Origin of the sequence: Streptomyces pyxinae (assembly GCF_024756275.1) — a bacterium.
Classification (GTDB): domain Bacteria; phylum Actinomycetota; class Actinomycetes; order Streptomycetales; family Streptomycetaceae; genus Streptomyces; species Streptomyces pyxinae.
The window spans coordinates 1-57,671 of sequence record NZ_JANUGQ010000031.1; the positions used below are offsets into that span (position 1 = coordinate 1).

General features: G+C 74.1%; 44 protein-coding genes, 1 tRNA gene, 1 other RNA gene and 1 pseudogene (1 of these 47 running past the window's edge). 12 read left to right on the forward strand and 35 right to left on the reverse strand.

Annotation, left to right across the window (positions count from 1 at the left end; all coding sequences use genetic code 11):
* Nucleotides 1–54: 54 nt before the first annotated feature.
* A complete protein-coding gene (locus tag NX801_RS26470; protein ID WP_258790449.1) occupies nucleotides 55–642 on the forward strand; it encodes an isochorismatase family protein in 588 nt (195 codons plus the stop codon).
* A gap of 109 nt (nucleotides 643–751) precedes the next feature.
* Here the strand turns inward: NX801_RS26470 and NX801_RS26475 are convergent, their stop codons facing one another.
* The 3 genes from NX801_RS26475 to NX801_RS26485 all read right to left on the reverse strand — a co-directional run bounded on the left by NX801_RS26475 (nucleotide 752) and on the right by NX801_RS26485 (nucleotide 6,233).
* A complete protein-coding gene (locus NX801_RS26475) occupies nucleotides 752–1,066 on the reverse strand; it encodes a hypothetical protein (RefSeq protein WP_258790450.1) in 315 nt (104 codons plus the stop codon).
* A 184-nt stretch (nucleotides 1,067–1,250) separates the two neighbouring features.
* Nucleotides 1,251–3,698, reverse strand: a complete 2,448-nt coding sequence (locus NX801_RS26480; RefSeq protein ID WP_258790451.1) for an immune inhibitor A — start codon at nucleotides 3,696–3,698, stop codon at nucleotides 1,251–1,253.
* 237 nt (nucleotides 3,699–3,935) lie between these two features.
* Entirely contained in the window at nucleotides 3,936–6,233 is a 2,298-nt protein-coding gene (locus tag NX801_RS26485; RefSeq protein ID WP_258790511.1) for an immune inhibitor A, read from the reverse strand.
* A gap of 711 nt (nucleotides 6,234–6,944) precedes the next feature.
* Between NX801_RS26485 and NX801_RS26490 the strand changes: the two genes are divergently transcribed.
* On the forward strand, nucleotides 6,945–7,223 hold the full coding sequence (locus NX801_RS26490; protein WP_258790452.1) for a hypothetical protein: 279 nt from the start codon (nucleotides 6,945–6,947) through the stop codon (nucleotides 7,221–7,223).
* Nucleotides 7,224–7,248: 25 nt separating this feature from the next.
* Here the strand turns inward: NX801_RS26490 and NX801_RS26495 are convergent, their stop codons facing one another.
* Entirely contained in the window at nucleotides 7,249–8,016 is a 768-nt protein-coding gene (locus NX801_RS26495; RefSeq protein ID WP_258790453.1) for an RDD family protein, read from the reverse strand.
* A gap of 96 nt (nucleotides 8,017–8,112) precedes the next feature.
* On the reverse strand, nucleotides 8,113–9,894 hold the full coding sequence (locus tag NX801_RS26500; protein WP_258790454.1) for an RDD family protein: 1,782 nt from the start codon (nucleotides 9,892–9,894) through the stop codon (nucleotides 8,113–8,115).
* Nucleotides 9,895–10,122: 228 nt separating this feature from the next.
* Between NX801_RS26500 and NX801_RS26505 the strand changes: the two genes are divergently transcribed.
* The gene (locus NX801_RS26505) at nucleotides 10,123–10,602 is read left to right on the forward strand and encodes an SsgA family sporulation/cell division regulator (protein ID WP_258790455.1); all 480 of its coding nucleotides are present in this window, start codon (nucleotides 10,123–10,125) and stop codon (nucleotides 10,600–10,602) included.
* Between the two features lie 94 nt (nucleotides 10,603–10,696).
* On the opposite strand, the gene NX801_RS26510 is transcribed toward NX801_RS26505, so the two are convergent.
* Nucleotides 10,697–12,073 carry an FAD-binding oxidoreductase gene (locus NX801_RS26510; protein ID WP_258790456.1) on the reverse strand — a complete coding sequence of 459 codons (1,377 nt, stop codon included), beginning with the start codon at nucleotides 12,071–12,073 and terminating at the stop codon, nucleotides 10,697–10,699.
* A gap of 718 nt (nucleotides 12,074–12,791) precedes the next feature.
* Here NX801_RS26510 and NX801_RS26515 point away from each other — a divergent pair.
* The gene (locus NX801_RS26515) at nucleotides 12,792–14,255 is read left to right on the forward strand and encodes a tetratricopeptide repeat protein (protein ID WP_258790515.1); all 1,464 of its coding nucleotides are present in this window, start codon (nucleotides 12,792–12,794) and stop codon (nucleotides 14,253–14,255) included.
* Between the two features lie 558 nt (nucleotides 14,256–14,813).
* Here the strand turns inward: NX801_RS26515 and hppD are convergent.
* On the reverse strand, nucleotides 14,814–15,959 hold the full coding sequence (hppD, locus tag NX801_RS26520; RefSeq protein WP_258790457.1) for a 4-hydroxyphenylpyruvate dioxygenase: 1,146 nt from the start codon (nucleotides 15,957–15,959) through the stop codon (nucleotides 14,814–14,816).
* 121 nt (nucleotides 15,960–16,080) lie between these two features.
* Between hppD and NX801_RS26525 the strand changes: the two genes are divergently transcribed.
* A complete protein-coding gene (locus tag NX801_RS26525; protein WP_258790458.1) occupies nucleotides 16,081–16,551 on the forward strand; it encodes an Lrp/AsnC family transcriptional regulator in 471 nt (156 codons plus the stop codon).
* A gap of 36 nt (nucleotides 16,552–16,587) precedes the next feature.
* Here NX801_RS26525 and NX801_RS26530 read toward each other — a convergent pair whose 3' ends face one another.
* From NX801_RS26530 to NX801_RS26545, 4 genes are all read right to left on the reverse strand, one after another.
* Entirely contained in the window at nucleotides 16,588–17,385 is a 798-nt protein-coding gene (locus tag NX801_RS26530) for a S16 family serine protease (RefSeq protein WP_258790460.1), read from the reverse strand.
* Nucleotides 17,386–17,574: 189 nt separating this feature from the next.
* The gene (locus tag NX801_RS26535; RefSeq protein WP_258790462.1) at nucleotides 17,575–18,216 is read right to left on the reverse strand and encodes an IclR family transcriptional regulator; all 642 of its coding nucleotides are present in this window, start codon (nucleotides 18,214–18,216) and stop codon (nucleotides 17,575–17,577) included.
* Nucleotides 18,217–18,731: 515 nt separating this feature from the next.
* Nucleotides 18,732–20,519, reverse strand: a complete 1,788-nt coding sequence (locus tag NX801_RS26540; RefSeq protein WP_258790463.1) for a DEAD/DEAH box helicase — start codon at nucleotides 20,517–20,519, stop codon at nucleotides 18,732–18,734.
* A gap of 301 nt (nucleotides 20,520–20,820) precedes the next feature.
* Nucleotides 20,821–22,299 (reverse strand): MFS transporter, encoded by a 1,479-nt coding sequence (locus tag NX801_RS26545; protein ID WP_258790464.1) that lies wholly within the window; start codon nucleotides 22,297–22,299, stop codon nucleotides 20,821–20,823.
* Between the two features lie 343 nt (nucleotides 22,300–22,642).
* Between NX801_RS26545 and NX801_RS26550 the strand changes: the two genes are divergently transcribed.
* Nucleotides 22,643–22,717, forward strand: a tRNA-Cys gene (locus tag NX801_RS26550).
* Between the two features lie 152 nt (nucleotides 22,718–22,869).
* Here the strand turns inward: NX801_RS26550 and NX801_RS26555 are convergent.
* From NX801_RS26555 to NX801_RS26600, 9 genes are all read right to left on the reverse strand, one after another.
* On the reverse strand, nucleotides 22,870–25,188 hold the full coding sequence (locus NX801_RS26555; protein ID WP_258790466.1) for a xanthine dehydrogenase family protein molybdopterin-binding subunit: 2,319 nt from the start codon (nucleotides 25,186–25,188) through the stop codon (nucleotides 22,870–22,872).
* Nucleotides 25,185–27,194, reverse strand: coding sequence for a 2Fe-2S iron-sulfur cluster-binding protein (locus NX801_RS30855; protein WP_309505906.1), 2,010 nt, complete (start codon nucleotides 27,192–27,194; stop codon nucleotides 25,185–25,187). The genes NX801_RS26555 and NX801_RS30855 overlap by 4 nt, the downstream gene beginning before the upstream one ends.
* The gene (locus tag NX801_RS26570) at nucleotides 27,191–28,066 is read right to left on the reverse strand and encodes an FAD binding domain-containing protein (RefSeq protein ID WP_258790468.1); all 876 of its coding nucleotides are present in this window, start codon (nucleotides 28,064–28,066) and stop codon (nucleotides 27,191–27,193) included. Before NX801_RS26570 ends, NX801_RS30855 begins: the two co-directional genes overlap by 4 nt.
* A gap of 457 nt (nucleotides 28,067–28,523) precedes the next feature.
* Nucleotides 28,524–30,275: a beta-N-acetylhexosaminidase gene (locus tag NX801_RS26575; protein WP_258790513.1), complete on the reverse strand. Its 1,752-nt coding sequence runs from the start codon at nucleotides 30,273–30,275 to the stop codon at nucleotides 28,524–28,526.
* Nucleotides 30,276–30,382: 107 nt separating this feature from the next.
* Nucleotides 30,383–31,249 (reverse strand): carbohydrate ABC transporter permease, encoded by an 867-nt coding sequence (locus NX801_RS26580; RefSeq protein WP_258790514.1) that lies wholly within the window; start codon nucleotides 31,247–31,249, stop codon nucleotides 30,383–30,385.
* 53 nt (nucleotides 31,250–31,302) lie between these two features.
* Complete coding sequence (locus NX801_RS26585; protein ID WP_258790469.1) at nucleotides 31,303–32,343, reverse strand: carbohydrate ABC transporter permease; 1,041 nt, start codon at nucleotides 32,341–32,343, stop codon at nucleotides 31,303–31,305.
* A gap of 5 nt (nucleotides 32,344–32,348) precedes the next feature.
* Nucleotides 32,349–33,623 (reverse strand): extracellular solute-binding protein, encoded by a 1,275-nt coding sequence (locus NX801_RS26590; RefSeq protein ID WP_258790470.1) that lies wholly within the window; start codon nucleotides 33,621–33,623, stop codon nucleotides 32,349–32,351.
* A 625-nt stretch (nucleotides 33,624–34,248) separates the two neighbouring features.
* Nucleotides 34,249–34,536 (reverse strand): DUF3039 domain-containing protein, encoded by a 288-nt coding sequence (locus NX801_RS26595; RefSeq protein ID WP_023588437.1) that lies wholly within the window; start codon nucleotides 34,534–34,536, stop codon nucleotides 34,249–34,251.
* Between the two features lie 76 nt (nucleotides 34,537–34,612).
* Nucleotides 34,613–35,323, reverse strand: a complete 711-nt coding sequence (locus tag NX801_RS26600; RefSeq protein WP_258790471.1) for a YqgE/AlgH family protein — start codon at nucleotides 35,321–35,323, stop codon at nucleotides 34,613–34,615.
* A gap of 253 nt (nucleotides 35,324–35,576) precedes the next feature.
* Between NX801_RS26600 and murA the strand changes: the two genes are divergently transcribed.
* Nucleotides 35,577–36,917 (forward strand): UDP-N-acetylglucosamine 1-carboxyvinyltransferase, encoded by a 1,341-nt coding sequence (gene murA / locus NX801_RS26605; protein WP_258790472.1) that lies wholly within the window; start codon nucleotides 35,577–35,579, stop codon nucleotides 36,915–36,917.
* 862 nt (nucleotides 36,918–37,779) lie between these two features.
* On the opposite strand, the gene NX801_RS26610 is transcribed toward murA, so the two are convergent.
* From NX801_RS26610 to NX801_RS26635, 6 genes are all read right to left on the reverse strand, one after another.
* Nucleotides 37,780–38,061: an HU family DNA-binding protein gene (locus tag NX801_RS26610; RefSeq protein WP_017237029.1), complete on the reverse strand. Its 282-nt coding sequence runs from the start codon at nucleotides 38,059–38,061 to the stop codon at nucleotides 37,780–37,782.
* A 401-nt stretch (nucleotides 38,062–38,462) separates the two neighbouring features.
* Nucleotides 38,463–39,890 (reverse strand): NAD-dependent malic enzyme, encoded by a 1,428-nt coding sequence (locus NX801_RS26615; RefSeq protein ID WP_258790477.1) that lies wholly within the window; start codon nucleotides 39,888–39,890, stop codon nucleotides 38,463–38,465.
* 1,102 nt (nucleotides 39,891–40,992) lie between these two features.
* Nucleotides 40,993–43,323: a HelD family protein gene (locus NX801_RS26620; RefSeq protein ID WP_258790478.1), complete on the reverse strand. Its 2,331-nt coding sequence runs from the start codon at nucleotides 43,321–43,323 to the stop codon at nucleotides 40,993–40,995.
* 239 nt (nucleotides 43,324–43,562) lie between these two features.
* Nucleotides 43,563–44,372, reverse strand: coding sequence for an anti-sigma factor family protein (locus NX801_RS26625; RefSeq protein ID WP_258790479.1), 810 nt, complete (start codon nucleotides 44,370–44,372; stop codon nucleotides 43,563–43,565).
* Nucleotides 44,369–44,965 carry a sigma-70 family RNA polymerase sigma factor gene (locus NX801_RS26630; protein WP_258790480.1) on the reverse strand — a complete coding sequence of 199 codons (597 nt, stop codon included), beginning with the start codon at nucleotides 44,963–44,965 and terminating at the stop codon, nucleotides 44,369–44,371. Before NX801_RS26630 ends, NX801_RS26625 begins: the two co-directional genes overlap by 4 nt.
* Nucleotides 44,966–45,129: 164 nt before the next feature.
* A complete protein-coding gene (locus tag NX801_RS26635; protein WP_258790481.1) occupies nucleotides 45,130–45,711 on the reverse strand; it encodes a GNAT family N-acetyltransferase in 582 nt (193 codons plus the stop codon).
* An 84-nt stretch (nucleotides 45,712–45,795) separates the two neighbouring features.
* Between NX801_RS26635 and NX801_RS26640 the strand changes: the two genes are divergently transcribed.
* The 4 genes and pseudogenes from NX801_RS26640 (at nucleotide 45,796) to NX801_RS26655 (ending at nucleotide 48,828) form a co-directional block, all read left to right on the forward strand.
* Complete coding sequence (locus NX801_RS26640) at nucleotides 45,796–46,014, forward strand: type II toxin-antitoxin system VapB family antitoxin (protein ID WP_258790482.1); 219 nt, start codon at nucleotides 45,796–45,798, stop codon at nucleotides 46,012–46,014.
* A 1-nt stretch (nucleotide 46,015) separates the two neighbouring features.
* Complete coding sequence (locus NX801_RS26645; protein ID WP_258790483.1) at nucleotides 46,016–46,432, forward strand: PIN domain-containing protein; 417 nt, start codon at nucleotides 46,016–46,018, stop codon at nucleotides 46,430–46,432.
* 450 nt (nucleotides 46,433–46,882) lie between these two features.
* Nucleotides 46,883–48,003 (forward strand): annotated as a pseudogene (locus NX801_RS26650) (MFS transporter).
* A 9-nt stretch (nucleotides 48,004–48,012) separates the two neighbouring features.
* Nucleotides 48,013–48,828, forward strand: coding sequence for an alpha/beta hydrolase (locus NX801_RS26655; protein ID WP_258790484.1), 816 nt, complete (start codon nucleotides 48,013–48,015; stop codon nucleotides 48,826–48,828).
* Here the strand turns inward: NX801_RS26655 and NX801_RS26660 are convergent.
* The 3 genes from NX801_RS26660 to smpB all read right to left on the reverse strand — a co-directional run bounded on the left by NX801_RS26660 (nucleotide 48,825) and on the right by smpB (nucleotide 50,475).
* On the reverse strand, nucleotides 48,825–49,169 hold the full coding sequence (locus NX801_RS26660) for a hypothetical protein (protein ID WP_258790485.1): 345 nt from the start codon (nucleotides 49,167–49,169) through the stop codon (nucleotides 48,825–48,827). The two genes, NX801_RS26655 and NX801_RS26660, sit on opposite strands and share 4 nt — an antisense overlap.
* Nucleotides 49,170–49,441: 272 nt before the next feature.
* Nucleotides 49,442–49,811: a transfer-messenger RNA gene (gene ssrA / locus NX801_RS26665) on the reverse strand.
* Between the two features lie 184 nt (nucleotides 49,812–49,995).
* A complete protein-coding gene (gene smpB / locus NX801_RS26670; protein WP_258790486.1) occupies nucleotides 49,996–50,475 on the reverse strand; it encodes an SsrA-binding protein SmpB in 480 nt (159 codons plus the stop codon).
* A 162-nt stretch (nucleotides 50,476–50,637) separates the two neighbouring features.
* On the opposite strand from smpB, the gene NX801_RS26675 reads away from it, so the two are divergent.
* Nucleotides 50,638–52,038 carry an MFS transporter gene (locus tag NX801_RS26675; RefSeq protein WP_258790487.1) on the forward strand — a complete coding sequence of 467 codons (1,401 nt, stop codon included), beginning with the start codon at nucleotides 50,638–50,640 and terminating at the stop codon, nucleotides 52,036–52,038.
* A gap of 91 nt (nucleotides 52,039–52,129) precedes the next feature.
* On the opposite strand, the gene NX801_RS26680 is transcribed toward NX801_RS26675, so the two are convergent.
* The 6 genes from NX801_RS26680 to ftsE form a co-directional block, all read right to left on the reverse strand.
* Entirely contained in the window at nucleotides 52,130–52,930 is an 801-nt protein-coding gene (locus tag NX801_RS26680; RefSeq protein WP_258790488.1) for a colicin immunity domain-containing protein, read from the reverse strand.
* Complete coding sequence (locus tag NX801_RS26685; RefSeq protein ID WP_258790489.1) at nucleotides 52,906–53,970, reverse strand: hypothetical protein; 1,065 nt, start codon at nucleotides 53,968–53,970, stop codon at nucleotides 52,906–52,908. The genes NX801_RS26680 and NX801_RS26685 overlap by 25 nt, the downstream gene beginning before the upstream one ends.
* A 182-nt stretch (nucleotides 53,971–54,152) precedes the next feature.
* Nucleotides 54,153–54,530, reverse strand: coding sequence for a PASTA domain-containing protein (locus tag NX801_RS26690; protein WP_258790490.1), 378 nt, complete (start codon nucleotides 54,528–54,530; stop codon nucleotides 54,153–54,155).
* A 268-nt stretch (nucleotides 54,531–54,798) separates the two neighbouring features.
* A complete protein-coding gene (locus NX801_RS26695) occupies nucleotides 54,799–56,061 on the reverse strand; it encodes a S41 family peptidase (protein WP_258790492.1) in 1,263 nt (420 codons plus the stop codon).
* Nucleotides 56,062–56,242: 181 nt separating this feature from the next.
* A complete protein-coding gene (gene ftsX, locus NX801_RS26700) occupies nucleotides 56,243–57,160 on the reverse strand; it encodes a permease-like cell division protein FtsX (protein ID WP_258790494.1) in 918 nt (305 codons plus the stop codon).
* A gap of 96 nt (nucleotides 57,161–57,256) precedes the next feature.
* Nucleotides 57,257–57,671 carry the 3' portion of a cell division ATP-binding protein FtsE gene (ftsE, locus tag NX801_RS26705; RefSeq protein WP_258790496.1) on the reverse strand. It continues 275 nt past the right edge of the window, so the window shows 415 of its 690 coding nt (coding positions 276–690); the start codon falls outside the window, past its right edge — the gene reads right to left on this strand; the stop codon is at nucleotides 57,257–57,259.

Genomic DNA, 57,671 nt, shown 5'->3' on the forward strand with positions numbered 1-57,671 from the left:
CTCCCCATCTCCGCTCTTCGCTCCTCCGCCGCTCCCCACCGAAGGATGACCGTCATGCACCGCGCACTGATCGTCGTGGACGTCCAGAACGACTTCTGCGAGGGCGGCAGCCTCGCGGTGGCGGGGGGCGCCGATGTCGCCGCCGCCATCACGGACCTGGTCGGCGCCGCCACCGGGGCCGCCTACCAGCACGTCGTGGCGACCCGGGACCACCACATCGACCCGGGCGACCACTTCTCCGCGGAGCCCGACTTCGTCGACTCCTGGCCGGTGCACTGCGTGGCCGGCACCGAGGGCGTCGGCTTCCACCCGAACTTCGCCCCGGCGGTCGCCTCGGGAGCCGTCGAGGCGGTCTTCGACAAGGGCGAGTACTCGGCGGCGTACAGCGGCTTCGAGGGCACCGACGAGAACGACGTGGCGCTGGCCGACTGGCTGCGCCGGCGCGGGGTCACCGAGGTGGACGTGGTGGGGATCGCCACCGACCACTGCGTCCGGGCCACGGCGCTGGACGCCGCCCGGGCGGGCTTCGCCACCCAGGTGCTGCTGGACCTCACGGCGGGGGTCGCGGAGCAGACCACCGAGCGGGCGCTGGAGGAGCTGCGGGAGGCCGGGGTCCAGCTCACCGGTAAGCCGGTGCTCTGAGGCGAGCCGGTGCTCCGGGGCCCCGGGAGGCGCCCGCGAGGAGGTCGGCGGACGCCCGCGAGGCCGCGGCCCCGGGGCCCCGAGCCCGCGGCCTCCGGCCCCCGGCGGTCTAGGAGCCGGCGGTCGGCCGGAGCAGGGCGCGCATGGGCTGCCACAGCTCGGCGGCCGACTCCGGGAGGGTCCGCCAGAGCAGCCCGTCCGGGTGGTGCAGTACGGCGGTGATCTCGTCCGGGGTCGGCGGGTGGGTGTTGCCGCGCAGATAGACGGCGCGCAGCCCCTGGTTCCGTACCCGGGTCAGGGCGCGGGCGCGGTTGGCGGCGTGCACCAGGACCCGGAGCGTCGCGCCGTCGCCGAGCGGGCTCGGGAGGCTGAGCGCGACGACCACGCTGCCACCGGGCAGCTTGCAGAACCCTCCGCCGGGCATGCGGCATCCCTCCCCTTTGCGATGACACCGATGTCGGTGCTGTCGGTGACGTCGGCGCTGTCGGTGACGTCACTGATGTCGGTGTCGATGTCAATAACGGGTACGCACCACGCACCTAAACACGATCGGCCGCCGCCCGCTAGAGGGCGACGGCCGATCATGCTGTGACCTGCGAGGATGGCGCTTACTTGGTGGACGGTCCGACCTGGAGGGTGATCGTCTGGCCGTTCTTCGGCTGCTTGACGATCGCGATCCGGGTGTTGGTGTCAGTAGTCTTCACGCTGCCCTGCGGGTTGTCGGCGGTCCAGTAGACGCCCTTGTGGTCGTCGAAGACCGGGTTGCCGGCCAGCGACTTCAGGCGCAGCGGGACGTCCGCCTTGTGCAGGGTGAAGCTGTCCGTCCGGAAGGTGCTGAACGGGGCGTCGAACGGCTGGATCTTGTTGCGGAGCAGGGTGCCGTCCTTCCACTTCAGCGGGTCCGGGTGGGCGTCGACCGGGAGGATCAGGCCCTGGCCCGGGTGGACGGCGGTGTTGTTGTCCTTCTGGGAGGTGTCCCACTGCCAGACCAGCAGACCGGTCTGGTACGGGTAGTGCTCCACCCAGCTGTCCTTCGGCGCGTTGAAGCCGAAGTTGTACGGGCCGACCCGGAGGGTGGCGTCGTAGCTGACGTACTGGCGGTTCTCGGCCAGGTAGTACTGCTCGTACTCGTTGGTGAAGGACTCACCGATGCGGGAGAAGCCCTTCGTCGCCCAGGCGGCGTCCGCCTTCTCGGCGTCGTCCGCGAAGACGGTGGTGCCGTCGGCGGTCAGCTTGATGCTGTCGGCGGTGAAGCCCTTGCCGCCCGCGCCGCCGTCGGTCTGGTAGCGGAAGCGGAGGTCGACCTTCTTGCCGGCGTAGGCGTCGAGCGGGAAGACCAGCTTCTGGTACGAGCCGGAGGCGCCGGTCAGCGACGGGGCGCCGCTGGCGTCGACCGGGATGGCCTTGCCGTTGGCGGTGCCGGGCAGGGCGGTCCACTGCTTGCCGCCGTCGGTGGACACCTCGGTGTAGAGGAAGTCGTAGTCGGCCTCGATGTCCCACCAGGCGTCGAGCGTCAGCTCGGCCTTGGACTTGCCGGTGAGGTCGACGGAGCGGGTCAGGGTGTTCTTGAGGTCGTCGCCCATGCCGCTCCACCACTGCGTGGTGCCCTGTGCGGGCTTCACGACCGAGGTGGTGACCTTCTTCTTCGGCAGCTCGACGACGAGCGCCTGGGGCTTCTTGGTGTTGTACTCCGAGACGCCCAGGGTGTGCTTCGACTTGGTCGCCGCCTTGGCCCGCTCGTAGTTGAGCCAGCCGAGCTGGAGCTTGTCCCAGGCGGTCATGTCGCCCGGCAGATCGCCGATCGCGTCCTTGCCGGTGCCCAGCCAGGAACCGGCCGACATCAGCGACCAGAAGCCGACCGAGTTCTCCGCGCCGGGGCGGCCGGAGGTGTCGTACAGGTCAGGGAGGCCCAGGTCGTGGCCGTACTCGTGGGCGAAGACCCCGAGGCCGCCGTTCTCCGGCTGCATGGTGTAGTCACCGACCCAGATGCCGGTGCTGCCGATCTGGGTGCCGCCGGCCTTGTTGTTCGCCGGACCGCTCTTGCCCGCGTCGGTGCCGTACGCGTACCAGCGGTGCGCCCACAGCGCGTCGGTGCCCTCGGCGCCGCCGCCGGCCGACTCGTCCTCGCCCGCGTGGACGAGCTGGAAGTGGTCGATGTAGCCGTCGGGCTCGTTGAAGTTGCCGTCGTTGTCGAAGTCGTAGCGGTCCCACTGGTCGTACTGGGCCAGCTGCGCCTTGATCTGCGCGTCGGTCTGGCCCTTGGCCTTCTGGTCGGCGGCCCAGGCGGTGACGCCGTCGCGGACCGCGTCCCAGACGTTGGAGCAGTTGGTCTGGCCGCACCAGTTGGAGCCGTAGCGGGCCTCGTTGTAGTCGACCTTCACCCAGTCGGAGACCGTGCCGTCGACCGAGTAGCGGCCGGAGGAGGTCTTCTCGTAGTAGGTCTTCAGGGAGTGCTTCTGCTGCCCGGTCTTCTTGTCCTTGCCGGTGCCGAAGTACAGGTCCTGGAAGTGCTGCTGGTTGTAGTCCTTCTGCCAGGCCGTGGAGTTGTCGTTCGCACGGTCGGGCTGGGCTATCCGGTTGTGCAGCGGGCCGGGCACGCCGCCGTACTTGGGCTTCGGCGTGTGGTCGTCGCCGTCGTCGGCGCGGTCGACCAGGGTGGTGTTGTCCACCTTGTCACCGAACTCGACCAGGATGGTGAAGATCTTGTCGGTCTTCTCCCGGCCGAGCTCGACGTACTTCTTGTCGTCCAGCTTGACGACCTGGGAGGCACCCCTGCGCTCCACCTTCCGGTCGCCGGTCAGGACCTGCTCCAGCGCGGCCTTGCGCTGCTGCTCCTGCTGCTTGCTGAACGGTCCGTCGAGGTCGTGGTCGACACCGGCGGCGTGGTCGTGGCCGTGGTCCCCGCCGGGCGCCGGGTCGTGGCGCTCGATGGCGGCCGGGCCGGCCTGACCGTGGTTGTCGGCCTGTGCGGTGGTGAGGGCCGAGGCGGTGGCCGCGGTCGCGGCCAGGGCCACGAGCACCGCGGACGCCCTGAACGCCCGTCGTCTGCTGTTCACTTGATCTTGTCCTCCCCGCGCCCGCGAACCGCGGATGGGGGGTCGAAGTGTTATCCGCGTGCGGTGTCGCGCCACAAGTGACGACATTCGACCGGAGTTCACGGCAAAAAGACAGACCTTGACTTGAACAGGTCAGCTGCCCTATACGAACAGGCGTTCCGTATAACGGACGAGTCAAGAGCGCCGGTGGACGGCCCGCCATCGCTTCCCGCCCCCGGCTGACCGGCCCCGGGCCGATCAGCGGGCGGACGGGCCCACCTCCACGGTGAGGGCGGCGCCGCCGGGCGACTGCCCGACCACGGCGATACGGGTGTGGGTGTCGGCGGTCCGCACTCCGGCGTACTTGTTCTCCGCGTACCAGTGGACGCCGGTACGGTCGTCGAAGACCGGATTGCCCGGTCGCGGGGGCAGCCGGGTCGGCAGGCCGTCCTTGTGCAGGGTGAGGGCCGGCACCGGGAGCAGGCCGAAGGCCGCGTCGTACGGGGCGATCTTGTTGGACATCAGCGCCCCGTCCGCCCAGCGCGGCGGCCGGGGGTGGGCGTCCACCGGCAGCAGCAGCCCCTGGCCGGGGTGCTCGGTGACATTGTTGTTCCGCTGCGAGGTGTCCCACTGCCAGATCAGCAGCCCGGGCCGGTAGGCGTAGTGCTCGGCCCAGTTCTCGTGCGGGGCGGGGAAGCCGAAGGTGTACGGGCCCGTCTCCAGGGTCCGGTCGTACCCGGTGTACTGCCGGTTCTCCGCCAGGTAGTACTGCGGGAAGCGCCCGGTCACCGAGGCCCCGATCCGGGTGAACCCGCGCGCCGCCCAGCCACCGCCCCCGGCCCCGTCCGCCGGCCTGGTCCCGGCTCCGTCCGCCGACTCGCTCCCGGGTCCGTCCTCGGCGCCGTCGGTGAACAGCGCGGTGCCGTCCGCCCGTACGGTGACGGCGTCCGCGGTGAAGCCCTTGCCGGAGACCCCGCCGTCGGTCCGGTAGCGGAAGCGCAGCCCGATCTCCCGCCCCGCGAAGGCGTCCAGGGGGAAGACCAGTCGGCGGTACGTCTCCGAGCTCCCGGTCAGCGCCGGCCGGCCACCGCCGTCCCGGGGGATCGGGGCCCCGTCGGCGGTGCCGTCCAGGCTGTGCCAGCTGGCCCCGCCGTCCGTGGAGACCTGGGTGTACAGATAGTCGTAGTCCTTCTCGATGTCCCACCAGGCGGCCAGCTCCAGCGCGGCCGTCCGCCGGCCGGTGAGGTCCACGGTGCGGGTGAGCGTGGTGGACAGATTGTCGCCGTAGTCGCTCCACCACTGCCGGGCCCCTTCGGCGGGCGGGACCACCGGAGTGGTCACCGTCCGCTCCGGCAGCTCCACCACCAGCCCCTGCGGCAGTCCGGTGCGCCCGGCCGAGGCTCCCAGGACATGCCGGGACGGGGTGGCCGCCTTGGCCTTCTCGTAGCCCAGCCAGCCGAGTTGGAGCCGGTCCCAGGCGGTCATGGCGCCCGGCAGATCCCCGATCGCGTCCTTGCCGGTGCCCAGCCAGGAACCGGCCGACATCAGCGACCAGAAGCCGACCGAGTTCTCCACGCCCGGCACATTGCTGGTGTCGTACAGATCGGGCAGCCCCAGGTCATGGGCGTACTCATGGGCGAAGACACCGAGCCCGCCGTTCTCCGGCTGCATGGTGTAGTCGCCCACCCAGACACCGGTCTCCCCGATCTGGGTGCCGCCGGCCCGGAACCCCGGCGGACCGGTGTCGCCGTCGTCCCGGCCGTACGCGTAACCCCGGTGCGCCCAGAGCGCGTCGGAGCCCTGGGCGCCGCCGCCGGCCGAGCCGTCCTCGCCCGCGTGCACCAGCTGGAAGTGGTCGATGTAACCGTCCGGCTCCTCGAAGTCGCCGTCATTGTCGTGGTCGTTGCGGTCCCAGACATCGAACTGCCTCACCTCGGCGGCGATTTGCTCGTCCGTGCGGCCCGCCGCCTTCCGCTGCGCCACCCAGGCGGCCACGGCGTCCCGGACCAGGTCCTCGACATTGGGGCAGTTGTTGCTCCCGCAGTAGTCGGAGCCGTAACGGGCCTCGTTGTACTCGACCTTCACCCACTCCGAGACCTCTCCCGACACCGAGTAGCGGCCCGAGGAAGCCGTCTCGTAGTACGTCTTCAGGGAGGGCGTGAAGTTCGTGGAGGCCGTGGGGTTCGCGGAGTTCGTGGAGAGCGGCGTCCCGGTGGTTCCGGCGCCCTCGCCGAAGTACAGCCGCCGGTAGTGCTCCGGGCCGTAATCCGGCTGCCAGGACGTGGAGTTGTCGTGCTCCCGGTCCGGGCGCGGCAGTTGGTTGTGGCGCGGGCCCGGTGCGCCGCCGTACTTGACCACCGGCTCCGCAGGGCCCGCCGGACCGTCCGGGTCGTGGAGGGTGGTGGTGTCCACCCGGTCCCCGAACTCCACCAGGACGGTGAAGATCCGGTCGGTGCGCTCCCGGGCCAGTTCGGCGTACTTGCCGTCCCCGAGCCGTACGACCCCCGAGCCGCCGCGCCGCTCAAGGCCCGCCCGGCCGGTGAGCACCCGGTCCAGGGCGGCCCGGCGCCGGAGCTCCTGCCGCCGGGCGTAGGGACCGTCGACGACATGGGCGTCCCGGCGGGCGCGCTCGCCGTGGGAGCCGGCACTTTCAGCGCTTTCAGTGCTTTCAGGGGGTGCAGTGCTTTCAGGGGGTGCAGGGGGTGCAGCACGTTCAGCGGTTTCACGGTTCCGGGGGCCCGCGGGGCTTGACGGCGCGGGTGCTCCCGGCGTACTGGATTCCGGGGCCGCCGGGGGGACGGCCGGGACGGCCGGAGGCGGGAGGGCGGCGGCCGTCGCGGCCAGCAGCAGGGCGGTGGCGGCGACCGCGCGCCGGATGCCCCTCACCGCCCCGTCCCCGCGCGCCTGTGCCACATCACCTTGCCGCTCCCCTCGGTCAGCTGGGCGGACGGACCGCCCGGGGTTCCGTTCCAGGCCCCTGGCATAGGCCGTGATTCCATGCGCCCCCCGTGCACCGGCACTGGGGGTCAGGTCACGCTTACCGCCGGTTCCGCTCGGGCATCCACGGTCATAGAGTCGTGGAGTCGTGATGCCGTGCCGTCGCGATGCGGCGACGCCGTGCCGTCATGACGTCGCACAGGCCCGGCGTGGCCGGCGCGGAGCCGTCAACGGCGCGGCTCGCGCGCGGAGTTACGGCCCCTGCGACGACCCGTGCGACCGATCCGCCAGAGACCACCCACCCGAAGCTTCGAGGACGGATTCCCCGCCATGCCGCGTCCGACCGCCGCACAGCTCGTCTACGGTTCCGCCACCGTCGTCCTCTCGACCGTCGCCCTGCTGTTGCTCTCCGGTACCTCGGCCGTCGCCGGGGTGGCGCTCATCGGCGGGGCCGCCCTGGCGCTCGGGACCCTGGTCGCGCTGAGCGTGCCCGGCGCCCGGCGGGACCGGCGGCTCCCGGCGGAGCCCGGAGCCCGGGCGGCCGAGCGGGTGCCGGGGCCGCGCGTCGAGAGCCGGACACACGGCCGGACCCACTCGCTGCGCTCCTGAGCCGGACCACCACCGCCGGGGCCGGTCACCTCGGGGCGCTGACCACGACGGTCTTGGCCGCCTTGTCGTGCAGCCCCTGCTTGTAGGGCCGGTCGAACAGCATCAGGATCAGCAGGAACAGCGGCCAGAAGCAGGCGCAGCAGATCAGCGCGGGCAGCCACAGCACGATGGCCCGGGCGAGCGCGGCGTTGGTGGGCGGCACGCTGCCGTCGTTGAGCATCGCGACCCGCATCCCCATCAGCCGCTTGCCGAGGGTCTGACCGTTCTTACGGGTCATCAGGGTGTCGTACCCGATGTACGCCACGATCGAGATGAGCTGCACGATCCACTGGCCGCTGTTGGTGTTGGTCCGCCAGATGTCGTCGGCGTCGTCGGAGACATTGCTCCACACGTCGAACGGAATGGCGATCAGGGCGAGCGGTACGAAGATGATGAACCAGTCGATCAGCCGGGCCAGCACCCGTCTGCCGGTGTCGGCCAGCGGCGGCATCCCGGCGAGCGGGTCCCCGCCGAACCCCCCGGGGCCGCCGCCGTAGGGCCCGCCGGGGCCCGGGCCGTAAGAGCCGCCGCCCCCGCCGCCCGGACCGTAGGGACCACCGCCGCCCCCGGGACCGTACGGGCCTCCCCCGCCCGCGCCGGCGGAGCCGTACGGGTCGCCGCCGGAGCCGTACGGGTCGCCGCCGCCCGGGGGTTCGCCGGGGGGCGGTCCCGCCGGCGGTTCCCCGCGGGGCGGCTTGCGGAACGGGTCGTCGTCGGGCGGCTGCTGACCGGGCGCGGGCGGCACATTGCTCATGGGGGCAGTGCACCGCGCGCCGGGATGCCCCGCAAGGGCACGCACGCCGTTCGGCGTAGTGGGTGACCGGCGGCCGTCCGCTCCCGGGGTACCGGGTCAGCCCGCCACGAAGGTGTGCGCGGCCTTGTCGTGGAGGCACTGGCGCCAGGGGCGGTCGAAGAGGCACCAGGCCACATTGACCACGCCGATCACCAGCACCCCCAGCAGTGAGTGGACCAGCCAGCGGCGGAGCGCGGCCCCGAACGACGGCGGCTCGTGGGACTCGATGTCCCGGACCTCGATGCCGCACAGCTTCTTGCCGAGCGTGCGGCCCCACTTGGCGGTCGGCAGCGCCTCGTACAGCGTCCCGAGCACCAGCAGGGCGGCGAGGACGAGACCGAAGCAGGTCGCGGTGGTGCCGTCCACCAGCCAGACGGTGACCGTCTCCCCGGACTGTCTGGCCTGCTCGATCTTGTCGTCGATGTGGTCGAGCGCCTTGAGGACGGCGGGGACGGCCACGGCACCGACGGCCGCCCCGAGGACCAGGGTGTCGATCAGCCGGGCCAGCAGCCGTCTGCCGAGCGCGGCCGGGCGGGCGGCGGCCTGGGCCCGGGCGGCGCGCAGGAACGGGTCCTCCACCGGCGGCTTCCACGGCAGCACCGGCTGCTGGAGCTGGGCCCCGAGCTCGGGCCCGGGGGCGGCCGGTGCCGCTCCGGGCTGGGCGGCCGGTTCCGGCTGAGCCAACTGGTGGACCTGCTGGGCCCAGGAGGCGGCGCCACCACCGGGCCCCTGGGTCACCGGCCCGGCCGGCGCACCCGGCTGCCCGGACGGGACGGCAGGCGCGGGCACGGCGGCAGGCGCGGGTACGGCGGCAGGCGCCGGTGCGGGCACGGCGGCGGGCGCGGGAGCAGCGGCGGGCGCGGCAACGGCCGGGGCGGCGCCCCGCGCGGGCTCGGGCGGCAACGGGGCCGGTGCGGCGGGCCGGGCAACCGGCACCGGCTCCGGGGCTCGCTCCCCGGCGGGCGTGGGCACGGCGCCGAGGCGGTCGGCGGCGGGCTCGGCCCCGGGCCCGGCCACCCCGGCGGCGGGCCCGGTGTGCCGGACCCGCAGCGTGGTGGTGCCGTCCCGGACGACGGCCGGCCCCGACCGCTCCCCCGGCCCCGGTCCCGGCGGCGATACCGGCGCCGGTTCCGGCTCCACCCGCCGTACGCCCGGCAGGGCGCCCCCGGTCGGGTCGGCGGGCAGGGGCGCGGGCCCGGCGTACGGCTCGGGCGCGGTGGCGGGCACGGGCCCGGAGGCGGGCACCGGATACGGCCCGGGTACGGCGGCCGGGGCGGCGTACGGCTCCGGCGCGGCGGCGGGAGCGGGAGCGGCGTAGGACTCGGGCGCGGCGGCACCGGGCCCGGCGTACGGGCCGGCCGGGGCGCCGGTCGCGTACGGCTCGGGCGCGTACGGCTCGGCCGCCGGAACGGGCGCGTACGGCTCGGGGGCGGCGGTGGGGCCGGGGTACGGCTCGACCGGGGCGCCGGGCCCGGGCCCGGGCCCGTAGGGGTCGTTGCCCCAGGAGACCAGCCGGTCCCGGTCGCCGCCGAAGCCGGTCTGCCGGGAGGCGTCGGCCTGCCAGACCGAGGCGGGCTCGGGCTCCGGCTCGGCCGGCTGGGGCTCCTCGTCGAAGAAGACCGGCCCGGTCTCCTCGACGGCGGGCGCGGGAGCCGGGGCCGGCCCGGACGCCGCCACCGGGGCGGCCGGCGGGGCCTCGCCGTCCCGGGGCGCGGGACGGCTCGTGCCGGGCACCCAGGCCGCGCCGTTCCAGTACCGGATGTAGCCGGGAATGGACGGGTCCGGATAGTAGCCGGGCGTGGGGCTGCCGCCGTCGGCCGCCGGGGTGGGGGCGCTCATCACCGTGGTCCCGCATCTCCTAGGAAGCCTCGATTCAAGGCACCACATCTATCAGACGGCCACCCCGCCGGGGGCCGGTCCGACCGCTTCGACCACCATCCGGTCACAACTCGATCACGCTACGGAACAGAAAGTAATGGCCGGAAGTCGCGTAAGGATGCGGCGGCGAGCGGCTCTCCACCGGTACGGGCTCACGCCAGGGTCCGTGCGCAGAAAGGGGAATGGACCGTGGAGCACACCGTGGTGGAACGAGAACTGGAGCTGAGGCTCCTGCTGTCGCCGGACTTCAGCGTCCCGGTCGCCGCCCTGCTGGCCTACCGGACCACCGATCCGTACGCCGTGCACGTCACCTTCCACATCGGCTCCGCCCAGCCGGTGCACTGGACCTTCGCCCGTGAGCTGCTGGTCGACGGCGTGTTCCGGCCGGCCGGCGAGGGGGACGTACGGGTCCGGCCCGAACGGGTGGACGGACGGGCGGCGGTCCTCCTGGAACTCCGTTCGCCGGAGGGGGACGCGGTGCTGGCCGCGCCCGCGCCGCAGCTGTCCGCCTGGCTGGAGCGGACCCTGGTGACGGTGGCGCCGGGCACCGAGTCGGAGCTGCTGGGCCTGGACGAGGAGTTGGCGAGAATCACCGCCTGCACCGACGGCACCGGCCCCCGGCCCCGGCCCCGGCCCCGGGACGACGAGGGCGGCATCACGTCCGTGTGACCCTCCGGCCCGGCTCGTCCGCGACCGCCCGCGACCGCCCTGGGCCACCGGGACGGCGGGACGGCGGGGGCCGGAGAGCCGGAGAGCCGGAGAGTCAGAACAGCTTGCCCGGGTTGAGAAGGCCCAGCGGGTCGAAGGCGTGCTTGATCCCGCGCTGGATCTCGATGCCGACCGGGCCGAGTTCACGGGCGAGCCACTCCTTCTTGAGCACGCCCACCCCGTGTTCACCGGTGATGGTGCCGCCCAGTCCGAGGCCGAGGGCCATGATCGCGTCGAAGGACTCCCGGGCTCGCCGGGACTGGTCCGGGTCGGTGTGGTCGAAGCAGACCACGGGGTGGGTGTTGCCGTCCCCGGCGTGTGCGCAGACGCCGATGGTGAGGCCGTACTCCTCCGCGATGGCGGCCGTGCCCTCCAGCATGGCACCGAGCCGGGAGCGCGGTACGCAGACGTCGTCGATCATCGTGGCGGAGGCGACCGTCTCCAGCGCGGTCAGCGACATCCGCCGCGCCTGGAGCAGCAGTTCGGACTCGGCCTCGTCCTCGGCCGGGACCACCCCGGTGGCGCCGGCGGCGGTGCAGAGCTTGCCGACGGCGGCGAGGTCGGCGGCCGGGTCCGGGGTGTCGAAGGCGGCGAGCAGCAGGGCCTCGGTGGTGTCGGGCAGCCCCATCCTGCCGAGCCGGTTGACGGCCCGTACCGTCGTGCGGTCCATCAGTTCGAGGAGTGAGGGGGCGTGCCCCTGCTCCATGATCGCGCAGACCGCCTCGCAGGCGGCGGCCGCGGAGGGGAACTCGGCGGCGAGCGCGAGCTGCCGGGGCGGCCGGGGCCGGAGCGCCAGGGTGGCCCGGACGATGACGCCGAGGCTGCCCTCGGAGCCGACGAAGAGCCGGGTGAGGTCGTACCCGGCGACGCCCTTGGCGGTGCGGCGCCCGGTGGTGAGCAGCCGGCCGTCCGCGAGGACCACGTCGAGCCCGAGCACGTACTCGGCCGTGACGCCGTACTTGACGCAGCACAGCCCGCCGGAGGCGGTGCCGATGTTGCCGCCGATGGTGCACATCTCCCAGCTCGACGGGTCGGGCGGATAGGAGAGGCCGTGCTCGGCGACGGCACGGGAGAGGGTCGCGTTGATCACCCCGGGCTCGACCACCGCGATCCGGTCGACCGGGCTGATCTCCAGAATCCGGTCCATCTTGGTGAGGGAGAGCACGATGCAGCCGTCCGAGGCGTTGGCCGCTCCGGAGAGACCGGTACGGGCACCCTGCGGGACCACCGGGACGCGCAGCTCGGTGGCGGTGCGCAGGATGTGCTGGACCTGTTCGACGGTGCTCGGCAGGGCCACCACGGCGGGGACGCCGGACGCGCAGAAGCTCGCCATGTCGTTGGCGTAGGAGGCGGTGACGTCCGGATCGGTGTGCAGGGCATCGGCCGGCAGTCCCGCGCGCAGCCGTTCGAGAAGATCGGGAAGATCGTTCATGTCTCCAGACTCGCACCGGGGGCCATCGGTGTGAACCCGCCCGGCGCCCGGTCGGCCAACGCCGGGATGCTCGTCGTATTGACGCACAGTAGGCCGCATGAGCGGGAAGAACGGCGGCACCCGGGCCCGGCGGCGCGCGGCCCGGGCGGGCCGAGCGGCGCGGTCGCCGCAGTCGGTACGGACGGCGGAGCCGGCACAGGCAGCGGAGCCGGCACAGGCGGCGGAATCGGCCGAATCGGCTAACGCAGCCGAACCGGCGGAGTCGGCACGGGCGCCGCAACCGGCGGACCCGGCACGGGCGGAACCGGCACTGCCGCCGGAGCCGGTGGGGCCGGCGGGGCCGCCAGGGCGGGCAGATCGGACGGTGCCGCCGGAGCCGGTACGGCCGGCCGGACCGGTACGGGCGAGGGGCGGCGCGGACGGCGCGGACGGCGGGCGCCGGGTCCGGCGGCGCGCGGCGCGGGCGACGGCCGGCCGGCGGCTGGGCCGGCCGGTACCGGGCCGGGCGGCGGGCACGGCCTCCGGCGGCTGGTGGATCCAGTCCGGTCGGCCGGCCCGGGGCGACCGGCTGGGCCGGTGGTGGCGTCCGGGCCCCGGTGCGGCGGCCCGGAACAGGGGCACCAGGGGCGGGTGGCCGCGGGGCGCGGGCGGGACGACACATGGCGCCTGGCTGCGGGGCGCGGGCGGGACGGCGTACGGCCCATGGCCCCGGCGGGCGATGGTGGCCGGCGGGACCGGGGCGGTGCTCACCGGGGCGGCGATGCTGCTGCTGCCGTTGCTGGGACCGGGGGCCGGGGGCCCGGACCGGTCCGGCGGGCCGCCGCCCGCGGCCGGTCCGGCGGGCCGGGCGATGACGGCGGCGGCCACCGGGGCCCGGGCGGCGCTCACCGACCTCACCGCGCTGATCGACGACCGCGAATCCTGGCTGAGAGCGCACCCCCGCGACGCGGCCGCACCCGCCGCCTGGGCCGTGCTGGGCTCCGCGTACGTCCAGCGCGGGCTGCTCAGCGGTGACCCGGCCGCGTATCCACGGGCCCAGCGGGCGCTCGACCGGTCGCTGGCCGCCCGGCCGGCCGGCCGGGGCAACACGGCGGCCCAGCTCGGCCTGGGCGCGCTGGCCGGGGCCCGGGGGGACTTCGCCACCGCCAAGCGGTGGGGCGAGACGGTCCGGAAGCGGGAGCCGGCGAACGCGGCGGTGTACCCGGTGCTGATCGAGGCGTACCTCGGGCTCGGCGAGCTCCCGGCCGCCGGGACCGCGGCCGAGCGGCTCCGGGAACTCCGCCCGGGCGCCCCCGCGCTGGGGCTGACCGCCCGGGTGCACTGGGCCCGGGGCTGGCGGGAGGACGCCCTGGCGCGGGCCCGGGAGGCGGTGGCTTCGGCCGGCACGCCCGCCGAGAAGGCCGGGGGCCTCCAGGCGCTCGGGGAGATGGCCTGGGAACGGGGCGAACCGGCCGAGGCGGTCGGCTGGTACGACGCCGCCCTCGCGGCCGTACCGGGGCATCCGCCGTCGCTGGCCGGCCGGGCCCGGGCGCTGGTGGCGCTGGGCCGGACGGCCGGGGCGCTCCGGGACTACTCGGCCGCGCTGGCGGCCCAGCCGCTGGCCCGGTACGCCCTGGAACTGGGCGAGTTGTACGCGTCCCTGGACCGGGGGGCGGAGGCCGACGCCTGGTACGCGACGGTACGCGAACGGGCCGCCGCGGCCGCCCGGAACGGCGCCGACGAGACGCTGACGCTGGCCCGGTACGAGGCCGACCACGGCGACCCCGACACGGCGGTCACCGCGCTGCGGGCCGCCTGGGACGGGGGCCGGAGGACGGCGGAGACGGCGGACGCGCTGGGCTGGGCGCTGTACCGGGCGGGCGCGGCCAAGGAGGCGCTGCCGTTCGCCAGGCGGGCCGTGGACCAGGGGCAGCGGAGCGCCCGGTTCCCGTACCACCTGGGCATGATCGAACGGGAGCTGGACCAGGCGGGCCCGGCCCGGCGCCATCTGGCGGAGGCGCTGCGGATCCACCCGGACTTCTCCCCGCTGTGGGCCCCGGAGGCGCGGGAGGTGCTGGAGGCGCTCGGGGAGCCCTCGGAGGGCGGCCCCCCGACGGCGGCACCCACGGCGCCGGCAGCGGGCAAGCCACCGACGGGCAAGCCCCCGGCGGACCCGCCCGCGAAGCCCGCCACCGGGAACTGACCCGGGCACCCCGCCCGGGTACGGGCCGGGGCCCGGATACGGAGCCGGGCCGGTCACCGTCACGGGCCGGTGGGACCCGGTCTCCGACGGGCGCCGGTACCGGCACACCACCGGGGCCGGGCGCCGGACACCGCCCGGGTCACGGGCCCGGGCGCCGGACACCGTCCCGGTCACGGGGCCGGGCGCCGGACCGGGTACGGCAGGCCGGCCGGCCGACGACCGGGCGGCCTGCCGGACGGCCGGCACGCCGACGGGACACGCACGGACCCGCGTGACGACGGGCCGGTGGCCTCGCGGTTCGGGTCCGCGGGGCCGCCGGCCCGTCCGTTCGGGGCCCGGCACCCGCCGGCCGGCGGGGCGACGGGCCGGGACCGGGCGGGTGACCGGCCGGGTGGGGCGACCGGCCGGAGGCGGCCGCGTAACCGGAGTGCCGGTCCGCCACGAGGGACCGAGCGCCGGGCCGGCAGCGGCACCCGGCACCGGACACCGGCAGGCGGCACCCATAGCCGGCGGCAGGCGGCACCAACAGCGGGCAGCGGGCAGCGGGCGGCAGCGCGATCAGAGGTTGCCGCGCTTCTCCTGCTCGCGCTCGATGGCCTCGAAGAGCGCCTTGAAGTTGCCCTTGCCGAAGCCCATGGAGCCGTGCCGCTCGATCATCTCGAAGAACACGGTCGGCCGGTCCTGCACCGGCTTGGTGAAGATCTGGAGCAGGTAGCCGTCCTCGTCCCGGTCGACCAGGATCTTCAGCTCGCGCAGGGTCTCCACCGGCACCCGGGTCTCCCCGGCCCACTCGCCGAGGGTGTCGTAGTAGGAGTCCGGGGTGTCCAGGAACTGCACGCCCGCCGCCCGCATCGTGCGTACGGTCGACACGATGTCATTGGTGGCCAGGGCGATGTGCTGGACGCCGGCCTCGCCGTAGAACTCCAGATACTCGTCGATCTGGGACTTCTTCTTGGCGATCGCCGGCTCGTTGATCGGGAACTTCACCTTGAGGGTGCCGTCCGCGACGACCTTCGACATGAGCGCGGAGTACTCGGTGGCGATGTCGTCGCCCACGAACTCCTTCATGTTGGTGAAGCCCATGACCTTGTTGTAGAAGGCCACCCAGTCGTTCATCCTGCCGAGCTCGACATTGCCGACGCAGTGGTCGATCGCCTGGAAGGTGCGCTTGGCCGGCGGCTCCACGATCGGGTCGGCGGCGACGAAGCCGGGCAGGTACGGGCCGTCGTAGCCGGAGCGGTCGACCAGGGTGTGCCGGGTCTTGCCGTAGGTGGCGATGGCCGCCAGCACGACCGTGCCGTGCTCGTCCTTCACCTCGTACGGCTCGGTGATCCCGGTGGCGCCCTGCTCGACGGCGTAGGCGTACGCCTTGCGGGCGTCCGGCACCTCGATGGCGAGGTCGACCACCCCGTCGCCGTGCGCCGCGACATGCTCGGAGAGGAAGGTGCCCCACTCGGTGGACGCCTTGATGACGGAGGTCAGGACGAACCGGGCGCCGCCGTTCGTCAGGACGTAACTGGCGGTCTCGCGGCTGCCGTTCTCGGGGCCGGAGTACGCCACCAGCTTCATGCCGAAGGCGGTCGAGTAGTAGTGCGCGGCCTGCTTGGCGTTGCCCACGGCGAACACGACCGCGTCCATTCCCTTCACCGGGAACGGGTCGGCCTGCCGGGCGGTGCCGGGCGTCTGGGAGATGGTCTCAGTCATGGCGGCAGGGTCTCTCCGTTCCACAAGGTGCGCAATAGTTCGCGCATCCTCTGGTCAATCTGCCCGGCGGGTGGCCACTATGTCCGGGCGATCTGTACAGGATGACCACCGGGAGGCCGCCATGGCGATCGATCATCTGGACGGCAGGCTCATCGTGCTCCTCGCCCGGGAGCCGCGCATCGGCGTGCTGGAGGCCTCGCGGCGGCTCGGGGTGGCGCGCGGCACGGTGCAGGCCAGGCTGGACCGGCTCCAGTCGCACGGGGTGATCCGCGGGTTCGGCCCGGAGGTGGACCCGGCGGCGCTGGGCTATCCGGTGACCGCCTTCGCCACCCTGGAGATCCGGCAGGGGCAGGGCGCCGCCGTCCGGGCGCATCTGACCGGGGTGCCGGAGGTGCTGGAGCTGCACACCACGACCGGCCGGGGGGACATGCTCTGCCGGCTGGTCGCCCGCTCCAACGCCGACCTCCAGCGGGTGATCGACCGGGTGGTGGCGTTCGAGGGCATCGTGCGGGCGTCCACCGCGATCGTCATGGAGAATCCGGTGCCGCTGCGGATCATCCCGCTGGTGGAGCAGGCCGCGACGGAGGGGTGAGCCGCCGCCGCTCCGGCGCCGGAGGTGGGCCGGGGCTCAGCAGGCGGGGACCGCGGCGCCCCGGTCCAGGGCGCGCAGCGAGGAGACCGCGTCCTTGAGAGTGGTCACCGGAATCAGCCGCAGCCCGCGCGGGAGCTGGGCCGCGGCGTCCCCGCACTCGGCCTTCGGGACCAGGAAGACGGTGGCGCCGTCCCGGGCCGCCGCCCGCGTCTTGAGCGAGACCCCGCCGACCGCGCCGATCTCGCCGTCCGGGGCGATCGTCCCCGTGCCGGCGATGGTGCGGCCCCCGGTGAGGTCGCCGCCCGCGCCGTTCCCCGCCAACTTGTCGACGATGCCGAGCGCGAAGAAGAGTCCGGCGCTGGGCCCGCCCACGTCCGCGAGCTTCAGCGTGACCTTGACGTCCTCGGGCCTCTTGCCGAGATAGCCGAGGGCGGCGAGGGTGGCGGCGTCCTGGGACTGGCTCATCTGCTTGAGGTTGCGCCGCTCGGTCTCGGCGTCCGACTTGTCCGGCGGATAGACCGAGTCGCGGGGCAGTACGGCCCGGTCCTCGCGGAACCAGGCGTCGAGTACGTCCCCGAGCCCGACCTCGGCGGACGGGCCGGTCGCCACGATGGTGGTCGCCCGCAGCTGGCCGCTGGTCGCGCGGACCGGCGCGCCGCTCACCGTGATGACCGGCGCGCCCTGGTGCCGGCCCAGCACATCGGCGGTCGAGCCGGGCTCCGCCAGGGTGAACGGCAGCGGCGCGAGCGCGGCCACCGCGAGGAGGGCGAGGACCGGCAGCGCGCACAGCAGCAGGACACGCGAACGGGGGAGGCGGGAGAGACGGGAGAACACGGGGCCAATCTATCGGCCCGTGCCCGGCGCACCGGGCGCCGGTCGGACACGCGCGCCACCGGCCCGCCGGCCGCACCACCACCGGGCCGCCGGCCGCACCATCACCGGCTCACCGACCGCACCGCCACCGGCCCGGCGCCCTGCAGCCGCCACCGGCCCGCAGTCGTCACCGGCACCGGCCCGCCGTCCTCACCGCAGGGCCTCCACGACCTCCCGGGCCGCGTCCACCACCCGGGGGCCGACCCGGTCCGGTACGGCGTCCACCAGCATCACCACGCCCACGCTGCCCTCGATGCCGCTGACGCCCAGGAGCGGAGCCGCCGCCCCGCTGGCGCCCGCCTCCAGCTCGCCGTGGGTCAGGGTGTAGCCGGGGTCGTCGAGGGCGCCCCTCCGGGCGGCGAGTATGGCCCGGCCGGCGGCGCCCCGGCCCAGCGGATGGCGGAACCCGGCCCGGTAGGCCACGTGGTAGTCGGTCCAGGTCGGCTCGACCACCGCCACGGCCAGGGCGTCGGCCCCGTCCGCCAGGGTGAGATGAGCGGTGGCCCCGACGTCCTCGGCCAGCGACCGCAGGGCCGGCAGCGCGGCCTCGCGGACCAGCGGGTGCACCTGCCGCCCCAGCCTGAGCACCCCGAGCCCGACGCGGGCCCGGCCGCCGAGGTCCCGGCGTACCAGGGAGTGCTGCTCCAGGGTGGCGAGCAGACGGTAGACGACGGTCCGGTTGACGCCGAGGCGGTGCGAGAGCTCGGTGACGGTCAGCCCGTGGTCGGTGTCGGCGAGCAGCTTGAGGACACGCAGTCCCCGGTCGAGCGTCTGGGAGGTCTCCGCGGTCACGACGCCCTCTCCTTCACAGTGAAGTGACCGGCGGACCCCGCCCGGCGCGCACGACCCGCCGGGTGTTTCCGTGGTCACCGGTCCCGTCGGGGACGCACGGAGAGCCCGCCGGCAGGCCCTGGCACACCGGCTGCGCTCCGCGGCGGCGCTGCCACGGGGCGTTTCGTATGTGCCGGGGACAGTAGCGACGGACTCCGCTCAGCGGAAGACCTCGTCCAGAATCCGGGCGCCGGGGTTCCGGAACGCGGGGGTGCGGGGCGGGGGCGGAGCCCCTCAGGCGCCGGCGGTCCGGGCACCGGCAGTCCCCGGCGGGCGCAGCCCCGGCCGGCGGCCGACGCCGGAGTCCGGCGGGGCCCCCGGGGGGACCGGCCCGGCCGACGCCCCGGAGACCGGTGATCGGCACCCGGGGGACGGCCCGCGCCCCGGAGCGACTCGCGGACACAACCCCGGGCACCGGCAGTCCCCGGCGGCCGGCCTCCCGGGACGGGCGGCCGGTCGCCGGGACGGGGCGTGGCTCACCGCATCCGGGTGGCCCACTCCTGGACCTTCTTGATCCGTTCCCGGATCTGCCCGGCGGTGGCCTCGGCGCTCGGCGGGCCGCCGCACACCCGGCGCAGCTCGGTGTGGATCACCCCGTGCGGCTTGCCGCTCTGGTGGACGTACGCGCCGACCATGGTGTTCAGCTGCTTGCGCAGTTCCAGCAGCTCCTTGTGGGAGACCACCGGGCGGCGCTCGGCCGGGAGTTCGAGGAGGTCGGCCTCCTCGGACGGCTTCTGCTTGCTGTGCGCGATCTGCCGGGCCTGCCGCTTGCGGAGCAGCAGCTGCACCTGGTCCGGTTCGAGCAGCCCGGGGATGCCGAGGTAGTCCTGCTCCTCGGCGCTGCCGGGGTGGGCCTGCATGCCGAACTCGGCGCCGTCGTAGAGCACCCGGTCGAAGACGGCGTCGGACTCCAGCGCCTCGAAGGGCAGCATGTCCTGTTCGCCGGTGTCCTCGTCCTGCTCCCGGTTGGCCTCGTCCATCTCCTTCTCGGACTCGGCGTAGGGGTCCTCCTCGCCCTCCTTCTTCGGCTTGTCGAGGACGTGGTCGCGCTCGACCTCCATCTCATTGGCGAAGGTCAGCAGGGAGGGGATGGTCGGCACGAAGACCGAGGCGGTCTCGCCGCGCCGCCGGGAGCGCACGAAGCGGCCGACGGCCTGGGCGAAGAAGAGCGGGGTGGAGATGGTGGTCGCGTAGACGCCGACGGCCAGCCGGGGGACGTCGACGCCCTCGGAGACCATCCGGACCGCGACCATCCAGCGGTCCTCGTTCTCGCTGAACTCGTCGATCCGCTTGGAGGCGCCCGCGTCGTCGGAGAGCACCACGGTGGCCCGGGTGCCGGTGATCTCGCGGATCAGCTTGGCGTAGGCGCGGGCCGAGTCCTGGTCGGAGGCGATGACCAGGCCGCCGGCGTCCGGGATGGCCTTGCGGACCTCGGTGAGCCGGTGGTCGGCGGCGCGCAGCACATTGGGCATCCAGTCGCCGCGCGGGTCGAGCGCGGTGCGCCAGGCCTGGGAGACGGCGTCCTTGGTCATCGGCTCGCCCAGCCGGGCGGCGATCTCGTCACCGGCCTTGGTGCGCCAGCGCATGTTGCCGCTGTAGCTGAGGAAGATGACCGGCCGGACCACGCCGTCGCCGAGGGCGTTGCCGTATCCGTACGTGTAGTCGGCGGCGGACCGCCGGATCCCGTCGTTGCCCTCCGCGTACGTGACGAAGGGGATCGGGTTGGTGTCCGAGCGGAACGGGGTGCCGGTGAGCGCCAGCCGGCGGGTGGCCGGCTCGAACGCCTCCAGACACGCCTCGCCCCAGGACTTGGAGTCGCCGGCGTGGTGGATCTCGTCCAGGATGACCAGCGTCTTCCGCTGCTCGCACCGGTTGCGGTGCAGCATCGGGCGGACGCCGACACCCGCGTAGGTGATGGCGACCCCGTGGTACTCCTTGCTGAGCGGTCCGGCGCTGTAGTCCGGGTCGAGCTTGATCCCTATCCGCGCGGCGGCGGCCGCCCACTGCTTCTTCAGGTGCTCGGTGGGGGCGACCACGGTGACCTGCTGCACCACATGGTGGTGGAGCAGCCAGGAGGCCAGCGTCAGCGCGAACGTCGTCTTTCCGGCGCCGGGCGTGGCGACCGCCAGGAAGTCCCGGGGCTGCTCCTGGATGTACCGGTCCATGGCGCCCTGCTGCCAGGCACGCAGCTTGTTGGCGGTGCCCCAGGGGGCCCGGCCGGGAAAGGCGGGTGAGAGGTGATGGGAGGCGGCGGTAGTAGTCACGGTCTCCGAACTCGGGGGCCCTCGGTTACGTACGACAACCGGGCCACCCTACCGGTGCCTCCCCCCGCCCCCGCCCGGACCGGCCCATGAAGCCAGGGGTGCGACACGGCTCACACCCCCGGTGCCGCCCCCGCCCCAGCGGGCCCGCTGGAGGAGCGTCTCAGCGGTGACGTCCGTTGCCCCGGCATGCGGCCGCAGGGCGCCCTCCGGGTCTTCCCGGGGTCGGAAGTGCTCGGTCATACCGGCATGGTGCCGTCCCGCCCCCGGCCCGCGGTACCGGTTTGCGCCGGTGCGCCCCCCCTCAGGTCCGGAGCCGGGTCGCCACCCAGGAGCCGGCCAGGGCCACCGCGGCCATGGGGAGGAAGACGGCGGCGAAGGCGGCCGGGTGGGAGCCGCCGGCCGCGTGGGCCGCGCCGTGGGCGGCGGCGCCCACCGCGCCTCCGCCCAGTGCGGCGAAGGCGGCGCCGCCGCCGGCCAGCAGCAGGACGTTGGAGAGCGCGTCGGAGATCTGGAGCGCCGCCGAGTTGGCGCCGGCCTCCTCGGGCGCGGAGAGCTTGAGCAGCAGCACACTGGTGGCGGCGATCACCAGGCCCATGCCGAAGCAGCCGACGGCCCAGGCCACCGCCACGATCCAGGCGGGCACGGCGGGGATCAGCACACTGGGCGCGGTGAGGATGGCGGCGGCGACCAGGACCATGCCCAGCACCACCAGGCGCTCCCGGTACGGCGCGACGCGCGGCCGGGACTGGAGGAAGGAGCCCAGCGCCCAGGTGGCGCCGCCGACCGCCAGCGAGAGCCCGGCCAGGGTGGGACTCAGGCCCCGCTGGGTGACCAGCATCAGCGGCACGAACGACTCGGCCGCGATGAACGACCCGGCCGCCAGTCCGCGCAGCAGCACCACCGAGGGCAGCCCCCGCGCCGCCCGGTAGGTGCCGCGCGGCAGCAGCCGGAGCACCGAGGGGACCAGCAGGGCGGCGCCCGCCAGGGCCGGGAGCAGGGAGAGGAGCCGCAGGTGCTGCCCGGCGTACTGGAGCAGTCCGGCGCCCAGCGAGATGCCGAGCGCCAGCCGGATCCGGCGCCGGTCGAACGGCACCGGCGGCGCGTCCGGGTCGGCCGGCCCGGACGCGGTCCGGCGGATGGCGGGCAGCGCCAGGGCGAGCGGGAGCACCACCAGCACCGGTATGCCGAGGAACACCCAGCGCCAGCCGAGCTGTTCGGTGACGGTGCCGGCGACCAGCGGGCCGACCACCGAGGGGACGACCCAGCTCGCGGCGAAAGCGGCCATGATCGCGGGCCGCAGCTCCTCCGCGTACGCCCGGCTCACCACCACGTACAGCGCCACGATCACCAGCCCGCCGCCGAGCCCCTGCACCGCCCGGCCGAGGATGAAGACCAGCATCGACCCGGCCGTCCCGGCGAGCAGCAGTCCGGCGGCGAAGGCGCTGATCCCCGTGGTGAGCGGCGCCAGCGGCCCGGAGCGGTCGGACCACTGTCCGGCCAGCACCATGGCGAAGAGGCTGGTGGTGAAGTAGGCCGAGAAGGCGAACGCGTAGAGCGCCACCCCGTGCAGCTCGCGGGCGGCGACCGGCATGGCCGTGCCCACGGCGGTCGCCTCGAAGGCGATGAGCAGGACGACCGAGACCGTCCCGACGCTGAGCGCCCGGTGCGCCCGGTCGAGCACGCCCGCCTTCGTCCCCGGGCCGCCGGGGGCGGGCCCGGGGGCGGAGCCGGAAGCGAGGGCGGGCGGGTCGGCGGTGGGGTGCGGCTCCGAGGCGGTCATGCGGCTCAGCGTAAGGGGCGTCCGGCGGGTGGGACCCTGTCGCGGGTCGTGATCGGACTCGTCCCTTGGTCGTACGTCCCCGAGGACCCCTGGCCGTACGCCCCCGAACGCGCCGGCCGCAGGCCACCGGAGCGACCGGGCCGTACGGCCGGCCGCGCGGTGATGAACCCGGCCGTAACGGCGTCGTACGCCCCGTGAACCCGGGCCAACGCCCGTGAACGCACCGTGGCAGTCGTGTTGCGGCCCCCGCGCCGGCCTTCCGCGCCCGCCGCCGGGCGGCCTACGGTCATGACCGAAGCACCCACGCACGACAGCGAACACGCACGACAACGAGCACGACCACGACCGTGTGCCCGAGTGGTTGAGGGACTGGATTGCAAACCCAGTTACGCGGGTTCGATTCCCGCCACGGTCTCCACACGGGGCGTCCTGCCCCGGGGCGCGGTTCCGGTACCTCACCGGGGCCGCGCCCTTCGCGCGTGCGCCGGCCGCGCCCTTCCGCCCGCCGCGCGTACGCCCCCGGGCCCGAACCGGGCCGGGCGCCTCCGGGCGGGGCCGGAGCGCCCGGTCTCAGCTCCGGGCGGGGGCGGCGACGGCGGCCTGGGGGCGGATGGGCAGGCGGTTGACCGGGCGGCCGGTGGCCGCGCGGACCGCGGCCGCCACCGCCGCCGGGGAGGTGACCACCGGCACCGCGCTCGCCGCCTTCGCGCCGAACGGGGCCACCACGTCCCGCTCCTCCACCAGCTTGACGATCCGGATGTCCGGGGCGTCCAGCGCGGTCGGCAGGGCGTACCCGGTGAGGTCCGGGCGGCGGACCAGGCCGCGCGCGGTGCGGAGGTTCTCGGTGAGCGCGGCGCCCACGCCCTGGGTCACGCCCGCCTCGATCCGGGTGGCGAGCTGGGCCGGGTTCAGCACCCGGCCCACGTCCTGGGCGACGGCCATCTCGACCACCCGTACCGAACCGATCTCGATGTCCACGTCCACCACCGCGCGGACGGCGCAGAAGGCGAGGCCCACGAAGGCGTCGCCCTGGCCGGCCCCGTCCAGCGGCTCGGTGGGGTGCGGGCGGCACTGGGCGGTGGCCCACAGCTCCTTGCCGTCCAGCGCCTCCATCACGGTGGTGGAGAGCACCCCGTCGTACGAGGTGATCTTGCCGTCGGCGATCTGGAGCAGCTCGGTGGACATGCCGAACTGGTGGGCCAGCGGCTGGAGAAGCTGGGTGCGGACCATCTTGGCCGCCCGCTCCACCGCGCCGCCGGAGACCCAGGTGTGCCGGCCGTGCGCCGCCGGTCCCGCCGGGGGCTGGTCGGTGTCGACCGGGGCGACGTGCACCTCCTCGACGCCCAGCACCTCCTGCACGATCTGCCGGGCCAGCGTGGTGAAGCCCTGGCCGGTCTCGACCGCCGCGCAGAGCACGGTGGCCACCCCGTCGTGCACCCGGACGGTGGCCGTGGACACCTCGTCGGCACCCTCGGCGCCGAGCATGTGCACCATGCCCAGGGCGTACCCGACGCCCCGGCGGACCGCGCCCGGCTCACCCGCGCCCTCCGGTCCGCCCGGCAGCAGCCAGTCCTCCTCGGGCCCGTCCTTGGGCAGCGCGGGCAGCGGGAAGTCCCGTACCGCGCGCAGCAGTTCGGCCACCGGGGCCGGGCAGGTCACGGTCTGGCCGGTCGGCAGGATGTCCCCGGTCGCCAGCACATTGCGCAGCCGCAACTCGGCCGGGTCCATGGCGAGTCTGGCCGCCAGCTTGTCCATCTGGCCCTCGTACGCGGCGCACACCTGCATCGCGCCCTCGCCCCGGACATGGCCGGAGGGCGGGTTGTTGGTGCGCACCGCCCAGCCCTCGATGAAGGCGTGCGGCACCACGTACGGCCCGCAGGCGAAGGCGACCGCGGCGGCCAGCGACTCGCTGGAGTCGTCCGCGTAGGCGCCCGCGTCCAGCAGGATCTGCGCCTCCACCTTGACCAGCCGGCCCTCGGCGTCCGCGTGGTGGCGGTAGCGGAGCAGCGTCGGGTGGCGGTGGGCGTGGCCGAGGAACGACTCCTCGCGGGTCGCCGCCAGCTTTACCGGGCAGCCGGTGCGCAGCGCCAGCAGGCCCAGCGGGATCTGGAAGCCGGGGTCCTCGCGGTCGCCGGTGGCGCCGGGCACCCCGGTGACCACGATCTTCACCCGTTCGGGCTCCAGGCCGTAGCAGGCGGCGGCGAGGTTCCGGTCGGTGTGCGGGTCGGTGGAGGCGGTGTAGATCTCCACCCCGCCGTCCGGCCGGGGCACCGCGAGTCCGGCCTCGGCGCCGATCGGCGCGGGGTCCTGGCGGCCGATCCGGTAGAGCCCCTCGACCACCACCTCGCCGGTGACCTCGGGGTCGCCGTAGCTCAGCGGGATGTGCCGGATCAGATTGCCGTCCGGGTGCAGCGGTTCGGCGGAGAACGCCTGCTCCGGGTCGGTGACCGGTTCCAGCGGCTCGTACTCCACATGGATGGCCGCCGCCGCCAGCCGGGCGGTGTCCGGATGGTCGGCCGCGACCGCCGCGATGGCCTCGCCGTGGTGGCGCACCAGGCCGGAGGCGAAGACCGGGCGGTCGGCCACCTTCCGGCCGTACGCCGCGTCGCCCGGCACATCGGCGGCGGTGACCACCGCCCGTACCCCGGGCAGCGCGGCGGCGGCACTGGTGTCCACGGACACGATCCGGGCGTGCGCGTGCGGGGAGCGCAGCAGCGCCGCCCAGAGCAGCCCCTCGGCCCAGAGGTCGGCCGCGTAGGGGAAGGTGCCCTCGGCCTTGGCGCGGGCGTCGGCGGCGGGCAGCGAGGCCCCGATGCCGTGGGTGGGCGGTTGCTCCTCCGGCCGGGGGCCGTCGGCCGCCGGGACGGCGGTGGCCGCGTCGTTGCTCACGCCATGCCTCCCTCGTACGGGTGGGGTGCCTGGGCCTGGTGCGGAATGCGCGGTACCGGCGGCCCGTCCGGCGGCGGTGGCGTCCCGCCCTCCGGTACGGCTCCGGTCCCGGCCGCCGCGGCGGCGCTCGCCTCGCGCTCGGCGACGACCTCCCGCACGGCGTCCAGCACGCCCCGGTAGCCGGTGCAGCGGCAGAGGTTGCCGCAGAGCGCCTGCCGGGTCTCCAGCTCGGTCGGGGCGTGGTTGCCCTGGAGCAGGTCGTGCACGGTCATAGCCATGCCGGGCACGCAGAAACCGCACTGCACGGCCCCGCACTTGGCGAGCGCCCGCTGGATGTCGCTGGGCTCGCCGTTGGCCGCCAGACCCTCGACGGTACGCACCTCGCTGCCGGCCGCGGTGGCCGCGGGCACCAGGCAGGAGGCGACCAGCCGGCCGTCGACCAGCACATTGCAGGCGCCGCACTCGCCCTGGGAGCAGCCGTCCTTGGCGCCCGCCAGGCCGAGGCGCTCGCGCAGCACGTAGAGCAGCGACTCCCCGATCCAGGCGTCGACGACCGGGCGGTCCATACCGTTCACCCGCAGGGCGTACGAGATGTGCGGGTGTTCCTCACCGGCGCCGGGGTCGGGAGCGGGACCGGCGGCCACCGCCTCGGGGGCACCCTCCGTGCCGGGTTCCGTGCCGCCCCGCGTACCGGGTTCCGGGTACGGGACGGCTTCGGGGGCGGCACCGGCCGAGGGGTCGGCGACGGCACCGGGCGCGCCGACGGTCACCGGCTCGGCACCCACCGGCGCGGCGCCCACGGGCTCGGCCGGGTGCCCGGCGCCCGGCCCGGCCCCGGGCTCGGATCCGACGGGCGCGGCGGGCCCCCCGGACACCGGCGACCCGACGGGCACGGCGGATTCGGGTACGGCTCCGGGCCCGGCGGTCGCGACGGCCCCGGCCACGGGCTCGGCGGCCCCGGCCACGGCTTCCGGCTCGGCCCCCGGGGCGACGGCCTCCGGCCCGGGCTCCGGGCCGACGGCTTCCGGTTCCGGCTCCCACGTGGGTTCCGCTTCGGTCTCCGGGGCGGGTTCCGTCGCACGGGCGGGTTCGGCCGCCGGCGCCCCGGCGACCAGCGGCTCCTCCCCCGGCCCGGGCGCCAGTTCCTGGCCGGGCACGAATTTCGGTCCGGACTCCGGTGCGGATTCCGCTTCCGGCTCCGGACGCGACTCCGGTTCCGGCTCCGGCTGGGGTTCCGGTTCGGGTGCCGGGACGGTGGCCCAGGGGGCGGGGGCTCCGCCGGGCAGGGTGGCCGGCCGGTCGGCCGCCGCCCAGGCCGAGGCGGCGGACAGCTGGTACTCGCCGGACTCGTCGGGGAGGTCGCCGTCCGCGACCGGGATGTGCCACTGGCCGGTCGGCTCGGTGGGCGCCGGGGGCGCGGCGGAGGCCGGGGCGGGCGCGGGCTCCGGAGCGGCGGCCTCCCGGAAGTCCCACCGCGCGGTGGCGCTCGGGTCGTACGGGGCCTCGTACTCCGCGCCCCGGGGGTCGTACTCCGCGCCGTAGACCTGCTCGTGACCGGGCACGCCGGACGACGACGCACCGGGTCCACCGGACACGCCCGGCTCGCCCGGCGCCTCGGGCCGTCCCGCCGGATACGGCTCGCCGCCCGGGTAGTCCGTACCACCCGGGTACCCCGGTTCCGGGTACCCGGCGGCCGGCGCCGTGCCCGACGGGTCGGGGTGGCCGGCCTCGTCGGGCCCCCGGTGCCAGACGGCCGCCTGCTGCGGCGCGGCCCAGCCGCCGGGAGCCCCGGGCGCCTCGGCTCCCTCGGGCGCCTGGATGTACGGCGGCACATAGCCGTGGCCGGGCGCGGCCAGCGGGGTGGCGTCCAGCGCCAGACCGGGCGGCAACTGCACGAAGGCGGTGGCGTCCTGGTCGTACTCGCCCTGCGGCACCGGCTGCCAGGCCCCGGGGCCGTACGGGTGCGGCTGCCGCTCGTGCTGGTTCTCGTTCTCCTCGGCGGTCATGACAGCGCCCTCCCCAGTGCCCGTCGGGCCAGCGCGGCGACCGTGCGCCGCAGATGCAGTACGGCGGGCGGCAACTGCTCGTCGCCCGGCGGGTCGGGGACACAGGCGGCGGCCACGTACTCGCCGAAGGCGGTCAGCGCCTCGGGGGCCAGCCCCCGGTCGCCGTCCCAGTCGATCAGCGAGGCGATCCAGTGCTCGGCGTCGAGCGGGCGCAGCGGCATCGGCGCGATCGCCCCGACGGCGCAGCGCACCCCGCGCCGGGCCGGGTCCAGCACGACCGCGACCGAGGCGGTCGCCCGGCCGGGACCGGTGCGGCCGGTGGCCTTGAGGAACACCTGCGGGGCGTGCAGCAGCGGCACCCGGACGAAGCCGACCAGCTCGGCGGGGCCGAGCAGTTCGCGCCCGGTCAGCAGGTGGGAGACCGGCAGCTCCCGGGTGCCGCCGGGGCCGGCGACCACCAGATCGGCCTCCAGCGCGGCCAGCACCGGCAGCGCGTCACCGGTGGGCGCGCCGGTGACGATGTTGCCGCCGAGGGTGCCCGCGTTGCGGATCTGCGGCGGCCCGGCGGCGCGGGCGGCGGCGGCCAGCGCGGGGATGAGCGCGGCGAAGTCGGGGCGGCCCATCCGGGCGTGGGTGAGTCCGGCGCCGAGCAGGGCGTGGCCGTCCTGGTACTGCCAGCCGCGGATCTCGTTGACCCGGCCGAGGCCGACCAGCCCGGCGGGGCGGAGCTGGCCCCGGTTGACGGCGGCCATCAGGTCCGTACCACCCGCGACGGGCACGGCGGCGGGCATGGCGGTGAGCGCCGCCACCGCCGCGTCCAGCGTGGCCGGCAACGTCACTGACTGCGTCGCCCGCGGTGCGTGCGTGGTCAACCCAGCTGCCCCTTCCCGGTCTCCCGGCTGTCCCCGGCCGTCCCCGGCCGCACCGTCACGCCGGGGCCGCGCCGTCGCCGCGCCCCGGTCTCAGCGCTTCGCAGCACTTCTCGGCGCTCCTCGGCCGTTCCCAGCATGTGGCCGTACCGTACGTGCTCACGGCCCGGACGTGGCAACTCTGGCACATCTTCCGGCGCGACCGGCGCGAGGGTCCATGACGGGCGCATCCGTACCGGACGCCCCATGACCTGCGGGATGAGAGGTTTTGTCACCGCTTCGGCGGCTGGGGCGAATTGCCACGTATCGGCGATCTCGTACGACTTGTCCGACCGACCGGAAGCGACCGGACCCGAGCGGAAGCGACCGGTCGGGGGCCGGTGGAGTCCCGGTGGCGCTCCGGCGGCAGGTCGTACCGCCGCGAACTCACACCTTCGGGGGCGGCTCCGGCGCACCAGGCTCACACGTTCGGGGGCGCTCCCTCGATCGGGCGGCCGAGCACCCCGGGGCGGCGCTGCCAGGGCGAAGGGCCGGAAGGTGGCCGGTAGTCGACGCCGAACGCGTCCAGCCGGTGGTAGTGGACGGCCATCCGGCGCTCGAAGTCCGCGAAGTCCCGGGCGGCCGGCGGCGGCAGGGCGGACCAGGCGACCTCGGCGAGCGCCACCAGCCGGGGGAAGGTCTGGTAGTCGACCCGGGCCCGGCTGTCGAGCGCCTCGGACCAGACATTGGCCTGGGTGCCCAGCACATGGGCGGCGGCCTCGTCCGACAGCTCCCCCGGAACCGGCTCGAACCGGTAGACGTCCTCCAGGGTGCGGACATATCCGATGGGCACCGGTTCGTCGTCGCCGGGCGCCTGCCGGTGGTCCAGATACACGTACTGCTCGGGGCACATGACGACGTCGTGGCCGGCCTCGGCGGCGGCGATCCCGCCCGCGTACCCCCGCCAGGAGGAGACGGCGGCGCCCGGGGCGAGGCCGCCCTCCAGGATCTCGTCCCAGCCGATCAGCCGGCGGCCCCGCTCGGCCAGCCAGCGGTCGAAGTGACGGATGAACCAGGACTGGAGGGCGTCCTCGTCCGCGAGCCCCAGCTCCGCGATCCGGGCCTTGACCGCCGGGGAGGCGCGCCACTGGTCCTTGGGGCACTCGTCGCCGCCGATGTGGACGAAGGGCGAGACCTCGGCCGGAAAGAGCTCCAGGATCTCGTCGAACACCTGCTCGTAGAAGCGGACGGTGGTGTCGGTGGGGGCGAGTACGTTCGGACTGACCCCCCAGGTGTCCCAGACGGAGAGGGCGGTGGTGTCGACGACATCGGTGTTGCCGAGTTCGGGGTACGCGGCGATGGCGGCCTGCGAGTGCCCCGGCACGTCGATCTCCGGGACGATCCGGATGTGCCGCTCGGCGGCGTACGCGACGATCTCGCGGATGTCGTCGCGGGTGTAGTGACCGCCGTGCGGGGTCTCGTTCCAGAGCGGCGAGGCCCGGTGGCCGTGCTTGCTGCGCGCCCGCCAGGCACCGGTCGCGGTGAGCTCCGGGAAGCGCCGGATCTCGACCCGCCAGCCCTGGTCGTCGGTGAGATGGAGGTGCAGGACGTTCAGCTTGTGCGCGGCGAGCAGATCGAGCTGGCGCAGCACGTCGTCCTTGGGCAGGAAGTGCCGGGCGACGTCCAGCAGCATGCCCCGCCAGCCGAACCGGGGCGCGTCGGTGACGGTGAGCGCGGGCACGGTCCAGCGCCGGTCCGGGTCGAGCGGCGCCCGGCGGCAGGCGTCCGGGCCGAGCAGCTGACGGAGCGTCTCCACGCCCCAGAAGACGCCCGCCGGGCCGCCGCCGGACACGGTCACCCCGTCCGGCCCGGAGCGCAGCGCATAGCTCTCCGGCCCCCGGTCGCCGGCCGCCTCGGCGTCCACCCGCAGCCGGACGACGCCGCCTCCCGTACCGGCTCCGGCTCCGGCTCCGGCTCCGGCTCCGGCTCCGGCTCCGGCGAACGGGGCCAGCGGGAGTCCGGTCGCCGCGCCCACGGTGGCCCGCAACCGCCGCGCCGCCCGCTCGGTGCCGGGGCCCGCGTCCACCACGGTCGCCGCGTCCAGGGTGAACCCGGGCGTGCCCGGTGCCGTACGCACCCCGAGCGGCGCCGGGACCAGCGCCACGGCCGGTTCCCCGGGAGCCCCACCCGCACCTCCCGCGCCACCGCCACCGCCGGCGCCGCCGTCACCCATGGCCGCGCGCCCCGTCTCCGTACCGTCCCGCATCCGTCTCCCCTTCCGCTGCTCTCCCCCGGCTCTCCGTCGGGTGCCGCTCTCCGTCCCCTCAGTCCTTCATCGCGTCAGTCCTTCACCGCGCCGCCCAGGCCGGAGACCAGCCGCCGCTGCACGAGGACGAAGAAGACCAGGACCGGCACGGTCATCACGGTCGAGGCGGCCATGATTCCGCCCCAGTCGTTCTCGTCCGGCTTGAAGAAGACCAGCAGCGCCATCGGCAGGGTCGACTGCGAGACATCGCTGATCAGGAAGGACTTGGCGAAGAGGAAGTCGTTCCAGGCCGAGATGAAGGAGAAGACGCTCGTCGCCACCAGACCCGGGAAGACCAGCGGGAAGAGGATCCCCCAGAGGAACCGGGCCCGGCTCGCCCCGTCCAGGTAGGCCGCCTCCTCCAGCGCCTCCGGCACCGCCTTGACGAAGCCGCGCAGCATCCAGATCGCGAACGGCAGCGAGAAGGCCAGGTGCGGCAGGATCAGCGCGCCCAGGGTGTTGAGCTGTCCGAGGTCCCGCATCAGGAAGAACAGCGGGATCGTCAGCGCCTCGACCGGCACCATCTGGGCGACCAGGAACATGATCAGCAGGGTGGTGCGGAACCGGAAGCGGAACCGGGTCACCGCCGTCGCGGCCAGAAAGGCGATCAGGGCCGAGGCGACGACCACCGAGCCCGCGACGAACAGGCTGTTGAGGAAGTAGCGGCCGAAGTCCTGCTGCTCGAAGACCCGCCGGAAGGAGTCCAGCGAGGGACGGAGGGTCCAGGGGCGGGGCTCGGCCGACTGGATCTCCCCCGCCGGCTTGAGGGCGGAGAGGACCATCCAGTACAGCGGGAAGGACACCACCAGCGCGATCAGCAGCGTCACGGCCTCCGCGACCGCCCGCCCGGGCCGGCGGACCAGGCGTCCCGGCCGGCGGACCGGGCGCCCCGCCGGACGGATCAGGCGTCCGGACCGGGGGACCAGGCGTCCGCGCGCCTTCGGGGCGGCGGGGCTCACAGCTCCGCTCCCTGGCGGCGGACGAGGCGGAGGTAGACCAGGGTGACGGCGAGCAGGATCAGCAGCATCACCACGCCGATGGCCGAGCCCAGGCTGTACTGCGAGGAGGCGAACGCCTTCTGGTACGCGTACACATTGAGGACCAGGTTCTGCCGGGCGATACCGCCGCCGTTGGTCATCACATAGATCTGAGTGAAGATCTTGAAGTCCCAGATGATCGACTGAATGGTGACGACCACCAGGATCGGCCGCAGCAGCGGCGCGGTGACGGAGCGCCAGATGCGCCACTGCGAGGCCCCGTCGAGCGCGGCCGCCTCCAGCACCTCGGCCGGCACGGCCCGGATCCCGGCGTACACGGTGACCATGACGAACGGGAACGAGCACCAGACGACCTCGAAGAGCACCAGGGCGAAGGCGCTGTACCGCTCGTAGGTCCAGGAGAAGTCCCCCAGCCCGAACAGCCGGTTGACCGGCCCGAAGTCCGGGTCGAAGAGGAACACCCAGACGGTGGACCCGGTGACGGCGGGCGTCGCCCAGGCGCCGAGCGCGGCCAGCATCAGCGCCAGCCGGGGCACCGCCCGCACCCGGGTCAGCAGCACGGCGAGGGCGCAGCCGACCGCCAGGGTGGCGACCACACAGGCGGCGGCGAACACCACGGTGGCCAGCAGGACCCGCCAGAACTCCGGGTCGGCGGCGAGCGCCCGGTAGTTGCCCAGGCCCTGGAAGGAGGTCGGCGCACCGCCGCTCACCTGCGCCTGGGTGTACTCCAGCAGGGAGATCAGCCCCAACTGGTAGATCGGGTAGACCAGCAGACCGGCCAGCACCGCCAGCGCGGGCGCCAGATAGAGCCAGGGCGTCCACCCGCCGTGCCCGGACCCGCTCCCCGCCCCGCGCCGCCGCCCGGGCCCGGGGGCCCGGTCGCGCCGGAGCTCACGTCCCGGTCCGGGGGCGCCTCCGGGACCGCGCCCGGGGCCGGGGCGGACGCCCTTCTCCGTACCCGCAGGGGTGTCCGTACTCGTACGCGCGCTCGTCGCCATGGCGGTCAGCCCGCCTCCGCGAAGGCCGCGTCCATCGTCCGGGCCGCGTCGGCGGAGGCGGTGGCCACGTCCTTACGGCCGCTGACGATCTCCTGGAACATGGTGGGCAGCACCTGCCCGGCGTCGATCCGCCCCCAGCCCGGCGAGCCGGGCACGAACCTGGTGCCCGCCGCCAGCGTGTCGATGAACGGCTTCACGAACGGCTGCTTGCGCGCGGCCTCGGCCCGTACATCGGTGTACGTCGGCAGAAAACCCATCGCGTCGAAGAGCCGGCCCTGCGTCTCCTTGCCGGCCAGCGACTTCAGCAGCTCGACCGCCAGGGTGCGGTGCGAACTGCTGCGCAGCACACCGAGGTTGTTGCCGCCCGCGAAGGCCGGGGCGACGGAACCGGGCTTCACCCCGGGCAGCGGCACCACCGCGTACTTCCCCTTCACCGGGCCCGCCTCCACCGCCGCGTGGCTGAAGTCGCCGCCGATCGCCATGGCCGCCCGCCCCGAGGCGAAGGCGGTGACGGTGGCGTTGCCGCCCATCGCGGCGCACTTGGCGGGCGGGCAGTTGTCGGGCCCGAAGAGCGAGGTGTACGCGGCGATGCCCCGGCGCGCCGCCGGACTGCCGACGGCCGCCCGGTACGTACCGCCGTCGCGGGTGGCGAGCTCACCGCCGTGCGCCCAGAGGAACGGCAGGGCGCCATAGGTGTAGGCGCCGCCGACCGCGAGCCCGTACAGCTCGGGCCTGGCCCGGTGCGCCTTCTTCGCGGTCGCGATCAGTTCGGTCTGCGACTTCGGTGCGGAGAGGCCGAGTTCGCGGAAGACGTCGGTGCGGTAGTAGAGCGCCCGCACACCGACGAAGAGCGGTGCCCCGTAGACCTTGCCGTCCACGGTGACGGAGGTGCGCGCGGTCGGGTCGGTGTCCCTGGTCTCGTCCCAGGCGCCGAACTCGGCGCTGATGTCCGCGAGTCCGCCGTCCTTGACGTACCCGGCGGTGTCGGTGTTGCCGTACTCGACGAGGTCGGGGGCGCTGGCTGGGTCGTTGAAGGCGGCCTTGATCCGCTGGGCCCGGGTCTCGACGGGGATGTACTCGATCTCGACCCGGGCCTCCGGGTGGCGCTTCCGGAACCCGGCCACGGCGGAGTCGACCACCCGCTCCTTGGGCTTGTTGCCGACCTCCTGGAAGAGCCACACCCGCAGGGTGCCGCCCTTGTCGTCCCGCTGGGCGCCGGTGCCGGAGGTGCCCGGGGCGCAGCCGGCGACGGCGAGCCCGGCGAGGGCGAGGCCCGCCACGGCGGCCCCGAGACGCCCGGACGGCCCCGGCCCCGGTGACCGGGCCGGCTTGGGGAACGGCCCCGGGGACAGCGTCCGGGACAGCTTCCGATGCGGCTTCACGTGCGGTTTCAGGGACGGCTTCGGGTGCGGTTTCAGGAACGTCATGTCTGGGCTCCCCCCAGCGCGTTGCATCCTGTGCAACAGGCGTTTCGTACTGCACAACGGGCAGGACAGGCAGGAGACTAGGACGGCCCGCGAGGGCCCCACAAGAGGTCTTGACCACTTCCGCCCTCAGGAAGCATCCCGTGCAACGCGCGTCCCGGGTGGCGCGGCACTCCGTGCAACGCGAGGGCCCGCGCGCGACGCCAAGGCCGGTGCCCGCCAAGGCCCGCGCGATGCCAAGGCCGGCGCCCGCCAAGGCCCCATCGATGCCAAGGCCGGCGCCCGCCAAGGCCCCATGCGACGTGAAAGCCCAGGCAAGACGAAGGTCCACGCGACGCCAAGGTCGATGCGACGCGAAGGCCCGTGCAAGGCGAAGGCCCCCGGGGCGCGCACACCTTCGTGTACGCGCCCCGGGGGCCCACGGCCGTCCGGCCGGACCGGTCAAGCGGCCGACCGGTCGGACAGTCAGCCGGCCAACCGGCTACTTCTTGTCCTTGCCGCCCTTGTCCTTGTCGCCACCGGCGCCCATGGACTCGTAGATCTCCTTGCACATCGGGCAGACCGGGTACTTCTTCGGGTCACGGCCCGGCACCCAGACCTTGCCACACAGCGCCACCACGGGAGTGCCGTCGAGGGCACTCGCCATGATCTTGTCCTTCTGGACGTAGTGGGCGTAGCGCTCATGGTCGCCGTCGCCGTGGGACACCTGCGGTGTCGGCTCTACGAGGGTCCCCGTACCTGCCCCGCGCTCGGGCTCAAGAGTGCTCATGGCCTCCAAGGGTACCCCCGGCGCACCGGCGTCGGGCGGGCCCCGGAACGGGTCCGCCGAACGACGCCACACTCGGTCAGTTGAGCGAGGGATCGTCCGGATAAGTGGCGATCATCGCCAGCTCGCTGCGCTGCCTCCGGAGCACCGCCCGCCACAGCCGCTGGGGCTCCGGGGAGGAGACGTCACCGGGCTCGGAGTCGACGACGAACCAGGCCCCTTCGGCCAGTTCGCCCTCCAGCTGGCCCGGTCCCCAGCCGGCGTACCCGGCGAAGATCCGCAGCGAGCCCAGCGCCGCCGCCAGCAGCTCCGGCGGGGTCTCCAGGTCCACCAGGCCGATCGCCCCGTACACCCGGCGCCAGCCCAGCGGCTCCCGGCCGCCCGGACCGCCGTCGCGGGCACCGACCGTCCCGGCCCCCGCGCCACCGGTCGCGCCGCCCGCCTCCCCGGCCCGGACCGCACCGGGTCCGGGTCCGGCGGGCCGCCGGCCGCCGGACCGGCCGCCGGGGCCGGGCTCGCCGGGCTCGTCGCCCGGTACCACCGCGACACCCAGCGCCGAGTCCAGGGAGACCGGGCCGCCCTGGAAGACCACCCCGGGCGCCCCGGCGAGCGGCGCCCAGGACTCCAGGATGTCGCCGACGTCCACCGGGGTCGGCCGGTTGAGGACCACGCCGAGCGCGCCCTCCTCGTCGTGGTCGAGCAGCAGGACCACCGCGCGGTCGAAGTTCGGGTCCGCCAGCGCGGGAGAGGCGACGAGCAGCCGCCCTGTGAGCGAGGACACCTCGGTCATGCCTGACATGATCCCCCATCTTCGCCCCGTGCGGGGGGTCGTGGACGAGGTACGGCCGAACCGCAGCTCACCGGCGCCGGAGAGCGCACCCCCGGCACAAAACGGAGCGTGACGCTCCGCACGTGATCACAGACGGACCGTGTTGTACCCGATTCATTACATTCGCGGGGCCCCCCGGCCCATACAAAAGGGGGCCCGCGCCCCCTTACCCTTTCTTCTGGTCCCCTGCCCATCACTCCGGAACGCGAGATTCATGACCGGCACAGACGATGTACTGCTTGTCCACGGCGGAACCCCGCTGGAGGGCGAGATCCGCGTCCGCGGCGCGAAGAACCTCGTGCCCAAGGCGATGGTCGCCGCCCTGCTCGGCAGCGGGCCGAGCCGGCTGCGCAATGTGCCGGACATCCGCGATGTCCGGGTCGTACGCGGCCTGCTCCAGCTGCACGGGGTGACCGTCCGCCCCGGTGAGGAGCCGGGCGAGCTGGTACTGGACCCGACCCATGTGGAATCGGCCAATGTCGCCGACATCGACGCCCACGCGGGCTCCTCCCGCATCCCGATCCTCTTCTGCGGCCCGCTGCTGCACCGGCTGGGCCACGCCTTCATCCCGGGGCTGGGCGGCTGCGACATCGGCGGCCGGCCGATCGACTTCCACTTCGACGTGCTCCGCCAGTTCGGCGCGACCATCGAGAAGCGGGCGGACGGCCAGTACCTGGAGGCCCCGCAGCGGCTGCGCGGCACCAAGATCCGGCTGCCCTACCCGTCGGTCGGTTCCACCGAGCAGGTGCTGCTCACCGCCGTCCTGGCGGAGGGTGTCACCGAGCTGTCCAACGCGGCCGTGGAGCCGGAGATCGAGGACCTCATCTGCGTGCTGCAGAAGATGGGCGCCATCATCTCCATGGACACCGACCGGACCATCCGGATCACCGGTGTGGACAAGCTCGGCGGCTACACCCACCGGGCGCTCCCGGACCGCCTGGAGGCGGCCTCCTGGGCGTCGGCGGCGCTGGCCACCGAGGGCAACATCTATGTGCGCGGCGCCCAGCAGCGCTCGATGATGACCTTCCTCAACACCTACCGGAAGGTGGGCGGTGCCTTCGAGATCGACGACGAGGGCATCCGCTTCTGGCACCCGGGCGGCTCGCTCAACGCGATCGCCCTGGAGACGGACGTGCACCCCGGCTTCCAGACCGACTGGCAGCAGCCGCTGGTGGTGGCGCTGACCCAGGCGGCCGGGCTCTCCATCGTCCACGAGACGGTGTACGAGTCGCGGCTGGGCTTCACCTCGGCGCTCAACCAGATGGGTGCCCACATCCAGCTGTACCGGGAGTGCCTGGGCGGCTCCGACTGCCGCTTCGGGCAGCGGAACTTCCTCCATTCGGCGGTTGTCTCCGGCCCGACCAAGCTCCAGGGCGCCGATCTGGTCATCCCCGACCTGCGCGGCGGCTTCTCGTACCTGATCGCCGCGCTGGCGGCCCAGGGCACCTCGCGGGTGCACGGCATCGAGCTGATCAACCGCGGCTACGAGAACTTCATGGAGAAGCTCGTGGAGCTCGGCGCCAAGGTCGAGCTGCCGGGCGCGACCGTCGTCTGACCGGCCGCCACCCGGCCGCCCGGCAGTCCGGCTCTTCGGCCGGTTGTCGCCCGCCCGGCCGGTCCTCCGATCGGGCGGCTCTCCGGTGATCGCCCGGCCGGCTCACGGTCGGCCGGCTGGCCGGCTCGCGGTCCGGCCGGCTGCCGACCCACCGCCCGGCTGACCGTACGTCACCCCGGGTGCGGGCCGGGCGAGTTGACGCTCCGCCGGCCGGTGGCGCGCCCGGCCCGGTGGGCCCGCGGCACCCGGCCCCCTGGCCCCTGGCTTCAGCGAAGGCCCCCGTCACCGGCGGGGGCCTTCGGCGTCTCCCCGGCCGGGCACCGCCCGGGCCCGCCCCCTTCGCGTACGAGTACGGGCAGGCGCAACCGGTACGGCACGGACCGTGCCCGTACCCGGGCGCCGGCGGCCCGGACCGTACCCGTACCGCCGGGGCCGGAGCCCCTGCCCGTACCGCCGGGCCGCCTCCGTACCCGTACACGGGCGGACCGGGCAGACGGGGACGGCCGTACGTCCCCGTCTGCGGCCCCGGCCCCGTGGCGGGCCCGCCGAATCTCCCCGTACGGCCCCTGTGGCGCCGTACGGCCCGGCGGGCCCCGGAAACCGCCTCCGCACGGCCCCGTACGGCCCTGACCGACCCGTACGACCCCGTACGACCTCGGGTGACGCCGTACCGGGCCCATGGCGTCCCCGAACCATCGGCGGGGCGGGGCCGGCACCCCGCGCGCCGGCGGGACCGGCGAAGACGAGCCGGGACGGACGAAGGGCGGCCACCCGGCAAACACCGGGTGGCCGCCCTTGACGCGCCTGGGGCCGACCGCCGCTCGGGGCCCTCGGCCCTCCGGCGGTTCGTGTGCCCTGGGGCTTACTTGCCCTTCGCGGCTTCCTTGAGCTTCGAACCCGCGGAGACCTTCACGCTGTAACCCGCCGGAATGTTGATGGGGTCGCCGGTCTGCGGGTTGCGCGCGGTGCGAGCGGCACGGTGGGTGCGCTCGAAGGTCAGGAAGCCGGGGATGGTGACCTTCTCGTCGCCCTTGGCGACGACCTCGCCGACGGTCTCGGCGAGCGCGGCCAGCACGGCGTCGGCGTCCTTGCGGGTCACCTCGGCACGGTCGGCCAGGGCGGCCACCAGCTCACTGCGGTTCATGTTGTTACTCCCGTGTTCTTCTTGCCTGTGAGGCGTGAGATCGAAGCCGATGCTGCCAGGGCCCTCGGACAGGTCCCGGACCCGGGTCTGCTGTCAGACCCTCGCGCCCGAATAGGCATCCTGCCCCCACCAGCGGCGGTAAAGCCAATCCGGCACCCGCCGGGGTCACACGAAAAGCGCCACGAGACGGGTGCGGTGACGGTCGGTCGACACCCGGAGGACGCACCGCAGCCGGGCCCGGAACGCCGGGCCCGGACCGTGCGCGGGGCGTCACTTTCCGCGTCGCCCGCGCGCCCCGGCGCGGTCCGCCCACCCGGCCGGTTACGCCATCAGCATGATGATCAGACCGGAACCGAGTGTGACCACCGGACCATCCGCCAATCGGCGGGCCGACCCTGCTGTCAGATGGTCGTAGGGGCGGAGACGGTGACGCCCGCTGCCTTCGCGGCGTCCCGGACGGCGCCCGCGACGGCGCCGGCCACCTTGTCGTTGAAGACCGAGGGGATGATGTAGTTCGGGTTCAGCTCGTCGTCGGTGACCACGTCCGCCAGCGCCGCCGCGGCGGCCAGCATCATCTCGGTGTTGACGGTCCGCGACTGGGCGTCCAGCAGGCCCCGGAAGACACCCGGGAAGACCAGCACATTGTTGATCTGGTTGGGGAAGTCCGAGCGGCCGGTGGCCACCACGGCCGCCGTCCGGCGGGCGGTCGCCGGGTCCACCTCGGGGTCCGGGTTCGCGAGTGCGAACACGATCGCGTCGTCCGCCATGGCCGCCACGTCGTCGCCGTCGAGCACATCCGGGGCGGAGACGCCGATGAAGACGTCGGCGCCGGCCACGGCCTCCTTGAGGGTGCCGGTGACGCCGTCCGGGTTGGTGTTGTCCGCGATCCAGCGGAGCGCCGAATCGGGCTCGCCCAGGTCGTCCCGGCCGGCGTGCACCACACCGTGGATGTCCGCCACCACCGCGTGCTTGACGCCCGCCGCCAGCAGCAGCTTCAGGATGGCCGTACCGGCCGCGCCGGCGCCGGACATGACCACCCGGACGTCGCCGGTGGCCTTGTTGACCACCCGCAGCGCGTTGGTCAGCGCGGCGAGCACCACGATGGCGGTGCCGTGCTGGTCGTCGTGGAAGACCGGGATGTCCAGCGCCTCGCGCAGCCGCGCCTCGATCTCGAAGCAGCGGGGCGCGGAGATGTCCTCCAGGTTGATGCCCGCGAAGCCGGGGGCGATGGCCCGGACGATCTCCACGATGGCGTCGGTGTCCTGGGTGTCCAGGCAGATCGGCCAGGCGTCGATGCCGGCGAACCGCTTGAACAGCGCCGCCTTGCCCTCCATGACCGGGAGCGCCGCCTTGGGGCCGATGTTGCCGAGGCCGAGCACCGCCGAGCCGTCGGTGACCACGGCGACGGAGTTGCGCTTGATGGTCAGCCGGCGGGCGTCCTCGGGGTTCTCCGCGATCGCGGTGCAGACCCGGGCGACACCGGGGGTGTACACCATGGAGAGATCGTCACGGTTGCGGATGGGATGCTTGGAGGCCATCTCGATCTTGCCGCCGAGGTGCATCAGGAACGTCCGGTCGGAGACCTTGCCGAGCACCACGCCCTCGATGCCGCGCAGCTTGCCCACGATCTCGTCGGCGTGCGCGGTGGACGTGGCCGCGATGGTCACGTCGATCCGCAGCTTCTCGTGGCCGGACGCGGTCACATCGAGGCCGGTGACGGAGCCGCCGGAGGACTCCACGGCCGTGGTGAGCTGGGAGACCGCGGTTCCGCTCGCGGGCACCTCCAGCCGGACCGTCATCGAGTACGAGACGCTGGGCGCCGTTGCCATGGCCGAGTTCCTCTGCTTTCCCTGAGCTTCGTTGCCGCCCCGCTCCGGCGGACGGCCGGGGAGGAGCCCTCCGATGGTCGCACCTACTTGCGAGTAGCAGGTAATACGGTCATTGATTTATCGGAAACCTTTTTCCACCTTGCGAGAGACGGACGCTCTAGGGTGCCGACCGGAGACACTCATCACCTGGGGTTTCGCGACGATTCACCGGACTTTTCCGGAGATGTCCACGGACTTCCGGGGATCCCGCATCCTTCCGGAGACTTCGGGGACTTCACCGGACTTCCCGGCATTTTCCGGGGATCTTCCGTGGATTTTCCGGGGGATTACCGGGCCGGGAACGCCGACAGGCCCGTGCCCCTGCCCTCGGAGGGAAGGAGACGGACCTGTCGGGTACGAATGGGTGGCACCGACCCGCCATGCTCGCCTCGCGGCAAGTGGTCGCTCGTAGCGACGAAGGTTGGGCCCGGGGGCTTGGATCGAGCCGGTGCCATCACCCAGGCTAACAAAGTGACGCCCGAAAGCGAGGGCGCGCCCGGACCCGGATCCCCGCCCCCGGGCATCCGGGCCCTCCGGCCCCCATCGGGCCGGGCCGGACGGCCCGGCCCGATGGGGGCCGGAGGGAGAGCCGGCCACCGCGGGCGGAACACCCCCGCGTCCCGCGGCAACCGGCCGCCGCGACGGGAACGGTCCTGACGGGAACAAGCCCCGTGCCGGGGCCACCCGCCCCCGGGTCGGTCACGCGGCCGGCCCAGGGACGCGGCCGCCGGGTCAGCCGCGCAGCCGGCTCAGCCGCGCGCAGCCGAGCCTGGGCCCGGCCGACTCAGCCGCACGGCCGGCTCAGGGCGCAGCCGCCGGCTCAGCCGCGCGGCCGGGCACAGCCGGCCCAGGGACGCGGCCGGCTCAGCCGCGCGGCCGGGCACAGGCCACAGCCGGCCCCGGGCACAGCCGGCACACGGGCGCGGCGGCCCTGGGTACAGCCGACCCAGGGCGCAGCCGGCACGGCCGCACACGGACGCGGCGGCTCAGGGCGCAGCCGCCGTAGCCGAGCCGGGGCGCCGCCGGGTCAGCCGCGCGGCCGGCTCGGGGCGCGGTCGCCGGGTCAGTCGCGCAGCAGGTCCGGTACGCCGAGCGCGTCCGGCTCGTCGCGCGGTCCGGAGACCACGGTGAGCTGCCGGGTGGCGCGGGTGAGCGCCACGTACAGCACCCGCAGGCCCGCCGGGGACTCGTCCGCGATCTCGGCGGGCGAGACCACCAGGGTGGCGTCGTACTCCAGGCCCTTCGCCTCCAGGCTGCCCAGCGCCACCACCCGGTCGCCCAGCTCCGTCACCCAGCCGGCCGCCTCGGCGCGCCGGTCCATGGCGACCACCACGCCGACCGTGCCGTCCACCTGGTCCAGCAGCCGGCGGGCCTCCGCCCGTACCGTCCCGGCGAGGTCACCGCCGCCCGCCGCCTCCCCGGCGCCGGCCGCCACGAACCGGGGCTCCAGGCCCGTCGAGCGCACCGCCCGGGGGGCCACCGACCCCGGCATGGCGAGGGCCAGCACCCGGGAGGCCAGCTCCGCGATCTCGGCCGGGTTGCGGTAGTTGACGGTCAGCTCGAAGCGGCGGCGCGGCCGGGAGCCCAGCGCCTCGTCCCGCGCCTCGGCCGCCTCGTCCGGCACCGACCAGGAGGACTGGGCCGGGTCCCCGACCACCGTCCAGGTGGCGTGGCGGCCCCGCCGGCCGACCATCCGCCACTGCATGGGCGTCAGGTCCTGGGCCTCGTCGACGATGACATGGGCGTACTCGGTCCGCTCCTGGGCCAGCCGCTCGGCCCGCTCCCGCTGGCTCTCCTCCCGTACCGGCATCAGCTCCTCCAGGCCGGTGAGCTGGTCCAGCGGGTCCAGCTCCCGCTTCCTGCGGGGTCTGGCCGGGGTGCCGAGCAGGGTGGCCAGCTCGTCCAGCAGGGCCACGTCGTGCACCGACAGCTCCGTCCGGCGCAGCGCCCGGGCCACCCGCCGGACCTCGCCGGGGTTGAGCACCCGGCGGGCCCACCGGCCGAGCCGCTTCTCGTCGGCCATCGCGGCGAGCACCCCGCGCGGGGTGAGCTCGGGCCACCAGGCGTCCAGGAAGGCGGTGAAGGCGTCCTCGGAGGTCACGTCGTCGTCGAAGGAGGCCCGCAGCTCGGCGGCGAGCTCCGGGTCGCTGTGCCGGCCGGCCGCGCCGGACTTGGCGTACAGCGCGTCCAGCAGCAGCCGGCGGGCGCGCGGCCGGAGCAGGTTCACCGGGGCGGTGCCGCTCAGCACGGTGTGCCGGATCCGGCGCAGCTCCTCGGCCTCCAGCTCCAGCCGGCGCCCGAAGGCCACCACCCGGAGCCGTTCCGGGGCCGTACCGCCGACGGGCAGTTCCAGGGCGCCCCGGGCCGCCTTCCGCAGCACCTTGAGCATCCGGGAGGAGCCCTTGACACGTGCCACGGCCGGTTCGTCGTACGCGGTGGCCTCCGCCCCGTCGACCAGATGGCCGACCGCGCGGATGGCGACCTGCCCCTCCTCGCCCAGCGAGGGCAGCACGCCCTCGGTGTAGGCGACCAGCAGCGGGGTGGGCGAGACGATCAGGATGCCGCCCGCGTACCGGCGCCGGTCCTGGTAGAGGAGATACGCCGCCCGGTGCAGCGCCACGGCGGTCTTGCCGGTGCCCGGGCCGCCCTCCACGTACGTCACCGAGGCGGCGGGCGCCCGGATGACCTGGTCCTGCTCGGCCTGGATGGACGAGACGATGTCCCGCATGGTGTGGCCGCGCGACCGGCCGAGCGCCGCCATCAGCGCGCCGTCCCCGATCACCGCCAGCTCGGTGCCGTCCAGGGTGGCGGTCAGCTCGGGGCGCATCAGGTCGTCCTCGACGCCCAGCACCCGGCGGCCCTTGGAGCGGATCACCCGGCGCCGCACCACCCGGCCGGGATCGACCGGGGTGGCCCGGTAGAACGGCGCGGCGGCGGGCGCCCGCCAGTCGATGACCAGCGGGGCGTAGTCGGTGTCCAGCACCCCGATGCGGCCGATGTGCAGGGTCTCCCCGATCTCGGCGCGCTGCCGGCCGTCCTCGGTCCGTACGGCGTCGTCGGCGGGCTCGACCGAGGTGTACGCGCCGTCCGGGCCGCGCTTGCCGTCCTTGCCGTACAGCAGGTCGACGCGGCCGAAGAGGAAGTCCTCGTACTCGTTGTTGAGCCGGTTGAGGTGGATGCCGGCCCGGAACACCTGGGCGTCCCGCTCGGCCAGCGCCCCCGGGGTGCCGACCTGGCCGCGCTGGGCGGCGTCGTGCATCAGGAACTCCGCCTCGTGGATCTTCTCCTCCAGGCGGCGGTACACCTGATCGAGATGGTGCTGTTCGACACCGATCTCGCGGTCCCGGACCGATTCGGCCCCCTCGACCACACTGTCGGCTTCCTGCGCGGCCACCGAGGCCCCCTTCTGACGTGCACTGGGCAGCCGTCGAGCGTACGCCACGGGGCCCCGGTGTGTCAGGCGCACCGCCCTCGAACACCAGGTCATACGAGCCGGCGCGCACACCGAAGCGCCCGGCCCGTGAACGGGACGGGCGCGATCACCCCCGGCGGCCGGACCCGGGCCGCGCGCCGGCCGGCGTCCGCCCGGCCATCAAGGCCCCGGCCCCCGCACCGCCCGGGGCGGCCCGGCCGTCAGACCCCGACCTCCACCAGCCGCTTGCCGTCGAAGGTCCGGACCTCGAAGTGGTCGATGTCGGCGCGGTTCATGGCCGAGCCGCCGTGCACATACAGCGGGGAGCGGGCGGCCGGCCGCGGGCTGTCCGGGATGCCGTACCCCCACTTCGGCACCGACCAGGAGGTGACGACCTCCTCCTCGCCGCTCTTGGAGACGGCGATCAGATTGCACTTCAGCGGACCCTTGACGTTCTTCAGCTCCAGGACGGTGTGGGTGCCCCAGGCCTTCTTCTCCATGCCCACCGTCGCGGTCACCCCGGTCCCCGCGTCGGTGGCCTCGGCCTTCTCCGGCATGTGGTGGAAGAAGGCGTCCTCGGCCGGGCTGGTGGGGTGCGGGTCGGCGGTGGCCTGGTGGGTACGGGTGTCGTCGCCCCGGGAGACCACCACGGCGACGGCCGGGCCGCCGATGATCAGCGCGGCGGCGGCCGCGACCAGACAGCGGGTGCGCCGGCGCCGCCGGGCCCGCTTCACCGCGACCTCGTCCACCAGCCGGTCCAGCAACCGCGGCCCCGGCACGGCCGCGAGGGCCGGCGGCGGGGGCGGGGGCGGCGGCACGGAGAGTGGCCGGGGCGCCGGTCCCGGGGACTCCGCGAGCAGGGCGAGCATCGGTTCCATCCCGGAGAACTCCTCCAGGTGCTCCGCGCAGATGTCACAGCCCGCCAGGTGTGCCTCGAAGGCGGTGGCTTCGGCATTGTCGAGAATGCCGAGCACATAGGCCCCGACGGTGTCGTGCACCGACTCGTTCCCGTGTGCGGCAGGCGACGTCATGCCGAGATCCCCCTCTCCTCCAGAGCGAGCTTCATGGAACGCAGCGCGTAGAACACCCGGGACCGGACCGTCCCGCTGGGTATGCCGAGGGTCTCGGCAGCCTCGTTGACCGTACGCCCCTTGAAGTAGGTCTCGACAAGGACTTCCCGGTGGGCCGGGGTCAGATCGTCGAGCGCGTCCGAGAGCGTCATCAGCCACAACGCCTTGTCTATCTCGTCCTCCGCGGGCATGACCTCCAGCGGTGACGGTTCGACCTCCTGCGGCCGGGCCTGCCGGCTTCGGTGGCCGTCGATGACGATGCGGCGGGCGACCGTCACCAGCCAGGGTCGGACGGAGCCGGTGGCCCGGTTGAGCTGACCGGCGTTCTTCCAGGCACGGATGAGCGTCTCCTGTACGACGTCCTCGGCGCGCTGGCGATCGCCGGCGACGAGGCGGCAGACGTAGGCGAGCAGCGGTCCGGCGTGCTCGCGGTAGAGCGCCCGCATCAGTTCCTCGTCCGGGACGTCGGTACTGGTGCGTGGTGGTGGCACAGCGCGATGCCGGGCCCGATGCGTCCCCCGACGGTCATCGGCCACGGCGGCATCCTTGCGCACCTGGAACCTCCCGGTCGAGACCTTGATCTGACTCGTTGTCCCCCATCACTACGGAAGGGCCCCGGGTTCGACTCAACGCGCGTCAGAAATTTCCCGGCCAACTCCCGCCGCTCGCCGGAGATGGCCGGATTCGGTTCACCACATGCCTTTTCGCTGCCCGCTGTTCAGTATCCGGCCGGTGGCGGATCGTCATGCAGGATGCGCTGGTGGAGATAATGATCACGCCACTCCCCCGCGATGTGCAGATAGCGCGGCGCGAGACCGATCCGCTCAAAACCACACCTGGCCAGAACCCGCTGGGAGGCGAGGTTGTCCAGCAGCGTGCCCGCCTGGATCCGGTGCAGCCCCAGGGTCTCCCGGGCCGCCCGGCACACCTCCGTCACCAGCGCCGTGGCGAGCCCCCGCCCGGTGTACTCCGCGTCCGTCCAGTAGCCGAGCGAGGCACTGCGGAACGGCCCCCGCACGATCCCGGAGAGCCGCGCCCCCGCCACGATCCGCCCCGGCTCCCCGCCCGGCCTCCCGTCCGTCTCCCCGCCCATCCCTCCGCCCGTCCCCCCGCACGTCTCCTCGACCGCGAACCACTGCGGCGCCCCGGCCTCCCGCAGCCGCTCCGCCTGCCCCTCCGGGGTGTAGAACTCCGCGCCCCGCTCCGGCTCGTACGGCCGCAGATGCTCCCGGTTCCGCCGGAACGCCCCCGCCAGCGCGACCGCGTCCCCGGGCTCACCCGCCCTGATGATGATCGTCATGGGCGTACGGTACCCATCGCCTTGTATGCACCATACAGATGGCACATACAATGCCCACCTCGGCACCAATCGAGGAGGCAGTGCGTGTCCGCCACTCAGATCGACATCGATGACGAGGCTCTCGCCGAAGCGATGAGGCTCTCGGGGGCCCGCACCAAGAAGGAGACGGTGAACCTGGCCCTCCGCGAATACGCGGAGCGGCGGCGGCGCACCGAGGCCCGCATGCGGCATTTCCGCGCCGCGCAGACGTGGAACGAGAAGGACTTCTGGGACCGGCACACGGCCGAGAAGGGGACCGACTGACGTGCTGCGCTACGTGATCGACTCCACGGCGGTCTGGCGCATCCAACGGGACCAGCGGCTGTCCGAAGCCTGGGGCCACGAGACCGACGAGGGCAATATCGGGTCCTGTCGTCCGCAGCGCACAGAGTTCCGCCGCTCGGCCCGCGACCTCGACGAGTACGAGGCCATGACCGACATGTTCGGTGACCTCTATCCGGCCGTTCCCGTGCCGAAGAACGCCTGGCAGTGGATCGAGACCGCCCAGTACCGGCTTGCCCAGCGGGGCAGACATCAGAGTCTGTCGGTCGTCGACTGGATGCTGTGCGCCACCGCCGCCCATCACGGACTGGTGATCCTCCACGACGACAAGGATTTCCCCGTCGCCGCCGGGCTGCTGTCCGGCGTCGCCGAACACAACGTCCACCTGGTTCCCCGCTGAGATCGTCGGGTACGGGCGGCTCCCGCTGAAACGCGGTCCCGGCCGCCACCCACCCGTACCCGGTACGTGCCCGGCCCACGTCCGGCGGACCGGACGGCCGTCCTCGCCCGTCTGAGCCCAAGGCCGTCGGCCGGCTCGCGTCAATGAGGCGCCGGATGGCGGCGCGGCCGAAGTGACACCTCCTCAGTCATCGCGACGCATGCCCGCGGCGACCACGGTCCGGGACAGTTCCCCACCCGCCCGGCCTCCCCTCCTCCTCCCGCCCAACTCATGGCCCGGCGGCGCCCATCAGCGCCGAAATGAGTTGGACCAGGGGGCCTGGCCGCCGGAAGGCTGGCCCCCGTGCCCCTCGCCTCCTCACGCGCGCCCCTCCTCCGCCCCTACACCCGCCTCTTCGGCCTTCCCGGCACCCGGGCGTTCACCGCCGGGGCGCTCGTCGCCCGGCTGCCGATGGGCATGTTCAGCGTCAGCGCGGTGCTGATGATCGCCGAGCGGTACGGCTCCTACGCCCTGGCCGGCGCGGTCACCGCCACCGGGCTCGCCGCCACCGCCCTGGTCGCCCCGTTCACCGCGCGGCTGGTCGACCGGCACGGCCAGGCCCGGGTCGCCGTGCCCGCCACCGCCGTCGCCGTGCTCGGCTCGCTCGCCCTGCTGCTCTGCGTACGGCTCGGGGCACCCGCCTGGACCCTGTTCGCCGCCTATGCCGCGACCGCCACCACGCCCAACACCGGCGGCATGGCCCGCGCCCGCTGGGCCCATCTGTACCGCGACGACCCGGCCGCCCGGCACACCGCCAACGCCTTCGAGCAGGCCGTGGACGAGTTCTGCTTCATGGCCGGCCCGGTGCTGGCCGCGTTCCTCTGCGCCGTCCTCTTCCCCGAGGCGGGCACCCTGACCGGCGCGGTGCTGCTGCTCACCGGGGTGCTGCTGTTCGCCGCCCAGCGCCCGACCGAGCCGCCCGTCGCGCCGCCGGGCCGCGCCCCGGCCGCCTCGCCGCTCCGCTCGCCCGGCGTGCCGTCCCTGCTGGCCGTCTTCCTGGCGACCGGCGCGGTCTTCGGCGCCCTGGAGGTGGCCACCCTGTCCCTGGCCGCGGGCCGGCCGGGGGCGTGGTCCTCGCCCTCCAGGCCGCCGGCTCCTGTCTGGCCGGCCTCCTCTACGGCCGCTCCGCCCGGACCGCCCGCCTCGCCACCTGTCTGGCCGCCATGACCGCCCTGCTGACCCTCCCGCTGCTGGCCGCCGTCACCACCGGCTCGCTCGCCGCCCTGGCGCCCGCGCTGCTCCTGGCGGGCGCGGCGACGGCGCCCACGATGGTGACCGGCATGTCCCTGCTCCAGCACCGGACACCGCCCACCCGCCTCAACGAGGCGATGACCCTGGCCGTGACCGCCCTCCTGGCGGGTATCGCCGCCGGCACCGCCACCACCGGCTGGCTGGCCGACCACACCGCCCCCGCCTCCGGCCTCCCGTACCTGGTCCCCCCGACCGCCGCCGCCCTCGCCCTGACCCTGGCCATCCTCAGCACCCGGCCGGCGGCCGAGAAGCCCCGGCTCCACGCTCCCGCACGGCCCTAAGCTCACCCCATGGCCACCCACACCCCCGCGACCATCCGCACCCTGGACGGCCTCCACCTCGCCGCCACGCTGACCCTCCCGCCCACCCGGCCCTCCCAGGCCGTCGTCCTGGTCCACGGCGGCGGCGTCACCCGCGAGGAGGGCGGCTTCTTCACCCGGCTCGCGGACGGCTTGGCGGAGTCCGGCATCGCCGCCCTCCGCTTCGACCTGCGCGGCCACGGCGAGAGCGAGGGCCGCCAGGAGGAACTGACCCTCGCCACCATCCTCAACGACGTCCGGGTCGCCCTCGCCCACACCCGCGAGACCACCGGCGCGGCCGAACTCACCCTGCTCGGCGCCAGCTTCGGCGGCGGCATCTGTGCCCACTACGCCGCCGAACGCCCTCAGGACCTGACTCGGCTGGTCCTGTTCAATCCCCAGCTCGACTACAAGTGGCGCACCATCGACAGCCGTCCCTACTGGACCGACGACACCATCAGCGAGGATGCCGCCCGCGAACTCACCGAGCAGGGCGCCCTCCGGTTCACCCCCACCCTGCGCCACGGGCGTCCCCTGCTGAACGAGGTCTTCTGGCTGCGCCCCCACGAGTCCCTGAGCGCGGTGCGGGCCCCGACCCTCATCGTCCACGGCACCGCCGACACCCTCGTCCTGTTCGAGTCCTCCCGCACCGCCACCGCCCGCTTCACCGCTCCCTGCCGCCTCGTCCCCGTGGACGGCGCCCAGCACGGCTTCGCCGCCCACGACGACCCGCAGTACCTCACCCCGACGAGCCGCCACTACCAGAGCTTCGTCATCCGCACCGTCACCGAGTGGCTGACCGACTAGCCGGCACGAAGCGCTTCACGGAATTCGCGTACCGCGGGACGCCCGTTCCATCGCTCAAGAGCGCAGGAGGTCTCCTGGAGCACCCGCAGCGTCCGTCCCGACTTCACGGATGACGCCACCTTCACGGACACGGTGCCGACTCGGGCCGCTTCATCCGGTTCACCGCTGAGCGCCAAAGCGGTCGCACGACGAGCGTTGAACAGTCCGCCGTCCCGGAAGGAGAGCCCGTCGGTACGCATGGCGTTCTCGAAGACCTGCACGGCGATTCCCGGCTTCCCCGCCTCCGTGAAGCTCACGGCGTTACGCAGCAGTATCGTCTGCGTGTTGAAGTACGAGCCCATGCCATTCGGTTCCTCACCACCCGCTCGCGCGAGGGTCGTCGCCGCCCAGCTCGCACGGGAACTGCGCGACTGCGCGGTGGTGGACCTGGCGGAAGAGGCCGGCGGGCAGCGCTCGTCGGCGCCCCGCTCCGGCTCCCGAGGATCGGGCCGTCCCGGGCGCTCGGCCGCGAGGGCCCCGGAACGCGAGAACGGCGCCTTCGTGGCCGAAGGCGCCGTTCCTCAGGGGTGATCTACGCGGAGCCGCTCGTCCTTGCGGAAGAGCGGGACTGCGCCGGTGGAGATGGCGGGAATCGAACCCGCGTCCAACGGTGCGGAACCAGGGCTTCTCCGTGTGCAGTCCGCTTCGCTTTTCTCAGCCCCGGAGATCACGCGGACAAGTCTCCGACGGGCTCAGTCACTGTTTGATTTCCCTCTGCACCCCGTGACCGGGTTCAGAGGTTTAGACCCCTAGCTGATGCCAGGATCCGGGACGGGATCAAGCCCGGGCTGACACTTCGCAAGTCGCTACTTAGGCAGCGAGGGCGAAGGAATCGCGCTTGGTGTTGGCGATTATTGGTTTCGGCGCGTGGTTTACGAGATCATTGCCGCTTCCTCGACACGCTTCCCCTGCTTCGACAGCCGCTGTCGAAACCGATCATCCCCCTGTTGATTTTTCAACCCTCCGGAGAGGAACCCTCCGAGGAGGGTCGTGCCCCGAGGGGCTCGCTCCGGCGTGCGGAGCGGATGCCATCGTACGTGACCAACGCACGAGGTCGCCAGCTTATTTCCCCGACCGGGTGACGCGGGTCACCCCGGCGCCGGGGCCGGGCGCCCGGAGGGGCGGCGGTCAGCCGCGCTCGCGGCGGCGGACCGCCGAGATCACCCGCTCCGCCTCGCGGCGGTCCTGCTTCTCCCGCAGCGTCTGCCGCTTGTCGTACTCCTTCTTGCCCTTGGCGAGCGCGACCTCGACCTTGGCCCGGCCGTCCTTGAAGTACAGCGCCAGCGGCACGATGGTGTGGCCGGTCTCCTGGGACTTGCTCTCCAGCTTGTCGATCTCCACCCGGTGCAGCAGCAGCTTCCGCTTGCGGCGGGCGCTGTGGTTGGTCCAGGTGCCCTGGCTGTACTCCGGGACGTGCACGTTGTGCAGCCACGCCTCGTGGTCGTCGATCTGCACGAACCCGTCCACCAGCGAGGCCCGCCCCTGGCGCAGCGACTTCACCTCGGTCCCGGTCAGCACGAGCCCGCACTCGTAGGTGTCCAGGACCAGGTAGTCGTGGTGCGCCTTCTTGTTCTGCGCGATGAGCTTGCGCCCTTTTTCCTTTGCCATAGTCCGGCCATTTTCGCACTACGGACCCCCTGCGGGGCCAGCCAATACCCGCCCGGGGTTGCCACCTCGGCAAAGAAACCGCACCTCCACGGCCTTCCGGCCCCAGCATGACCGGACAGTCGCTCCCGGACGCTCCGGGCGCGCGGACCTGTGAGGTGGGCCGTGGTCGCCACGACGACTCTTCCCGCTCAGCCCCCGCTGAGCGCGCGCGGACGCTGGACGGTGCTGGCCGTCTGCGTCCTGAGCATGTTCCTGGTGGGCCTGGACACCACCGTCGTCAATGTGGGGCTGCCCGCCATCGGGCGCGGCCTGGGCGCCGGGACGCGGGCGCTCGAATGGACCGTGGACGCGTACACCCTCGTCCTGGCCGCCCTGCTGATCACCTCCGGCGCGCTGGCGGACCGGCTGGGACGGCGGCGGGTGTTCCGGTCCGGGCTGGTCGTCTTCGGCGTGGCCTCGGTCCTCTGCGCGCTCGCCCCGTCGGTGGGCGCGCTCGTCGCGGCCCGCGCCGCCCAGGGGATCGGCGCCTCGATGCTCAGCCCGGTGGCGCTCGCGATCGTGGTGAACGCGATGCCGGACCCGAGGGAACGCGCCCGGGCGATCGGCGTCTGGGCCTCCGTCTTCGGGCTCAGCATGGCCGCCGGGCCGGTCGCGGGCGGCGCGCTGATCGACGCGTTCGGCTGGCGGTCGGTGTTCTGGGTCAATGTGCCGGTGGTGCTGCTCGCCCTCGCGCTCAGCGCGGTCTTCGTACCGGAGTCCCGGGCGCGGCGGGTGCGGCGGCTCGACCTACCGGGGCAGGTCCTGCTGGCACTGGTCGTCGGGCTGGTGGTCGGCGTGCTCATCGAGGGGCCGCGCATCGGCTGGACCTCGCTCCCGGCACTGGCCGGGTACGCGCTGGCCGCCGCGACGGCGCTCGTCCTCGTACGGGTCGAGTCCCGCCGTCCCGAGCCGCTGATCGACCCGGACCTCTTCCGGAGCCCGGCCTTCAGCGGCGCGGCCCTCGGCGCGGTGGCCGTCTTCGTCGCGCTGAATGTGACGCTGCTGCTGAACACCCTGTATCTCCAGCACGCCCGGGACTGGACACCGCTGGCCACCGGACTGACCACGCTGCCCATGGCGGTGGGGGCGACCGTCTGCGCGCCGCTCTCCGGGCTGATGGTGGGCCGGACCGGCCCCCGGCCGCCACTCCTGCTGGCCGGCGGCTTCCTCACGGCGGGTGGCCTCTGCCTGGTCGGGCTCGACACGGACACGGGCGTGCCACTGCTGCTGCTCGCCCACGGGCTGATCGGCATCGGTTTCGGCTTCGCCAACGCCCCGCTCACCAACACGGCCGTCAGCGGCCTGCCGCCCGCCCGCGCCGGGGTGGCCGGGGCGATCACCTCCACCGCCCGCCAGGTCGGCGCCGCCCTCGGCACCGCCATCGCCGGCGCCCTGGTCGCGGGCACCGCCCCGGAGGCCCTCGCCCACGCCTCCCGCCCCGGCTGGTACCTCGTCGCCGCCTGCGGCCTCCTCCTGCTGCTGGTCGCCCGCACCTCCCGCCCGAAGGCCCTTGCCGCCGGGTGACCCCCGTGTGCCTCGCCGCGGCCCGGTCCCGATCCGGGGCGGGGGACGGTCACCCGCCTCCCCGGACCCGAGCGCCCGAGCAGCCGGGCCATCACGGCACCGGTACGCGCGGCCACCCCCGCCCCGCCTCCGGGCCGCCGATCACCAAGCCCCGTACAGCCTCCCGCAGTTCCGCGTCCGACAGGTCGCCGGGCTCCCGGAACGCCGGATCGGGGGCGTACCCCTCCAGCAGCGCGAACACCTCGTCGAAGAGCAGCGACAACGGCTCCCGCAGCCGCTCCCCCTCCTCCAGGGCCCGCCTCCGGAGGGCCGGCCAGCCGCGGGCGAACTCCGCGGCCGTGACCTCACCGGCGGCGAAGCCGCGCAGCAGTTCCAGCCGGTGGCCCGCCCACGTGCCGGCGGGCACCTCCTCGGCACGTGACCAGGCGTGGTGGCGCGGCGGCAGGGCACGCGCCACCTCGCCGGCCTCCGGCCACCGGTGCGCCACCGCCCGCGTATACCGCCCGAACCGGGCCCGGGCCACGTCCACGCCCTCCGGCACGGCGCCCCGCAGAAACGCCGTCGTCCCGGCCAGCAGCGCGTATCCGGGCGAGCGGAACAGCAGCGCTCCCGCCTCCCCCACCGCGACCAGCAGCACCGGCGGCGCGAGTCCCAGCACCCTGTCCCCGACCGCCTCCACGGGCACGACCGCCGACGGCTCCCCCACCGCCCCGCTCACCCGGACCCCGGCCACCCCCAGGTCCCGGCAGCCGCCGGTCACCCGGCGCACCACGCCCGGGTCCAGCCGGTCATGGGCGGGCACCGGCACCACGACGCCCCCGGGCCCACCGCCGCCCCAGCACCCGCCGAAGTCGGCCGTCAGCACTCTCAGGACCGGGAGGCGGTCCCGCACTCGTCCTCCTCGGTCCGAGTGCGCTGGTCGATCGGTGCGCTGCGGTCGTACGGGTCGACCTCGGCACCGGTCGCGCCGGTCGGCCGGTCCGTCCCGAACGCCGGGGTGAAGTAGCCGGTCCGGGGGCCGCAGCCGCCATTGGTCATGTCGAGTTTGTACGAGACGAGCGAGAACGTTCCCGGCTCGGTGATCACCTTGTCAGGGTCGTCCCAGCTCATCACCACCTCGCGGCGGACGATCGTGCGCACGACCTCGTCGCTGCCCGGTGCGGCGGGCGTGACCGGGTAGACGAAGGTGACATCGGCGGTCACCTGGAGCGCACCGCGCTCGCCTTCCTGGTAGGTGAGCCGGCCGCGTGTCTTGATCACGTCTCCGACCAGGCGGGCCTGCGAGGTCCGGAAGCGGCTGAACAGCAGCAGGGGGTCGTTCGCTTCCCCGGGTGCCCGGAACGCGGTCCGAAGGTACGCCCGGACGTCCTCCTGGTGCGGGTTGATCAGCGCGATCGCCTTCTCGGGGCGCTCGCCCCGCAGTACCGCGGGATCCAGGCCGGACGCGACGAGGAAGGCCCGGCTCTGGTCGAGGGCGCGTGCCACCTGGGCCGTGCTCATCCACCCGGTCGCCCCGGCCGCCGGCACCGTGATCCCCGCCGCACCGCTCGCCCAGCGCGCCGCCGGGGATCCCCGGAACGGTTCGTCGAGGGTGGGCCGCGCGGCCGGCTCCGCCGCGGGTGCCCGCTCCGGGCGCCCGGTCTCGGCGGCCATCGGCTGAGCGCCGGGACGCTCGCCGCCGAACAGTGCGACGACCCGCTCCGGGACGAGCGCCATGACCAGCAGCACCACCGTCACCAGCAGGCCGGCCACGTACCAGCCCGTCCGCCGTCTCGGCCGGGCGGGCGCGTAGGTCCGCCACCCCGCCGGAGCAGCGGGCTGCTCCCGCAACCGGGCGGCCACGCCACGGGCTCGCGCCGACGGCTCCCTGGGCGCGTCCGCGACACCCGTCACCGACTCGCGCAGAAACCGCTCCCACTCCTCGTCGGACACGGACGAACCGCCTCGATCCCCGGCCCCACCCACACCGATCTCCCCGTCTCGCCGTCCACCGCGGCCTCTTTTCCGGACCGCGCCCGCATGATCGCACAGCGCCGTGACAACGCTCGCGGTCCCCGCCCCGGTCCGCGAAGGACCCCGGACGTGGCGCCGATCACCTCCCGCCGAACGCCAGTTCAGCAGGTCTCGGTGTCCTTGACGGCATACAGGGTGACGGCGGTGTCGGTGGCGTAGGTGCCGGGAGCCGGGTCCTGGGAGCAGACGGTCCAGTTGCGGTCCATGATCTGAAGCCGCCCCTGGCCGGACGCGTCCTGGTCGTCCAGGACGTAGAAGCCGACGGACTGGGCGGTGTCCTGCGCCTCCTGGAGATCCATGCCGGAGAAGTCCGGCAGGGCGGCGGGTCCGGAGCCGGAGCCCAGGCCGGAGCCACCGGCCGTCCCGGCGGCGGTCGCCTTCGTCGACGCCCGGGCCCCGGTGCCCTGCTGGAGAGCGCCCCCGTGGAGCTTGCTGACCTCGTCGGCCCCCGGGGAGGCGGGCGGCGGGGTGGCGGTCACGGTGACGACCGGCGCCGCCGTGCCCCCGCCCCCGCCCTCGCAGGCGGTGAGAGTGACGGCGGCGGCCGTGATGACGACGGCGAGCGAAGCCGCGCGTGCGGTGCGGTGCGTGTTTCCCCCGGGAGTTGTGCGACGGCGTACAGGATCGCATCCCGCCGTAGGCCGCCCGGCACGGCCCGTGACCGCACCGCCGGCAACCGGCCCGCCCGAGGGCCCCGGGACCCGTCGACCCGGGCCGGCCCGAGCCCGGCGGCCGGACCCGCGCGGCCTACGGCTCGGGGTCCGGGCCGCCGAGGCCGCTCAGGACGGCGCGGGCGCGGGTCTCGACGGGGTCGGCGGCGGTCGGGGGCGCGTCGGGGTCGGCGGCGGGGCCGGAGGCGGTCGGGGTGGCGGCCACGTCGGGGGTGAGGCCCTCGCCGTCGACGCCCCGGCCCGCCGGGGTGCGGTAGTGGCCGACCGTCAGTTCCGCGACGGAGCCGTCGGGGAGGCGGCTGGGCAGCTGGACGGAACCCTTGCCGAAGGTGCGGCCGCCGACGGTGACCGCGCGGCCCCGGTCCTGGAGGGCGCCGGCCAGCAGTTCGGCCGCGCTCATGGTGCCGCCGTCCACCAGGGCCACCAGGGGCCGGCCGGTGTCGCCGCCCGGCTGGGCGTACAGGGCCTGCTCCTCGCCGTGCACGTCGTACGTGGCGACCAGGCCGCCGTCCAGGAAGGCGGAGGCCGCCGCGACCGCCTCGGTGACCAGGCCGCCGCCGTTGCCCCGCAGGTCCAGCAGCACCCCGGCGCCGGCCGGGGCGGTCCGTACCGCGTCCCGCACCCGCTGACCGGCGCCCCGGGTGAACTCGGCCACCGTGATCCGCACCGCCCCGTCGTCCAGCCGCTGCACGGTGACCGGGTCGGTGACCAGGCGGGCGCGGCGCAGGGTGGTGGTCCAGCCGCGCCCGTCCCGCTGGACGCCCAGCGTCACCGGGGTGCCCGGGGCCGCGTCCCGCGCGTCGCCCCGGAGCCGGGCGACCACCTCGGCGACGGGCAGCCCCTGGACCGGCCGGCCGTCCACGGCGCGGATCCGATCGCCGGGCCGGAGCCCCGCCCGCTCGGCCGGACCGCCGGGATGGAGGCGAGCCACCTCGACGCGGCCCGAGCGGTCCCGGCGGGCCGAGATGCCGACGCCGGTGTACGCCCCGTCGAGCGCCTCCTCGAACCGCGCGTAACCGGCCTCGTCGTACACCGCGCTCCAGCGGTCGCCGCTCCGGCCGACCACCTTCCCGGCGGCCTGCGCCCCGGACTTGCCGCCGGCCGCGGCGGCGGCCGCCACCCGGGCCAGCTCCTCGCGGTCCACCTGCCCCCGGGTGGCGCGGGCGTCCGTACCGCTCGCGGGGAGCGGGCGGGCCGCGTGCGCCGGCGTCCCGGCACCGGTCGGCAGGGCGCCGGCGACGACGGCGCCGGCCAGCACGCTCGCGCAGGCCAGTGCCAGGACCGCCCCGCTCCACCGGGCGGCGGGGCGGGGCCGGGTACAGAAGGCGGAGTCGGACATGGCGCCCACTGTAGGACAAGCGAAAGGCGCCGTACGGCGGTTGCCCATACGGCGCCAGGGACGCTTGTCACACCGTCAGCCCCTTGCGCCCGGCGAGCCGGACGGTGGCGGACGATGCCGGACGGTACGGGACCGGGACGTCAGGACAGCGGGACGACGTCAGACCTTGAGGTGCGGGACCTCAGACCTTCAGGTACTTGCGCAGGGCCAGCGCGGCGGCGAGCGAGGGCATCAGCAGGCCGATCACCACCACCAGCGGCAGCACCGTGATCACCGCGTCCCAGCCGATGAAGTTGACCAGCGGCATGCTCTGCGCCAGGTTCAGCCCGGCGTCGATCAGGAAGTACCGGCCGAGCAGCAGCATCCCGCACGCCGCCACACCGCCGAGCAGCCCGGCGACGGCCGCCTCCATGATGAACGGCATCTGGATGTAGAAACTGGAGGCGCCGACCAGCCGCATGATGCCGGTCTCACGCCGTCGGCTGAACGCCGAGACCCGCACCGTGTTGACGATCAGCATCAGGGCGATCACCAGCATCAGCCCCATGACGAACAGCGCGGCGACGTTCATGCCGCGCATCATGTTGAAGAGGTTCTCCAGGATGCCCCGCTGGTCCACCACCGAGTAGACGCCCGCCCGCCCGGAGAACGCGGTGGCCACCACCTGGTATTTCTCCGGGTCCTTGAGCTTCACCCGGAACGACTCCTGCATCTGGTCCGGGGTGATGATGCTGGCGAGCGCGGTGTCGCCGTACTGGTCGCGGTAGTGCTTGTAGGCCTCGTCGGCGGTCTCGTAGTGGACGGTCTCGACGATGTCCAGCTTCTTGAGATCCGCCTCGATCTCCTTCTTCTGCTGGGCGGTCACCGCGCCCTTGGTGCAACTGCCGCCCGCCGCGGCGTCGTTCTTGTTGCACAGGTAGATGGTGACATTGACCTTGTCGTACCAGTAGTCCTTCATCACGCTGACCTGCTCGCGCATGAGCAGCGCGCCGCCGAAGAGAGCGAGCGAGAGAGCCACGGAGACGATGACGGCGAAGGTCATCGTGAGATTGCGACGGAGACCCACACCGATCTCCGACAGTACGAACTGGGCGCGCATCGCGTGCGTTTCAGCCTTTCTTGCTGCTGCTCTACTACTGCTGCCGCCGCCGCCCGCCGCTCCTGGGCGGTGCCGGACGGTTCCGGGCGCTCGGTCTCAGTGCTGGTAGCCGTAGACGCCGCGCGCCTGGTCGCGCACGAGCCGGCCCTTCTCCAGCTCGATGACGCGCTTGCGCATCTGGTCCACGATGTTCTGGTCGTGGGTCGCCATCACCACGGTGGTGCCGGTCCGGTTGATCCGGTCCAGCAGCTTCATGATGCCGACCGAGGTCTGCGGGTCCAGGTTGCCGGTCGGCTCGTCGGCGATCAGCAGCATCGGCCGGTTGACGAACGCCCGGGCGATCGCCACCCGCTGCTGCTCACCACCGGACAACTCGCCGGGTCTGCGGTCCTCCTTGCCGCCGAGCCCGACCAGGTCCAGCACCTGCGGCACGGCCTTGCGGATCTCGCCGCGCGGCTTGCCGATGACCTCCTGGGCGAAGGCCACGTTCTCCGCGACGGTCTTGTTGGGG

Excerpts from the sequence above, each read along its gene's own strand:
- NX801_RS26470 (WP_258790449.1), top strand. The coding sequence starts at position 55 with ATGCACCGCGCACTGATCGTCGTGGACGTCCAGAACGACTTCTGCGAG.
- NX801_RS26475 (WP_258790450.1), bottom strand. The coding sequence starts at position 1,066 with ATGCCCGGCGGAGGGTTCTGCAAGCTGCCCGGTGGCAGCGTGGTCGTC.
- NX801_RS26490 (WP_258790452.1), top strand. The coding sequence starts at position 6,945 with ATGCCGCGTCCGACCGCCGCACAGCTCGTCTACGGTTCCGCCACCGTC.
- NX801_RS26495 (WP_258790453.1), bottom strand. The coding sequence starts at position 8,016 with ATGAGCAATGTGCCGCCCGCGCCCGGTCAGCAGCCGCCCGACGACGAC.
- NX801_RS26500 (WP_258790454.1), bottom strand. The coding sequence starts at position 9,894 with ATGAGCGCCCCCACCCCGGCGGCCGACGGCGGCAGCCCCACGCCCGGC.
- NX801_RS26510 (WP_258790456.1), bottom strand. The coding sequence starts at position 12,073 with ATGAACGATCTTCCCGATCTTCTCGAACGGCTGCGCGCGGGACTGCCG.
- NX801_RS26515 (WP_258790515.1), top strand. The coding sequence starts at position 12,792 with ATGGTGGCCGGCGGGACCGGGGCGGTGCTCACCGGGGCGGCGATGCTG.
- hppD (WP_258790457.1), bottom strand. The coding sequence starts at position 15,959 with ATGACTGAGACCATCTCCCAGACGCCCGGCACCGCCCGGCAGGCCGAC.
- NX801_RS26525 (WP_258790458.1), top strand. The coding sequence starts at position 16,081 with ATGGCGATCGATCATCTGGACGGCAGGCTCATCGTGCTCCTCGCCCGG.
- NX801_RS26545 (WP_258790464.1), bottom strand. The coding sequence starts at position 22,299 with ATGACCGCCTCGGAGCCGCACCCCACCGCCGACCCGCCCGCCCTCGCT.
- NX801_RS30855 (WP_309505906.1), bottom strand. The coding sequence starts at position 27,194 with ATGACCGCCGAGGAGAACGAGAACCAGCACGAGCGGCAGCCGCACCCG.
- NX801_RS26575 (WP_258790513.1), bottom strand. The coding sequence starts at position 30,275 with ATGGGTGACGGCGGCGCCGGCGGTGGCGGTGGCGCGGGAGGTGCGGGT.
- NX801_RS26585 (WP_258790469.1), bottom strand. The coding sequence starts at position 32,343 with ATGGCGACGAGCGCGCGTACGAGTACGGACACCCCTGCGGGTACGGAG.
- NX801_RS26595 (WP_023588437.1), bottom strand. The coding sequence starts at position 34,536 with ATGAGCACTCTTGAGCCCGAGCGCGGGGCAGGTACGGGGACCCTCGTA.
- NX801_RS26600 (WP_258790471.1), bottom strand. The coding sequence starts at position 35,323 with ATGACCGAGGTGTCCTCGCTCACAGGGCGGCTGCTCGTCGCCTCTCCC.
- murA (WP_258790472.1), top strand. The coding sequence starts at position 35,577 with ATGACCGGCACAGACGATGTACTGCTTGTCCACGGCGGAACCCCGCTG.
- NX801_RS26610 (WP_017237029.1), bottom strand. The coding sequence starts at position 38,061 with ATGAACCGCAGTGAGCTGGTGGCCGCCCTGGCCGACCGTGCCGAGGTG.
- NX801_RS26615 (WP_258790477.1), bottom strand. The coding sequence starts at position 39,890 with ATGGCAACGGCGCCCAGCGTCTCGTACTCGATGACGGTCCGGCTGGAG.
- NX801_RS26625 (WP_258790479.1), bottom strand. The coding sequence starts at position 44,372 with ATGACGTCGCCTGCCGCACACGGGAACGAGTCGGTGCACGACACCGTC.
- NX801_RS26635 (WP_258790481.1), bottom strand. The coding sequence starts at position 45,711 with ATGACGATCATCATCAGGGCGGGTGAGCCCGGGGACGCGGTCGCGCTG.
- NX801_RS26655 (WP_258790484.1), top strand. The coding sequence starts at position 48,013 with ATGGCCACCCACACCCCCGCGACCATCCGCACCCTGGACGGCCTCCAC.
- NX801_RS26660 (WP_258790485.1), bottom strand. The coding sequence starts at position 49,169 with ATGGGCTCGTACTTCAACACGCAGACGATACTGCTGCGTAACGCCGTG.
- smpB (WP_258790486.1), bottom strand. The coding sequence starts at position 50,475 with ATGGCAAAGGAAAAAGGGCGCAAGCTCATCGCGCAGAACAAGAAGGCG.
- NX801_RS26695 (WP_258790492.1), bottom strand. The coding sequence starts at position 56,061 with ATGTCCGACTCCGCCTTCTGTACCCGGCCCCGCCCCGCCGCCCGGTGG.
- ftsX (WP_258790494.1), bottom strand. The coding sequence starts at position 57,160 with ATGCGCGCCCAGTTCGTACTGTCGGAGATCGGTGTGGGTCTCCGTCGC.